General features: G+C 70.7%; 48 protein-coding genes, 1 tRNA gene and 1 pseudogene (1 of these 50 only partly in view). 38 read left to right on the top strand and 12 right to left on the bottom strand.

From position 1 onward, the window contains the following. Both ACS5PV_RS29110 and ACS5PV_RS29105 read left to right on the top strand, forming a co-directional pair. Nucleotides 1-435, top strand: the final stretch of a protein-coding gene (locus tag ACS5PV_RS29110; RefSeq protein WP_455398821.1) for a cysteine synthase A. The gene continues 597 nt to the left of window position 1, outside the view; the window shows 435 of its 1,032 coding nt (coding positions 598-1,032); its start codon lies off the left edge, out of view; the stop codon is at nt 433-435. 477 nt (nt 436-912) lie between these two features. Further along, nucleotides 913-1,170 carry a helix-turn-helix domain-containing protein gene (locus ACS5PV_RS29105; protein ID WP_455398820.1) on the top strand — a complete coding sequence of 86 codons (258 nt, stop codon included), beginning with the start codon at nt 913-915 and terminating at the stop codon, nt 1,168-1,170. 158 nt (nt 1,171-1,328) lie between these two features. Here the strand turns inward: ACS5PV_RS29105 and ACS5PV_RS29100 are convergent, their stop codons facing one another. Beyond that, nucleotides 1,329-2,993 (bottom strand): alpha-amylase family protein, encoded by a 1,665-nt coding sequence (locus ACS5PV_RS29100; RefSeq protein WP_455398819.1) that lies wholly within the window; start codon nt 2,991-2,993, stop codon nt 1,329-1,331. Nucleotides 2,994-3,252: 259 nt separating this feature from the next. Between ACS5PV_RS29100 and urtA the strand changes: the two genes are divergently transcribed. The 5 genes from urtA to urtE all read left to right on the top strand — a co-directional run bounded on the left by urtA (nt 3,253) and on the right by urtE (nt 9,091). Continuing rightward, nucleotides 3,253-4,539 carry an urea ABC transporter substrate-binding protein gene (gene urtA, locus ACS5PV_RS29095; protein ID WP_455398818.1) on the top strand — a complete coding sequence of 429 codons (1,287 nt, stop codon included), beginning with the start codon at nt 3,253-3,255 and terminating at the stop codon, nt 4,537-4,539. 312 nt (nt 4,540-4,851) lie between these two features. Beyond that, nucleotides 4,852-6,441, top strand: coding sequence for an urea ABC transporter permease subunit UrtB (gene urtB, locus ACS5PV_RS29090; RefSeq protein WP_455398817.1), 1,590 nt, complete (start codon nt 4,852-4,854; stop codon nt 6,439-6,441). A gap of 1 nt (nt 6,442) precedes the next feature. Continuing rightward, a complete protein-coding gene (gene urtC, locus ACS5PV_RS29085; RefSeq protein WP_455398816.1) occupies nt 6,443-7,597 on the top strand; it encodes an urea ABC transporter permease subunit UrtC in 1,155 nt (384 codons plus the stop codon). Beyond that, nucleotides 7,594-8,385, top strand: coding sequence for an urea ABC transporter ATP-binding protein UrtD (gene urtD / locus ACS5PV_RS29080; protein ID WP_455398815.1), 792 nt, complete (start codon nt 7,594-7,596; stop codon nt 8,383-8,385). Before urtC ends, urtD begins: the two co-directional genes overlap by 4 nt. Before the next feature lie 10 nt (nt 8,386-8,395). Continuing rightward, nucleotides 8,396-9,091 (top strand): urea ABC transporter ATP-binding subunit UrtE, encoded by a 696-nt coding sequence (gene urtE / locus ACS5PV_RS29075; protein WP_455398814.1) that lies wholly within the window; start codon nt 8,396-8,398, stop codon nt 9,089-9,091. 93 nt (nt 9,092-9,184) lie between these two features. On the opposite strand, the gene ACS5PV_RS29070 is transcribed toward urtE, so the two are convergent. Together ACS5PV_RS29070 and ACS5PV_RS29065 are read right to left on the bottom strand one after the other, a co-directional pair. Continuing rightward, complete coding sequence (locus tag ACS5PV_RS29070) at nt 9,185-9,652, bottom strand: HEPN domain-containing protein (protein WP_455398813.1); 468 nt, start codon at nt 9,650-9,652, stop codon at nt 9,185-9,187. Next, the gene (locus ACS5PV_RS29065; RefSeq protein WP_455398812.1) at nt 9,636-9,992 is read right to left on the bottom strand and encodes a nucleotidyltransferase domain-containing protein; all 357 of its coding nucleotides are present in this window, start codon (nt 9,990-9,992) and stop codon (nt 9,636-9,638) included. Before ACS5PV_RS29065 ends, ACS5PV_RS29070 begins: the two co-directional genes overlap by 17 nt. A 370-nt stretch (nt 9,993-10,362) precedes the next feature. Here ACS5PV_RS29065 and rimP point away from each other — a divergent pair. From rimP to ACS5PV_RS29000, 13 genes and pseudogenes are all read left to right on the top strand, one after another. Next, nucleotides 10,363-10,971 (top strand): annotated as a pseudogene (gene rimP / locus ACS5PV_RS29060) (ribosome maturation factor RimP); the annotation flags it as partial. Nucleotides 10,972-11,022: 51 nt separating this feature from the next. Beyond that, the gene (gene nusA, locus ACS5PV_RS29055; protein WP_455398811.1) at nt 11,023-12,696 is read left to right on the top strand and encodes a transcription termination factor NusA; all 1,674 of its coding nucleotides are present in this window, start codon (nt 11,023-11,025) and stop codon (nt 12,694-12,696) included. 14 nt (nt 12,697-12,710) lie between these two features. Next, nucleotides 12,711-13,502: an RNA-binding protein gene (locus tag ACS5PV_RS29050; RefSeq protein WP_455398810.1), complete on the top strand. Its 792-nt coding sequence runs from the start codon at nt 12,711-12,713 to the stop codon at nt 13,500-13,502. A 114-nt stretch (nt 13,503-13,616) separates the two neighbouring features. After that, a complete protein-coding gene (gene infB / locus ACS5PV_RS29045; RefSeq protein WP_455398809.1) occupies nt 13,617-16,616 on the top strand; it encodes a translation initiation factor IF-2 in 3,000 nt (999 codons plus the stop codon). Between the two features lie 181 nt (nt 16,617-16,797). Continuing rightward, a complete protein-coding gene (gene rbfA, locus ACS5PV_RS29040) occupies nt 16,798-17,205 on the top strand; it encodes a 30S ribosome-binding factor RbfA (protein WP_455398829.1) in 408 nt (135 codons plus the stop codon). Nucleotides 17,206-17,319: 114 nt separating this feature from the next. Then, nucleotides 17,320-18,372, top strand: coding sequence for a tRNA pseudouridine(55) synthase TruB (gene truB / locus ACS5PV_RS29035; protein ID WP_455398808.1), 1,053 nt, complete (start codon nt 17,320-17,322; stop codon nt 18,370-18,372). A gap of 15 nt (nt 18,373-18,387) precedes the next feature. Further along, nucleotides 18,388-18,813 (top strand): acyl-CoA thioesterase, encoded by a 426-nt coding sequence (locus tag ACS5PV_RS29030; protein WP_455398807.1) that lies wholly within the window; start codon nt 18,388-18,390, stop codon nt 18,811-18,813. Nucleotides 18,814-18,917: 104 nt separating this feature from the next. Continuing rightward, nucleotides 18,918-19,829 carry a LysR family transcriptional regulator gene (locus ACS5PV_RS29025; protein WP_455398806.1) on the top strand — a complete coding sequence of 304 codons (912 nt, stop codon included), beginning with the start codon at nt 18,918-18,920 and terminating at the stop codon, nt 19,827-19,829. Nucleotides 19,830-19,954: 125 nt separating this feature from the next. Then, nucleotides 19,955-21,475, top strand: coding sequence for an ABC transporter substrate-binding protein (locus tag ACS5PV_RS29020; RefSeq protein ID WP_455398805.1), 1,521 nt, complete (start codon nt 19,955-19,957; stop codon nt 21,473-21,475). A gap of 137 nt (nt 21,476-21,612) precedes the next feature. Then, nucleotides 21,613-22,557 (top strand): ABC transporter permease, encoded by a 945-nt coding sequence (locus tag ACS5PV_RS29015; protein ID WP_455398804.1) that lies wholly within the window; start codon nt 21,613-21,615, stop codon nt 22,555-22,557. Next, nucleotides 22,554-23,402 carry an ABC transporter permease gene (locus ACS5PV_RS29010; protein WP_455398803.1) on the top strand — a complete coding sequence of 283 codons (849 nt, stop codon included), beginning with the start codon at nt 22,554-22,556 and terminating at the stop codon, nt 23,400-23,402. The genes ACS5PV_RS29015 and ACS5PV_RS29010 overlap by 4 nt, the downstream gene beginning before the upstream one ends. Then, nucleotides 23,402-24,226 (top strand): ATP-binding cassette domain-containing protein, encoded by an 825-nt coding sequence (locus tag ACS5PV_RS29005; protein ID WP_455398802.1) that lies wholly within the window; start codon nt 23,402-23,404, stop codon nt 24,224-24,226. The genes ACS5PV_RS29010 and ACS5PV_RS29005 overlap by 1 nt, the downstream gene beginning before the upstream one ends. Continuing rightward, nucleotides 24,223-25,035 (top strand): ATP-binding cassette domain-containing protein, encoded by an 813-nt coding sequence (locus ACS5PV_RS29000; protein ID WP_455398801.1) that lies wholly within the window; start codon nt 24,223-24,225, stop codon nt 25,033-25,035. Before ACS5PV_RS29005 ends, ACS5PV_RS29000 begins: the two co-directional genes overlap by 4 nt. A gap of 195 nt (nt 25,036-25,230) precedes the next feature. Here the strand turns inward: ACS5PV_RS29000 and ACS5PV_RS28995 are convergent, their stop codons facing one another. From ACS5PV_RS28995 to ACS5PV_RS28985, 3 genes are all read right to left on the bottom strand, one after another. Beyond that, nucleotides 25,231-26,040: a GGDEF domain-containing protein gene (locus ACS5PV_RS28995; RefSeq protein WP_455398800.1), complete on the bottom strand. Its 810-nt coding sequence runs from the start codon at nt 26,038-26,040 to the stop codon at nt 25,231-25,233. A gap of 782 nt (nt 26,041-26,822) precedes the next feature. Next, nucleotides 26,823-28,319, bottom strand: coding sequence for a CoA-acylating methylmalonate-semialdehyde dehydrogenase (locus tag ACS5PV_RS28990; protein WP_455398799.1), 1,497 nt, complete (start codon nt 28,317-28,319; stop codon nt 26,823-26,825). A gap of 354 nt (nt 28,320-28,673) precedes the next feature. Then, nucleotides 28,674-30,005 carry an aminotransferase class III-fold pyridoxal phosphate-dependent enzyme gene (locus tag ACS5PV_RS28985; protein WP_455398798.1) on the bottom strand — a complete coding sequence of 444 codons (1,332 nt, stop codon included), beginning with the start codon at nt 30,003-30,005 and terminating at the stop codon, nt 28,674-28,676. A gap of 153 nt (nt 30,006-30,158) precedes the next feature. Here ACS5PV_RS28985 and ACS5PV_RS28980 point away from each other — a divergent pair, with 153 nt between their 5' ends. The 9 genes from ACS5PV_RS28980 (at nt 30,159) to ACS5PV_RS28940 (ending at nt 39,179) form a co-directional block, all read left to right on the top strand. Further along, nucleotides 30,159-30,710 carry a cupin domain-containing protein gene (locus ACS5PV_RS28980; RefSeq protein ID WP_455398797.1) on the top strand — a complete coding sequence of 184 codons (552 nt, stop codon included), beginning with the start codon at nt 30,159-30,161 and terminating at the stop codon, nt 30,708-30,710. Between the two features lie 61 nt (nt 30,711-30,771). Next, entirely contained in the window at nt 30,772-31,476 is a 705-nt protein-coding gene (locus ACS5PV_RS28975) for a GntR family transcriptional regulator (protein ID WP_455398796.1), read from the top strand. 447 nt (nt 31,477-31,923) lie between these two features. Then, nucleotides 31,924-32,676, top strand: a complete 753-nt coding sequence (locus tag ACS5PV_RS28970) for an ABC transporter ATP-binding protein (protein WP_455398795.1) — start codon at nt 31,924-31,926, stop codon at nt 32,674-32,676. Beyond that, nucleotides 32,669-33,373 (top strand): ABC transporter ATP-binding protein, encoded by a 705-nt coding sequence (locus ACS5PV_RS28965; RefSeq protein ID WP_455398794.1) that lies wholly within the window; start codon nt 32,669-32,671, stop codon nt 33,371-33,373. Before ACS5PV_RS28970 ends, ACS5PV_RS28965 begins: the two co-directional genes overlap by 8 nt. Nucleotides 33,374-33,645: 272 nt before the next feature. Further along, on the top strand, nt 33,646-34,866 hold the full coding sequence (locus ACS5PV_RS28960) for an ABC transporter substrate-binding protein (protein ID WP_455398793.1): 1,221 nt from the start codon (nt 33,646-33,648) through the stop codon (nt 34,864-34,866). Between the two features lie 226 nt (nt 34,867-35,092). Continuing rightward, complete coding sequence (locus tag ACS5PV_RS28955) at nt 35,093-35,998, top strand: branched-chain amino acid ABC transporter permease (protein ID WP_455398792.1); 906 nt, start codon at nt 35,093-35,095, stop codon at nt 35,996-35,998. Nucleotide 35,999: 1 nt separating this feature from the next. Continuing rightward, nucleotides 36,000-36,992, top strand: coding sequence for a branched-chain amino acid ABC transporter permease (locus tag ACS5PV_RS28950; RefSeq protein ID WP_455398791.1), 993 nt, complete (start codon nt 36,000-36,002; stop codon nt 36,990-36,992). Between the two features lie 38 nt (nt 36,993-37,030). Beyond that, nucleotides 37,031-37,927: a dihydrodipicolinate synthase family protein gene (locus ACS5PV_RS28945; protein WP_455398790.1), complete on the top strand. Its 897-nt coding sequence runs from the start codon at nt 37,031-37,033 to the stop codon at nt 37,925-37,927. Nucleotides 37,928-37,937: 10 nt separating this feature from the next. After that, a complete protein-coding gene (locus tag ACS5PV_RS28940; protein ID WP_455398789.1) occupies nt 37,938-39,179 on the top strand; it encodes an NAD(P)/FAD-dependent oxidoreductase in 1,242 nt (413 codons plus the stop codon). A gap of 217 nt (nt 39,180-39,396) precedes the next feature. Here the strand turns inward: ACS5PV_RS28940 and paaZ are convergent, their stop codons facing one another. Both paaZ and ACS5PV_RS28930 read right to left on the bottom strand, forming a co-directional pair. Continuing rightward, nucleotides 39,397-41,427 (bottom strand): phenylacetic acid degradation bifunctional protein PaaZ, encoded by a 2,031-nt coding sequence (gene paaZ / locus ACS5PV_RS28935; protein WP_455398788.1) that lies wholly within the window; start codon nt 41,425-41,427, stop codon nt 39,397-39,399. 118 nt (nt 41,428-41,545) lie between these two features. Then, entirely contained in the window at nt 41,546-42,937 is a 1,392-nt protein-coding gene (locus ACS5PV_RS28930) for a cytochrome P450 (protein ID WP_455398787.1), read from the bottom strand. A 105-nt stretch (nt 42,938-43,042) separates the two neighbouring features. On the opposite strand from ACS5PV_RS28930, the gene fumC reads away from it, so the two are divergent. The 3 genes from fumC to ACS5PV_RS28915 all read left to right on the top strand — a co-directional run bounded on the left by fumC (nt 43,043) and on the right by ACS5PV_RS28915 (nt 44,979). Then, the gene (fumC, locus tag ACS5PV_RS28925) at nt 43,043-44,452 is read left to right on the top strand and encodes a class II fumarate hydratase (RefSeq protein WP_455398786.1); all 1,410 of its coding nucleotides are present in this window, start codon (nt 43,043-43,045) and stop codon (nt 44,450-44,452) included. Nucleotides 44,453-44,530: 78 nt separating this feature from the next. Then, nucleotides 44,531-44,722 (top strand): DUF4169 family protein, encoded by a 192-nt coding sequence (locus tag ACS5PV_RS28920; RefSeq protein WP_455398785.1) that lies wholly within the window; start codon nt 44,531-44,533, stop codon nt 44,720-44,722. Next, complete coding sequence (locus ACS5PV_RS28915; protein WP_455398784.1) at nt 44,719-44,979, top strand: ribbon-helix-helix domain-containing protein; 261 nt, start codon at nt 44,719-44,721, stop codon at nt 44,977-44,979. The genes ACS5PV_RS28920 and ACS5PV_RS28915 overlap by 4 nt, the downstream gene beginning before the upstream one ends. A 30-nt stretch (nt 44,980-45,009) precedes the next feature. Here ACS5PV_RS28915 and ACS5PV_RS28910 read toward each other — a convergent pair whose 3' ends face one another. Both ACS5PV_RS28910 and ygfZ read right to left on the bottom strand, forming a co-directional pair. Beyond that, nucleotides 45,010-45,393, bottom strand: coding sequence for a hypothetical protein (locus ACS5PV_RS28910; RefSeq protein WP_455398783.1), 384 nt, complete (start codon nt 45,391-45,393; stop codon nt 45,010-45,012). A 460-nt stretch (nt 45,394-45,853) separates the two neighbouring features. Beyond that, on the bottom strand, nt 45,854-46,675 hold the full coding sequence (gene ygfZ, locus ACS5PV_RS28905; protein WP_455398782.1) for a CAF17-like 4Fe-4S cluster assembly/insertion protein YgfZ: 822 nt from the start codon (nt 46,673-46,675) through the stop codon (nt 45,854-45,856). Between the two features lie 109 nt (nt 46,676-46,784). Between ygfZ and ACS5PV_RS28900 the strand changes: the two genes are divergently transcribed. The 4 genes from ACS5PV_RS28900 (at nt 46,785) to ACS5PV_RS28885 (ending at nt 51,068) form a co-directional block, all read left to right on the top strand. Continuing rightward, on the top strand, nt 46,785-48,125 hold the full coding sequence (locus ACS5PV_RS28900) for a dihydroorotase (RefSeq protein ID WP_455398781.1): 1,341 nt from the start codon (nt 46,785-46,787) through the stop codon (nt 48,123-48,125). 359 nt (nt 48,126-48,484) lie between these two features. Further along, nucleotides 48,485-48,898, top strand: coding sequence for a preprotein translocase subunit SecG (secG, locus tag ACS5PV_RS28895; protein ID WP_455398780.1), 414 nt, complete (start codon nt 48,485-48,487; stop codon nt 48,896-48,898). A 148-nt stretch (nt 48,899-49,046) separates the two neighbouring features. Next, nucleotides 49,047-50,675 carry a CTP synthase gene (locus ACS5PV_RS28890; protein WP_455398779.1) on the top strand — a complete coding sequence of 543 codons (1,629 nt, stop codon included), beginning with the start codon at nt 49,047-49,049 and terminating at the stop codon, nt 50,673-50,675. 174 nt (nt 50,676-50,849) lie between these two features. Continuing rightward, nucleotides 50,850-51,068 (top strand): DUF2934 domain-containing protein, encoded by a 219-nt coding sequence (locus tag ACS5PV_RS28885; protein WP_455398778.1) that lies wholly within the window; start codon nt 50,850-50,852, stop codon nt 51,066-51,068. A 14-nt stretch (nt 51,069-51,082) separates the two neighbouring features. Here ACS5PV_RS28885 and ACS5PV_RS28880 read toward each other — a convergent pair whose 3' ends face one another. Both ACS5PV_RS28880 and ACS5PV_RS28875 read right to left on the bottom strand, forming a co-directional pair. After that, nucleotides 51,083-52,348, bottom strand: coding sequence for a M23 family metallopeptidase (locus tag ACS5PV_RS28880; RefSeq protein ID WP_455398777.1), 1,266 nt, complete (start codon nt 52,346-52,348; stop codon nt 51,083-51,085). Between the two features lie 414 nt (nt 52,349-52,762). Continuing rightward, nucleotides 52,763-53,227 carry a peroxiredoxin gene (locus ACS5PV_RS28875; protein ID WP_455398776.1) on the bottom strand — a complete coding sequence of 155 codons (465 nt, stop codon included), beginning with the start codon at nt 53,225-53,227 and terminating at the stop codon, nt 52,763-52,765. Between the two features lie 278 nt (nt 53,228-53,505). Here ACS5PV_RS28875 and ACS5PV_RS28870 point away from each other — a divergent pair, with 278 nt between their 5' ends. Further along, on the top strand, nt 53,506-56,928 hold the full coding sequence (locus ACS5PV_RS28870) for a YhdP family protein (RefSeq protein ID WP_455398775.1): 3,423 nt from the start codon (nt 53,506-53,508) through the stop codon (nt 56,926-56,928). A 95-nt stretch (nt 56,929-57,023) separates the two neighbouring features. Beyond that, a tRNA-Gly gene (locus tag ACS5PV_RS28865) sits at nt 57,024-57,098 on the top strand. The last annotated feature ends 139 nt before the right edge of the window (nt 57,099-57,237 follow it).

The raw sequence follows: 57,237 nt of genomic DNA, 5'->3' as shown, positions 1-57,237 counted from the left end.
AACCCCGGGGTGACGATCGGGCTCGCCGATCCGGACGGCTCGGCGCTCCATCCCTACTACGCCACCGGCGAGCTCAAGGCCTCAGGGACTTCGATCACCGAAGGCATCGGCCAGGGTCGCATCACCCGCAACCTCGAAGGGTTCCGGCCGGACATCTCCTTCGGCATCCCCGATGCGGAAGCGCTGCCGCTGGTCTTCGGCCTCCTGGAGGAGGAGGGGCTGTGCCTCGGCGGCTCGTCGGGCATCAACGTCGCGGGGGCGATCCGGCTTGCCCGCCATCTCGGGCCCGGCCACACCATCGTGACGATCCTGTGCGACTACGGCACCCGCTACGCCTCGAAGCTGTTCGATCCCGGCTTCCTGCGCGCCCGCGACCTGCCGGTGCCGCACTGGCTCGACAACCCGCGGGCGATCGATCCGGGCTTGGTCGCGTAGGCGCCGCGTCGGCGCCATCGCGCGGTTTCGGGAAATTTTTCACGCCCGTTCGCGACACAAGATCCCGGACGGCCGTGACCGAGATGAGACGGTGCGGGGCGGGCGCCGTCATCGTCCCGCCAGGCCGTGCCGACGCCCGCAGCCGACCCGCGGACCGGTCTCGCGGGCCCGAGCAGGCGACGACACCGGGACGTCGACCCGGCTGATCCTGGCAGCTCGGACCGACGGAGTTCCATGATCCCGGCCGAAAGCCGCCGAATGCCTCGGCCGGGCGTTGCTCCTCTGCCGACGACTCCGGTTCGTCCATGCCGTCGCGACTGTATTGCCCGTGGGTTTTCGGCTCGTGTCGCAAGCACAGGACCACATAGACGCCTGTCGGCGGCGTCATTAACGATCCGTTAACCCTGATTGCCCAGCATTTCCCTGTCGCAACAACAAATACGCCCGGGGGCCCTCGTCACCAGGAGGACAAGCAGCATGGCGCCAGCGACCACCCTCGCGGAGGCCGAGCGCAAGCTCGTCATCGAGACGCTCATCCGTTGCCGCGGCAACCGCACCCACGCCGCCAAAATGCTCGGCATCTCGGTCCGCACGGTGCGCAACCGGATCGCGGAGTACAGGAGGATCGGTGTCTGCCTGCCGATCTACCGCGACGTCGTCTGGTCCGACTGGCCGGAGGGGGAATTGTCGGAGGAGGCCGGGATGAGGAGCGCGCCGGCGGAGGCGGAGGCGTGAGGGCGCGACCCTAGCGCCCGACCGGAGGCCCGGAGCCAAAGTCGGCCCCCACGCGATCTCATCCCCCCATGGTCACCCTCCAGGGTCATTCCGGGCTCCGCCATCGCGGCCCCGGAATGGCCAGGAGGGGGTGACTGGTCATCGAGGAACGACATCGCTCAGATCTCGCTGCGCCGCAGCAGGTAATCCAGCCCCCCCACGCGGTACCACCGGTAGCCGTAGCCCTCCAGCAGCACGCAGTGGCAGCCGTCGTCGTTGGCGAGGCTCCGCTGGCCGGTGAGGAGGTCGATCAGGTTGCGGCCGTCGCCGTCGAGGCCGGTGGCGAAGGTGACCTCCTTCGGCTCGGCCGCGAGGTTGTGCAGGCACAAGACCGAGTTCTGGCGCCAGTCATAGCGCAGGGCGAGGATGCTGGGGTCGCGGGTCTCCAGGGCGGTGAAGTCGCCCCAGCCGATCTCCGGCACCTCCTTGCGCATCCGGATCACCCGCTCCATCCAGTTGAGGAGTGATTCCGGCGCGCAGCGCTGCGCCGCCGCGTTGACGTGCGCGTAGGCGTAGGGGCCCTCGTGGATCGGCGGCGATTCGGGATGGTCGCTGAGCGTGAAGCCGCCGTGGGGCTCGTGCGACCACTGCATCGGCGTGCGGGCGCAGTCGCGCTCGGGCAGCGAGAGGTCGTCGCCCATGCCGATCTCGTCGCCGTAGCGCAAGACCGGCGTGCCCGGCAGGGTGAACATAAGGCTGTAGGCGAGCTCGATCCGGCGCCGGTCGCCGCCGAGCATCGGCGCGAGGCGCCGGCGGATGCCGCGGTCGTAGAGCTGCATGTCGGGGTCGGGCCCGAAGGCGTCGAACACGGTCTGGCGCTGCTTCTCGGTCAGGCGGCCGAGATCCAGCTCGTCGTGGTTGCGCAGGAAGATCGCCCATTGGGCCGAGGGCGGCCGGTTCCAGGTCTTCTGCAGCGCCTTCACCAGCGGGCGTGAATCGGCCGAGGCGAGCGCGTAGAACAGCGCCTGGTTGACCTGGAAGTTGAACATCATGTGCATGCGGTCGGCGTCGTCGCCGAAATAGTCGAGGTCCTGGCGCGGCAGGATGTTGGCCTCGGCCAGGATGATCGCGTCGCCCTGGCGCCATTGCAGGAACTCGCGGAACAGGCGCAGGAGCTCGAACTGCTCGCGCGGTTCCCCTGAGACCTCCGGCCCCTTCTCGGCGATCACGAACGGCACCGCGTCCATCCGGAAGCCCGAGACGCCGAGCTGGATCCAGAACCCCATGATCTTCAGGATCTCGGCCTGGACGTGGGGGTTGGCGGTGTTGAGGTCGGGCTGGAAGTCGTAGAAGCGGTGGAAGTACCAGGCCTTGGCCTCCTTGTCGTAGGTCCAGGTGCTCTTCTGCACGCCCGGGAAGACCATGCCCTCGTTGGCGTTCGCCGGCTTCGTCTTCGACCACACGTACCAGTCGCGGGTACGGGCATCGGGGTCGCGCCGGGCGGCCTGGAACCACGGATGCTGGTCGGAGGTGTGGTTGACCACGAGGTCGATCAGAACCCGCATGCCGCGCTGCTTGGCCGCGTGGGTGAAGGCGACGAAGTCGCCGAGCGTGCCGTAGCGCGGGTCGACGCCGTAATAGTCGGCCACGTCGTAGCCGTGGTCGCGGCCCGGCGAGGGCTGGAACGGGTGCAGCCAGATCGCCGTGACGCCGAGCCCGAGGAGATAGTCGAGGCGCCGCTCCAGCCCCTCGAAGTCGCCGATGCCGTCACCGTTGGCATCCATGAAGGAGCCGACCGAGAGGCAGTAGATCACCGCGTTCTTGTACCAGAGGTCCTCGATCACCCCGGTTCTCCTCGGCCGGCGACGATGCCGGCTGGGCGATTCATCTAGGGCAGACGTCGTTCAAGCGTAGCCTTGCCGTGGGCTTGAGCAGAATGGCGCGCGCGCAGGCAGCAGTGGCGGCGAAAATCGGGCAAGCGGCGCCGGGATTGGCGGATGCCCAGAATTTGAGCCCGAATCCACCGGAACCTTTTTGAAAATCCCGCTGGCACGGCCTTTGCGGAACGGGTCTCGGCCGCAACGGCCCAGGGAGAAGAACACCATGACGTGGAAGGGTTGGCTCTCGCGCGCCGCGGTCGCGGGCGGGTTGGCGCTCGGCACGATGGCGAGCACGGTCGCCTCGGCGCAGGAGACCATCAAGGTCGGCATCCTGCACTCGCTCTCGGGCACGATGGCGATCTCCGAGACGACGCTCAAAGACGTCATGCTGATGCTCATCGACGAGCAGAACAAGAAGGGCGGCGTGCTCGGCAAGAAGCTCGAGGCGGTCGTGGTCGATCCGGCCTCGAACTGGCCGCTCTTCGCCGAGAAGGCGCGCGAGCTGATCGCCAAGGACAAGGTCTCGGCGGTGTTCGGCTGCTGGACCAGCGTGTCGCGCAAGTCCGTGCTGCCGGTGTTCAAGGAGCTGAACTCGATCCTGTTCTACCCCGTCCAGTACGAGGGCGAGGAGAGCGAGCGCAACGTGTTCTACACCGGCGCCGCCCCGAACCAGCAGGCGATCCCGGCCGTCGACTACCTGATGAAGGAAGAGAAGGTCGAGCGCTGGGTGCTGGAGGGCACGGACTACGTCTATCCCCGCACCACCAACAAGATCCTCGAGGCCTACCTGCTCTCGAAGGGCGTGAAGCCCGCCGACATCTCGATCAACTACACCCCGTTCGGCCAGTCCGACTGGCAGACCCGCGTCGCCGCGATCAAGAGCTTCGGCTCGACCGGCAAGAAGACCGCGGTGGTCTCGACCGTCAACGGCGACGCCAACGTGCCGTTCTACAAGGAGCTGGCGAACCAGGGCATCAAGGCGACCGACATCCCGGTCGTCGCCTTCTCGGTCGGCGAGGAGGAGCTGGCGGGCATCGACACCAAGCCCCTCGTCGGCCACCTGGCCGCCTGGAACTACTTCATGTCGATCGACACGCCGGCCAACAAGGCGTTCATCGACCAGTGGCACGCCTACACCAAGAACCCGAAGCGCGTCACCAACGACCCGATGGAGGCCCACTACATCGGCTTCAACATGTGGGTGAAGGCGGTCGAGAAGGCCGGCACCGTCGATCCCGACAAGGTGATCGCCGCGCTCCCGGGCATCAAGCAGGACAACCTGACCGGCGGCACCTCGGAGATGCTGGCCAACCACCACATCACGAAGCCCGTCTTCATCGGCGAGATCAAGGACAACGGTCAGTTCGACGTGGTGTGGAAGACCGACGGCCTGATCCCCGGCGAGGCCTGGTCGAAGCAGCTCGAGGGCTCGAAGGACCTCGAGGCCGACTGGGTCAAGCTGAATTGCGGCAACTACAACACCAAGACGAAGAAGTGCGGCGGCGCGTGAGCGCGTGACAAAGGGGCTCTCTCTCGGGAGAGAGCCCTACAGGGGATGCCGATCCTGGCTCCCCTTTCCCGGACGACTGGAACGTAGTGGAACGAGATCCGGGATCCAGCAGAGGACGTGCCGCGAAGCGGCTCTGCAGACCGCAGCGTTGCAGACAAGCGGACGCTTCGCGAGTTCTTGTGCTGGATCCCGGATCTCCTTCCGCTGACGCTTCAGTCGTCCGGGAAAGGGGCGGGTGCCTGACATAACGGTGCCGCCACCTTCACGACTTCTCCCGGCAGGGAGGAGACAACCTTCTCCGGACGGAACTGAATGCGCCGCTGCCTCGTCCTTCTCCTCGCCGCCTGGTGCGCTGCTTGTGCCTTCGCGGCCGCCGCGCAGACCGGGCCCGACGCCGCCTACGCGCGGCTCGCCAGCGACAGCTATTCCGACATCGAGGCCGCCATCGCGGGCCTCGCGACCAGCGGCGACCCGAAGGCAGGGCCGGTTCTGCGCGCGCTCGCCGACAACCGCCTGCTCTACCGCCCGGACGACAAGGCGCTCGCCATCAAGGACGGCGCCAAGGTCACCGACGCCCGCACCGGCGCCGCGATGGCGCCCGACGGCCTCAAGCCTGTCCGGGTCAACAACCGGGTGCGGCGCGCGATCGACGCGGCGCTCGGCACCCTCAACCTCCTCGCCCCCGACGCTGCCACCCGCCGCACCGCCGCCGACGCGGTGCTCAAGGCCCGCGACGTGGCCGCGCTCCCGGCCCTCGACGCGGCGCTCGCCCGCGAGTCGGATGCCGGCGTGAAGCGCAGCCTCCAGGACGCCCGCGCCACGGCCTTGCTGGCAAAGCCCGGTACACCCGAGATCGAGCGCCTGGCCGCCGTCGACACGATCCAGAACCGCGGCGACAGCGAGGCGCTGGCGATCCTGCGCGGCCTCTCGGGCGACGCCGCCCAGAGCGTGCGCGATGCCGCCGCCCGCGGCGTGTCGGCGATCGAGACCCGCCAGGCGCTGATGGCGAACGTGCAGAACGCCTGGTACGGCCTGTCCCTCGGCTCGGTCCTGCTGCTCGCCGCCATCGGTCTTGCCATCACCTTCGGGGTGATGGGCATCATCAACATGGCCCACGGCGAGATGGTGATGCTCGGCGCCTACACCACCTACCTGGTGCAGGAGCTGATCCGCCAGAAGGCCCCCGGCCTGTTCGACTGGTCGCTGCCGATCGCGATCCCGCTCGCCTTCCTCGCCGCCGGCGCCGTCGGCATCCTGATCGAGCGGACGGTCATCCGCCACCTCTACGGCCGGCCGCTCGAGACGCTGCTCGCCACCTGGGGCATCAGCCTGATCCTCCAGCAGGCGGTGCGCTCGGTCTTCGGCCCGACCAACCGCGAGGTCGGCGCCCCGTCCTACATGTCGGGCGCCTTCGACCTGTTCGGCCTCTCGATCACCTGGGGCCGGCTGTGGATCGTGGTGTTCGCGCTCGGCGTCTTCGTCGCCCTCAACCTGATCCTGAAGGCGACCTCGTTCGGCCTGAAGACCCGCGCCGTCACCCAGAACCGCCGCATGGCCGCCGCCATGGGCATCCGCACGCCGTGGATCGACGCCTTCACCTTCGGCCTCGGCTCCGGCATCGCTGGCGTCGCCGGGGTCGCGCTGTCGCAGATCGACAACGTCTCGCCCAATCTCGGCCAGGGCTACATCATCGATTCGTTCCTGGTCGTGGTGTTCGGCGGCGTCGGCAACCTGTGGGGCACGCTGGTGGCGGCCCTCACCCTCGGCGTCGCCAACAAGTTCCTCGAGCCCTACGCGGGCGCGGTGCTGGGCAAGATCCTGCTCCTCGTCTTCATCATCCTGTTCATCCAGAAGCGGCCGCGCGGCCTGTTCGCGCTCAAGGGCCGGGCGGTGGAGGCCTGACATGCTGCTCTCCCGCATCGACAAGCCCGGCTGGATCTTCCTCGGCGTGCTGGCGCTCGCCTGCCTCGTGGTGCCGGCCCTCAACCTGCTCACCGCGCCGGGCTTCGCCTTCCACGTGCCGACCTACGCCGTCTCGCTGATGGGCAAGTACCTCGCCTACGCGATCCTGGCGCTCAGCCTCGACCTCGTCTGGGGCTATTGCGGCATCCTCTCGCTCGGCCACGGCGCGTTCTTCGCGCTCGGCGGCTACGCGATGGGCATGTACCTGATGCGCCAGATCGGGCCGCGCGGCGTCTACGGCAATCCGATCCTGCCCGACTTCATGGTGTTCCTGAACTACAAGTCGCTGCCCTGGTACTGGCACGGCTTCGACTGGTTTCCGTTCGCCGCCGTGATGGTGCTCCTGGTGCCGGGCCTCCTCGCCTTCGTGTTCGGCTGGCTCGCCTTCCGCTCGCGGGTGACCGGCGTCTACCTGTCGATCATCACCCAGGCGATGACCTTCGCGCTGATGCTCGCCTTCTTCCGCAACGACATGGGCCTCGGGGGCAACAACGGGCTCACCGACTTCAAGGACATCCTCGGCTTCAACGTGCAGGCGCAAGGGACCCGCGTCGTCCTGTTCGTCCTCACCGCCGTGGCGTTAGGCCTCGCCTACCTCGTCGCCCGGTTCATGACGACCTCGGCCTTCGGCAAGGTGCTGATCGCGATCCGCGACGCGGAATCGCGCACGCGCTTCCTCGGCTACCGCACGGCGCACTACAAGGCGCTCGCCTTCACCGTCTCGGCGATGATGGCGGGGGTGGCCGGCGCCCTCTACGTGCCGCAGGTCGGCATCATCAACCCGTTCGAGTTCGCCCCCGCCAACTCGATCGAGGCGGTGATCTGGGTCGCGGTCGGCGGCCGCGGCACGCTGGTCGGCGCGGCGCTCGGCGCGGTGCTGGTCAACTACGCCAAGACCCTGCTCACCGGGGCGATGCCGGATGCCTGGCTGTTCGCGCTCGGCGCGCTGTTCGTCGTCGTCACCCTGTTCCTGCCCAAGGGCATCCTCGGCACCCTGACCGAGCGGCTCGGCTCGCGCCGCGCGAAAGCCCGATTGCCCGGCCCGAAGCCGGGCGACATTCCCCCCGCACTCGCCGAGGAGGGCCGCGGATCATGAGCGCGGCGATCGCCCTGCCTACCGCCGACCCGGTGCACGAGAAGCGCCTCACCCAGGCCCTGCTCTACGTCGACGACATCAAGGTCACGTTCGACGGCTATCGGGCGCTACGTGGCCTGTCCCTGACCCTGATGCCCGGCGAGATGCGGGCGATCATCGGGCCGAACGGCGCCGGCAAGACCACGATGATGGACTGCATCACCGGCAAGACCCGGCCCGATACCGGCCAGGTGATCTATGACGGCGTGCACGATCTGACCCGGATGGACGAGGCGGCGATCGCCGAGCTCGGCATCGGCCGCAAGTTCCAGAAGCCGACGGTGTTCGAGAGCCAGTCGGTGGCCGACAACATCCTGCTCGCGCTCAAGGGCCCCCGCGCTGCCACCGCCTCGCTGTTCGGCTGGCGCAACCGGGTCGAGCGGGCGCAGATCGACGCGATCCTGGAGACGGTCGGGCTCATCGCCCATCGCGGGCGCCCGGCGGCCGACCTGTCGCACGGCCAGAAGCAGTGGCTCGAGATCGGCATGCTGCTGGCGCAGGACCCCAAGCTCCTCCTCGTCGACGAGCCGGTCGCCGGCATGACCGACGCCGAGACCGAGGCGACCGCGACGCTCCTGCGCCGCATCGCCCGCGACCACGCCGTCATCGTGGTCGAGCACGACATGCACTTCGTCCGCGCGCTCCAGTGCCGCGTCACCTGCCTGCACGAGGGCGCGGTGCTGGCCGAGGGCTCGATCGATTCCGTCTCGGCCGACCCGCGGGTGGTCGAGGTCTATCTCGGCCGCTGAGGATCCTGTCATGCTCTCCGTCGAGACCATCGATCTCCATTACGGCGCGGCGCAGGCCCTGCGCGGCGTCTCGCTGAGCGCCGAACTCGGCAAGGTCACGGCGGTGCTCGGCCGCAACGGCGTCGGCAAGACCTCGCTGATGCGCGCCATCGTCGGCCAGCAGCCGGTGTCGAAGGGCGCGGTCAAGCTCGACGGGCGCGACATCAGCCGGCTCGCCCCCTACGACCGCGCCCGCCAGGGCATCGCCTTCGTGCCGCAGGGCCGCGAGATCTTCCCGCTGCTCACCGTCAAGGAGAACCTCGAGACGGGCTTCGCGCCCTGCAAGCGCGCCGACCGCTACGTGCCGGCCGAGATCTACGACCTCTTCCCGGTCCTCAAGGACATGCTCGGCCGGCGCGGCGGCGACCTCTCGGGCGGCCAGCAGCAGCAGCTCGCCATCGGCCGCGCCCTCGTCACCCGCCCCCGCGTCCTCGTCCTCGACGAGCCGACGGAAGGTATCCAGCCCTCGATCATCAAGGATATTGGCCGGGCGATCGATTACCTGCGGGGCAAGGGCGACATGGCGATCGTGCTGGTCGAGCAGTACTTCGAGTGGGCCCGCGACCTGTGCGATTCCTATGCCGTGATGGACCGCGGCCAAGTGGTCGAGGCGGGCCCGCGCTCGGGGATGGTCGAGGCGCAGGTGCGGCGATGGCTGTCGGTGTGAGGGCGACGGCTTTGAGGATGCCCGCGGCGGGATGACCGGGGTCGGAGGTTGGCCCTCCACTCGCGATCGTGGTTCTAAGATCCAAGATCGCCTTCAGGTACTGCTCTTGCGTCGCATAGGGTCCACGTTCTTCGCAGGGATATCGTCACCCGCGTCCAGATCGACCTGGAAGTGCTCGGCGCTGGTATCGATCAGGCGGCGGAGAACGCTCGAAGCCAGATCGAACTTGCTGTCGGGAATCGTCGCCGGCAGCCGCCCGCCGGTCTTGGGATACCGGAATGCTGTGGCATAGGTCTTGAGATAGCCAAGACCCTGCATCGCAGTCCGGAGAGGGTGTTCCTCGGGAAGTCTGTCGGCCAGGCGGTCGAGAATGTGGACATCCTTGATTTGGACGTGATCGCTGTCCGAGGTGAGCAGGGCGAGGAGCAGCTTCTCTGCCGCCTGCTCCAGATGGTAGGCGTCGTTTCGGCTCCTGCATTTGTGCAAAATGATCGCGTCCTTCAGGTCGCGATCCGCGAGCCTGAGATGGTTGGCGATATGTAGACTAGCGGGAGAAGACACGAACAGCGTGCCCGACGATGTCCCGCGTCCGCGAATTCGCCACGCTCAAGTCCGATAAGAATTCGGTCTTGAGGGAACACAGCACATCCGCGTAGACCCCCGACCCCCGTTGCGTCTCGTAGCCGAGCAGCGGATCGAGCAGGTGCTCATCGGCGTCGTCGGGCAGCACCACGAGGAGGTCCCAGTCGCTATCCGGTCCCGCCGTGCCCTTCGCCCGGCTGCCGAACAGCAGGACGTCTTCCGGGGCGTAGACAGCGTCGATCCGCTCCAGAAGCGTCTTCAGCGCGGGATACTCGGCCGTGGCGGGCACGAGTTCCGCCACGGAAGCCGGTGTGGTCATCGTTCGATCCTCCGGTTTCTCAACTTAGCAAGTGACCGGCCTGCCGTCATCGAGCGTCGGCGAGGGCGGGAGGTCGGGCCGCGAAGGCCGAGCTGCGCGCTGGGGCCGTGCTCCGATGAAGGTCCTGTCAAGCTTTCATATTCCGAACCTGCCGTCCGGCTCCGACCTCCGACCACCTTGCATTCCGCCCGCACTCGGACTATCTCCGCGACTAACAGTTCTGTTCGTGGCCGATGAGGCTGCGGTGCGGGAGTGGGTCCCCCCGGGGCCCGCTCTTTTTTATTGCCGCAAAGCCTCCCCGGGCGCGAGCCGAACGCCAGATTGCCTCCCCTCAAGGGCGCCCCTCGGGGGAGCCGCGGCACAGACACCCATGACCGACGCCCCAGACCAGAACCCGGCCGAGAAGCGCCTCATCACCGAGACCGGAATCGCCGCTCGCGTCGCGCAGATCATCGAGCCCGCGATCGAGGGCCTCGGCTTCCGCCTCGTGCGGGTGAAGGTCTCGAGCCAGAACGGCTGCACGGTGCAGATCATGGCCGAGCGGCCGGACGGCACCATGTCGGTTGACGAGTGCGAGACCGTCAGCCGCACGATCTCGCCGATCCTCGACGTCGACGATCCGATCGGCGGCGCCTACTACCTCGAGATCTCCTCGCCGGGCATCGATCGGCCCTTGGTGCGGGCGGGCGACTTCACCCGCTGGGCCGGCTACGAGGCCAAGGTCGAGCTGGCGATGCCGCTCGACGGCCGCAAGCGCTTCCGCGGCATCATCCGGGCGCCGCAGGGCGACACGGTCCGCATCGACCTGCCCGACGTCAAGGAGGGCCTGCCGTCCTCCTACGACATCCCCTTGCGCGATATCGGCGAGGCCCACCTCGTCCTCACCGACGCCCTGGTGCGCGAATCCCTGCGGCGCGGCTCGGCCCCGCCGCAGGACGACGAGGGGGATGACGAGGACGAAGGCTCCTCCGCCGTCCACTGAAATCGCCCCAGCCCGTAACGAACCATAAAACCAGGAAGGACTGATCCGATGGCCGTCGTCAGCGCCAACAGGCTCGAACTCCTCCAGATCGCCGAGGCGGTCGCCCGCGAGAAGGTCATCGACCGCTCGATCGTGATCGGCGCGATGGAGGAGGCGATCGCCAAGGCCGCCCGCTCGCGCTACGGCGCCGAGACCGACGTGCATGCCGAGATCGACCCCCGCACGGGCGCCTTACGCCTGTCGCGCCACCTCCTGGTGGTCGACGAGGTCGAGAACGACGCCCGCGAGATCGACCTGCCGTCGGCGCGGCGCCACAACCCGGCCGCCCAGGTCGGCGACGTGATCTCCGACACCCTGCCGCCGTTCGATTTCGGCCGCGTCGCCGCTCAGTCGGCCAAGCAGGTGATCGTCCAGAAGGTCCGCGACGCCGAGCGCGACCGCCAGTACGACGAGTACAAGGACCGTATCGGCGAGGTCGTCAACGGCCTCGTCAAGCGGGTCGAGTACGGCAACGTCATCGTCGATCTCGGCCGCGGCGAGGGCATCGTGCGCCGCGACGAGTCGATCCCGCGCGAGACCTTCCGCCCCGGCGACCGCATCCGCGCCTACCTGTTCGACGTCCGCCGCGAGGTGCGGGGTCCGCAGATCTTCCTCTCGCGCTCGCACCCGCAATTCATGGCCAAGCTCTTCGGCCAGGAAGTGCCGGAGATCTACGACGGCATCGTCGAGGTGAAGGCGGTCGCCCGCGATCCGGGCTCGCGCGCCAAGATCGCGGTGATCTCGCGCGATTCCTCGATCGACCCGGTCGGCGCCTGCGTCGGCATGCGCGGCTCGCGCGTCCAGGCCGTCGTCGGCGAATTGCAGGGCGAGAAGATCGACATCATCCCGTGGTCGCAGGACCAGGCGACCTTCATCGTCAACGCGCTCCAGCCGGCCGAGGTGGTCAAGGTGGTGCTCGACGAGGAGGCCGACCGCATCGAAGTGGTGGTGCCCGACGACCAGCTGTCGCTCGCCATCGGCCGGCGCGGCCAGAACGTGCGGCTCGCCTCCCAGCTCACCGGCTGGGACATCGACATCCTGACCGAGGCCGAGGAATCGGAGCGCCGGCAGAAGGAGTTCGTCGAGCGCACCAACACCTTCATGCAGGCCCTCGACGTCGACGAGACGGTGGGCCAGCTGCTGGCCGCGGAAGGCTTCCGCTCGGTCGAGGAGATCGCCTACGTCGAGCCGACGGAGCTCGCCAACATCCAGGGCCTCGACGAGGAGACCGGCGCCGAGATCCAGGCCCGGGCGCTGGACTACCTCAACCGCATCGAGGCCGAGAACGACGCCCGCCGCATCGAGCTCGGCGTCGCCGACGACCTGCGCGAGATCGACGGCATCACCACCCCGATGATGGTCGCGCTCGGCGAGAACGACGTGAAGAACGTCGAGGACCTCGCCGGCTGCGCCACCGACGACCTCGTCGGCTACACCGAAGGCCGCGGCCCCGAGGCGGTGCGCCATGCCGGCTACCTCGACGGGTTCGAGCTCTCCCGCACGGAGGCCGAGGCGATGATCATGGCCGCCCGCGTCCATGCCGGCTGGGTCGAGGCGCCCCCGCCGGAGGAGGCGCAGGAGGGTGACGAGGCCGAGGACGGCGAGCAGGCCGAGGGCGAGGAATCCGAGACCGTGCCAGTCGAGGAGGAGGCCGCCGCGACCGCCGAGCGGCAGCCGACCTGAGACCCGACGCGACGATGGACGCGACCATGCAGGACGACACCCAGGATGCGGATGCGCTGCCGCCGGACGTCCTCGACGCCGGCGCCGGGCGCGGCCGCGCCAACGCGGAGCGCACCTGCCTGGTCACGCGCGAGGCGGGCCACCCCGACGGGATGATCCGCTTCGCGCTCGGCCCCGACAACCAGGTCGTGGCCGACCTGCGCGCCCGGCTTCCCGGCCGCGGCGCCTGGGTCACGGCGACCCGGGCCGCGGTGCAGGAGGCGGTGAAGCGGCGGCTGTTCCAGCGCGCCTTCCGCCAGAAGGACGCCCGCGTCGCCCCCGATCTCGCGGACGTGATCGAGGCGGGGTTGCGCGAGGACCTGCGCCAGGGTTTCTCCCTGGCCAACAAGGCGGGCTGCGTCGTCACCGGCTTCACCAAGGTCGAGAGCGCCGTGGAGAGCGAGACCGGGATCAAGGCCCTGGTGCATGCCAGCGATGCCGCCCCGGACGGGCGGCGCAAGCTCGCCCAGGCATTGCGAAGGCGCTACGGCGATGCCATATCGAGGATCCCGGTGCTCGACGACCTGTCCGGTGAAGAATTGGACATGGCCTTGGGCCGGGATCATGTGATACACGCTGCCCTCGTCGCGGGAGCCGGCACTGCCGGCTTGCTCGCGCGTTGGCGTCGGCTCCACGTCTTCCGCGGCGGGGCGGCGACGTCGGGAGGTGCCGGAACGGAGCCGCAAGGCTCCGACGCGGCGCCCCCGGACGCTGTCCAGGATGGTGACGCATCGCTGCGGACCGGCCCCCCGGAGGCCGGTGGTTGAGTGAATCGAATGGGATCGGCCCGGTTGGCGGGTGCGCTCCCGGGAACACGATGGGAGGCGGCCACCGGGAGGCCGGGTCCCGGGACGGACGAGAACCCCCAGGGTCTGAACTGAATGAGTGAGACGAAGAATCCGGGCGACAAGACGTTGCATACCGGTCCCGCGAAGACGCTGTCGATGAAGCGTCCGATCGAGCAGGGGACGGTGCGCCAGAGCTTCTCCCATGGCCGCTCGAAGTCGGTCGTGGTCGAGACGGTGAAACGTCGCCCCGGCGGCGCGCCGGCTCCGGCTGCGCCGAAGGACGCCGCGCCCAGCCAGGCGCGCTCCGCCCCTCAGGGGCAGGGCCGTCCGGGCGGGCCGCGCCAGGACCGTCCGGCCGCCGCGCGGTCCGGCGTCGTGCTGCGCACCCTGAGCGATCAGGAGCAGAGCGCCCGCATGGCCGCCCTCGTCGACGCCAAGCGTCGCGAGGAGGAGGAGCGCCGCCGCGCCGCCGAGGAGGCCCAGCGCCGCATCGAGCGCGAGGCCGCCGAGGCCCGTGAGCGCGAGGCCGCCGAGGCCCGCAAGCACGAGGAGGAGGAGCGCCGCCGCCAGGAGGACGCGCGCAAGCGCCGCGCCGCCGAGGATGCCGAGCGCCGCGCCCAGGAGGATGCTGCCCGCGCGGCCGCCGCTCCCGCCGAGGCCCCCGCCGCGCCTGCGCCCGCCGCCGCTGCCCCGCGTCCCGCGGCTCCGGCCGCCGCCCGTCCGGCGGCTGCCGCGGGTGCGGCCCGCCCGGCCGCTCCGGCCGGTGCCCGCCCTGCCGCCGCAGGTGCGCGTCCCGCCGTCGGTGCCCGTCCGGGTGCCCCGGCCGGCGCTCCCGCGCGTCCGGCGGCCCCCGCCGGCACCCGCCCGGCGACCCCGAGCACCGGGATCACCCGTCCGAGCGCCCCGGCCGAGCCGCGCCGCACGCTGACGGCCGATGCCCGCAAGCCGCGCGACCTGAACTTCATGGCCCGCCCGGCGCCGAAGCCGGAGCCCGAGCCGGCGAAGCCCGAGCCGACGGCGGCCAAGCCCGCGACCGCGGCGAAGACCGCGACCGGCGCCGCCGCCACGGCGCGCCCCGCCACCGGCCGTCCGGCCGCGGCGGAGGAGGAGGCCGAGACCAAGCGGGTCATCCGCCGTCCCGGCATGCCGCTCAAGGTCATCACCCCGCCCAAGACCCCGAAGTCGCCGGGCGGCGACCGCAATCGCGGCCGCCTGACCATCGCGACCGCGACCTCGGGCGAGGACGAGCGCACCCGTTCGCTCGCCTCGTTCCGCCGCCGCAACCAGCGCCTGACCGGCCACCGCCAGGTGGAGCAGAAGGAGAAGCTGGCCCGCGAGGTGGTCATCCCCGAGACGATCACCATCCAGGAGCTCGCCAACCGGATGAGCGAGCGGGCGGTCGACGTCATCCGCATGCTGATGAAGCAGGGCCAGATCCACAAGATCACCGACGTGATCGACTCGGATTCGGCGCAGCTGATCGCGGAGGAGCTCGGCCACACCGTGCGCCGCGTCGCGGAGTCGGACGTCGAGGAGGGCCTGTTCGACGAGCCCGATACCGACGACGACACCCAGCCGCGTCCGCCGGTCGTGACCATCATGGGCCACGTCGACCACGGCAAGACCTCGCTGCTCGACGCGATCCGCAACGCCAACGTCGTCTCCGGCGAGGCGGGCGGCATCACGCAGCACATCGGCGCCTACCAGGTGACCTCGCCGTCCGGCGGCAAGATCACCTTCATCGACACCCCCGGCCACGCGGCCTTCACCTCGATGCGCGCCCGCGGCGCCCGGGTGACGGACATCGTCGTGCTGGTGGTGGCGGCCGATGACGGCGTCATGCCCCAGACGATCGAGGCGATCTCCCACGCCAAGGCGGCCGAGGTGCCGCTGATCGTGGCGATCAACAAGATCGACAAGCCCGATGCGAACCCGCAGCGGGTGCGCACCGAGCTCTTGCAGCACGACATCCAGGTCGAGTCGATGGGCGGCGAAACCCTCGAGTTCGAGGTCTCGGCCAAGACCAAGGACGGTCTCGACGACCTCCTGGAGGGTCTCGCCCTCCAGGCCGAGATCCTGGACCTGCGCGCCAACCCCGACCGCTCGGCGGAAGGCACGGTGATCGAGGCCAAGCTCGATCGCGGCCGCGGCCCGGTGGCGACGGTGCTCGTCGAGCGCGGCACCCTGCACACCGGCGACATCGTGGTGGCGGGCGCCGAGTGGGGCCGCGTGCGGGCGCTGGTCGACGATACCGGCCGCAACGTCAAGGAAGCGGCGCCGTCGGTCCCGGTCGAGGTGCTGGGCTTCAACGGCACGCCGGAGGCGGGCGACCGCGTCGCGGTGGTCGAGAACGAAGCCCGGGCCCGCGAGGTCACCGAGTACCGTGCCCGCGTGAAGCGCGAGCGCGCGGCGGCCACTGGCACCGGTGCCGGCCGCTCGCTGATGGACATGATGCGCGACCTCAAGGAGGGCGCCGGCCGCAAGGAGTTCCCGCTCGTCGTCAAGGGCGACGTGCAGGGCTCGGTCGAGGCCATCGCCGGGTCGCTCGAGAAGCTCGGCAACGACGAGGTGGCGGCGCGCATCCTGCACACGGGTGTCGGCGGCATCACCGAGTCGGACATCACGCTCGCCCAGGCCTCCGGTGCGGTCGTGGTCGGCTTCAACGTCCGCGCCCACAAGGAGGCCCGCGAGGCCGCCGAGCGGGCGGGCGTCGAGATCCGCTACTACAACATCATCTACGACCTCGTGGATGACGTGAAGGCGGCGATGTCGGGCCTGCTGCCGCCGACGCTCCGCGAGGAGCGCCTGGGCGAGGCGCGCATCCTCGAGATCTTCAACGTCTCGAAGGTGGGCAAGATCGCCGGTTGCCGGGTCGAGGACGGTCGCGTCGAGCGCGGCGCCCATGTCCGCCTCATCCGCGACAACGTGGTGGTGCACGAGGGCAAGCTCTCGCAGCTCAAGCGCTTCAAGGACGACGCCAAGGAAGTGGCGGCGGGCCAGGAATGCGGCATGGCCTTCGAGAACTACCAGGACATGCGCCCGCGCGACGTGATCGAGTGCTACATCGTGCACGAGGAGCGTCGCACGCTCTGACCGAGCAAACCGCTGCCATCGGCCGTCCGCCGTCATGGCGGCGGCCACCAAAGATACCGCGAGCCCGGGACGCCAGCGTCCCGGGCTCGTCGGTTCAGACGATGACAGCCGCGTGGGCCGGATGGCCGAGAAGGCCAGGGACGACCGCCCCGCGGCCCGGTCCGAGCCCGGAGAGACGATGGTGCGCAAACCCCAGGAAAACGCAGGCCCCTCGCAGCGCCAGCAGCGCGTGGCCGAACTCGTGCGGCACGCCCTCGCCGAGGTGCTGAGCCGCGGCGACATCCAGGACCCGGTGCTGAGCCAGCACGTGATCACCGTGCCGGAGGTGCGGATGTCCCCCGACCTCAAGCTCGCCACCGCCTACGTCATGCCGCTCGGCGGCGCGGACGAGCGACCGGTGATCGAGGCGCTGGAGCGCAACAAGAAGGTGCTGCGCCAGGAGGTGGCCCGCCGGGTGTCGCTGAAGTTCGCCCCCGACCTGCGCTTCCGCCGCGACGAGACCTTCGACGAGGCGGCGCGGATCGACGCGCTCCTGCGCAGCGACAAGGTCCAGCGCGACCTCGGGTCCGAATCGGACACCGACGAGTAGGCGATCGCCCGGCGCGCGAACCCGCGCCTGGCTGACGACTTGACCCATCAGGATCGGCACGGACGGGCGCGGGCGCGAGTCCCGCGGCGACCGCCGTTCGACAACGGACACAGGATGACGATGCACGAGGATCAGCCCGCAGAGCCCGCGCCGCCGGCGGCCCGCCCCGCCCGCGAAGGCCGCGACGGAGCCCCCCGTCAGGACGGTCCGCGATCCGACCGGCCCCGCGGCCGCGGCCGCCCGCCGGGCGACCGGCCCAAGCGCCGCGAGATCAGCGGCTGGGTGATCCTCGACAAGGGCGTCGGCATGACCTCGACCCACGCGGTCGCGGCGGTCAAGCGCGCGCTCAACGCCAAGAAGGCCGGCCATGCCGGCACCCTCGATCCGCTCGCCTCCGGCATCCTGCCGATCGCCCTCGGCGAGGCGACGAAGACTGTTCCCTTCGTGATGGACGGCCGCAAGGCCTACGTCTTTTCCGTGAGCTGGGGCGTCGAGACCGACACCGACGATGCGGAAGGCCGCCCGGTCGCGACCTCCGACGACCGCCCGACGCAAGAGCAGGTCGAGGCGATGCTGCCGCGCTTCGTCGGCGCGATCGAGCAGGTGCCGCCGCGCTACTCGGCGATCAAGATCCAGGGCGAGCGCGCCTACGACCTCGCCCGCGACGGCGAGGTGGTGGAGCTGGTCGCCCGGCCGGTGCAGATCGACCGGCTGGCGATCGTCGCCCATAGCCCCGAGCGCACGGTGATCGAGGCCGAGTGCGGCAAGGGGACCTACGTGCGGGCCATCGCCCGCGACCTCGGCCGGGCGCTCGGCTGCTACGGCCACGTCTCGGCCCTGCGGCGCACCCGCGTCGGGCCCTTCGCCGAAGACCAGTCCTGCACCGTCGCCGCGCTCGAGGCCGCCGAGGCCGAGGCCAATGCCGCTCTGCTGCGCCCGGTCGAGACGGCGCTCGACGCCGTGCCGCACGTGCCGGTCTCCCGCGACATGGCGATGCGGCTGATGCGCGGCCAGCCGGTGATCCTGCGCGGCCGCGACGCGCCGACCGAGGGCAAGGCCTACGCGACCTGCGGCGGCGTGCTCGTGGCGGTCGGCGACGTCGAGCGGGGCGAGCTCGTCCCACACCGGGTGTTCCACTTAGGCGGCACCGCTCCGAAGAACAACTGAGAGAGGTAAGGGGCGATGACCGACGGGCTCGAGGGCGATCCGCGGGTGCTGTGGAGCGAGGACGTGCTGCGCTACCGCGACACGGACGCCAACGGCCACGTCAACAACGCGGTCTTCGCCGCCTTCTGCGAGAGCGGGCGGGTGCAGTTCTTCGGAACCCACCTGACCCCGCTGCTCACCCCCGACACCTTCTTCGTCATCGCCCGCTTCGTCATCGATTACCGGGCCGAGCTGCACTATCCGGGCCGGGTCCGCACCGCGACCTGGCTCGCCCGGGCGGGGCGCACCTCGCTCGGTTTCCGCCATCGCATCCTCACCGGCGACACGGTGGCGGGCGAGGCGGAATCGGTCTGCGTGCTCTTGTCGAAGGACACCCGGCGCCCGGCGCCGCTGGGCGCGGCCGGCGAGGCGGCGGCGCGGCTGGTGGTCGAGGGGCTTTGAGGACCCAAGGTGCACCGGGAGGCGTGGACGCCGTCCGCGCCGCACCGTAATCCGAAGTGGCAGGCCGCTGCGACGGCCTCTCGACCGCCAGGATGGTGCGTGCCGTGCAATTGCGGGCCCTGATCTACTTCAACGAGCTCGCCCGGCACGGCTCGATGCGGCGGGCGGCGGAGAAGCTCGGCATCGCCCCGACCGCGATCAGCCGGCAGATCGAGAACCTGGAATACCATTTCGGCGCGCCGCTGGTGGAGCGCGACCCGACCGGGATCCGGCTCACCGCCGCCGGCGAGCTGCTCGCCGCCCGCTCGGCCCGCTCCTTGCGCGAGCTCGACCACGTCCGCACCCTGATCGACGACCTCAAGGGCCTGCGGGCGGGCCGCGTCACGGTCTATGCCAGCGGGGCGGCGGCCTCCGGCCTGCTGGTGCCGGCCCTCGCCGACTTTTCCGCGAGCCACCCGGACGTGCGCTTCGAGGTGGTGGTGGCGAGCGTCGGGCGCACCATGCAGGCGCTCGCCGACGGCGAGGCGGACCTCGCCGTCACCCTGTTCACGCCGCCGCAGGCCGAGGTCGTCGTGCGCTGCCGCGTACCGGTCGACCACGCCGCCGTGATGGCGCCCGACCATCCCCTCGCCGACCGCCTCCAGGTCGGCCCGCGCGACCTCCTCGCCCATCCGGTCGCGGTGCCGGACGCGGCCTTCGGGGTGCGCCAGGCCCTCGACGCGCAGATGTGCGAGGCCGGCCTGCCGGCGCTCGATCCGGTCTTCACCACCAGCGCCCTCGAGATCCAGCTCGAGCTCGCGCGCCGCGGCCGGGCGGTGCTGGTCCTGCCGCCCCTCACCGTGCGCCGCGACGAGGCGGCGGGCACGCTGGCGACGCGGCCGTTTCGCGACCTGCGGGTGCGCACCCATCTCGACCTGTCGCATCTCAGGGAGCGGCCGCTCTCCTTCGCTGCCGCCCGGCTGGTGGCGGTCCTGGAGCAGCACATGCCCGGTTTCCGCGCAGACGGCGAGGTGTAGCGGTTTCGGCTACGGGGTGCGCAACAGATCGCTGTTGCGGCCACACCCAAAAGTCTGATCTCCTGGCGTCACCGAGGGAGCCGCACGGCAGAGGCGGCCGGTTTCAACGCCAATCGAGGGGTTCCATGGTCTCACGCACGCGCCTCCCCCGTCGCCGCCTGCTGGCGGGCGCGCTTCTCGCCGCGCTCGCGCTGCCGGGGCTCGCCGGCGCCGCCCTGGCCGCTCCCCGCACCGACCTCGTGCTCGGCATGCCGGTCGAGCCGCCGGGCCTCGATCCGACCAGCGCCGCCCCGACCGTGATCGGCCAGGTGGTGTGGCAGAACGTGTTCGAGGGCCTGACCCGGGTCGACCGCGACGGCAAGGTGCAGCCGCAGCTGGCGAAGAGCTGGACGATCTCGCCCGACGGCCTGACCTACACCTTCGCGCTCCAGCAGGACGTCAAGTTCCACAACGGCGAGCCCTTCAATGCCGAGACGGCGAAGTTCGCCCTCGACGCGATCCGGGCGCCGGGCTCGGTCAACCCGCAGAAGGCGCTCTACGCGGTCATCGCCGACGTCAAGGCGCCGGACCCCGCCACCCTGGTCCTGACCCTCGCGAAGCCCTCCGGCAACCTCTTGTTCTGGCTCGGCCAGCCGGCGGCGGTGATGGTCGAGCCGAAGTCGCGCGACGGGCTCAAGGCCAATCCGGTCGGCACCGGGCCGTTCCGCTTCGCCGCCTGGCGCAAGGGCGACCGGGTCGAGCTGACGCGCAGCCCCGACCACTGGAACGCCGCCCGCAAGGTCCATCTCGACAAGGTCACGTTCCGCTTCATCGGCGACCCCCAGGCCGCCGCCGCGGCGCTCCGCGCCGGCGACGTCGACGCCTTCCCGCTGCTGCCGGCGCCCGAGCTCTACGCCGCGTTCCAGAAGGACAAGGCCTTCACGGCCGAGCCGGGCCTGACCGAGATGAAGGTCGTGGCCGGCATGAACAATACGGCCAAGCCCTTCGCCGACAAGCGCGTGCGCCAGGCGCTGATGATGGCGGTCGACCGCAAGCTCCTGATCGAGGGAGCCTATTCGGGCTACGGCGCACCGATCGGCAGCCACTACACCCCCAACGATCCGGGCTACAAGGACCTGACGGGCGTCTATCCGTACGACCCGGCGAAGGCGAAGGCCTTGCTGGCGGAGGCCGGCTACGCCAAGGGCCTGACCTTCAGCTTCAAGTCGCCGCAGATGGCCTACGCCACCCGCACCGCCGAGATCCTCCAGGCGATGTTCGCCGAGGTCGGCGTCACGATGAACATCGTGCCGACCGAGTTCCCGGCGAAGTGGGTGCAGGAGGTGATGCGCGACCGCAGCTTCGACATGACGGTGATCGCCCATGCCGAGCCGATGGACATCGCGATCTACGCCAACGACCCGTACTATTTCGGCTACAAGAACCCGGCCTTCAACGAGGTGGTGACGAAGGCCGCGCAGGCGACCGACGAGGCGACGCGGCTCAAGCTCTACGGCGACGCGCAACAGATCCTCGCCGACGACGTGCCGGCCCTGTTCCTGTTCGTGCTGCCGAAGCTCAGCGTGTGGCGGGCCAAGCTCACGGGGTTCTGGAAGAACGAGCCGGTGCCCTCGAACGACCTCACGGAAGTGCGCTGGACGGAGTAGCGGCGTCTCCCCCTCTCCAGGCGATGCCGGGCTTGCCCGGTATCGCTGCAAGGTGTGGGAGAGGGGATCCCGCGGCAGTTCCGTGCGGCGTACAGAACAGTAAAAGACCGGTTTTTCCCAATGCCCGAGCCCACCCCATGCTGAGGCACCTCGCCCGCCGTGCCGCCGGCTTCGCCGTCACCTTCCTGCTGATCTCGGTCCTGGTCTTCTGCATGATGGAGATCGTGCCGGGAGACCCGGCCTCGGCGATGCTCGGCACCTCGGCGACCCCTGAGACGCTCGCGGCGCTCCGCGCCCAGATGGGCCTCGATGCCCCGGCGATCGTCCGCTACCTGCGCTGGCTCGGCGGGCTCGCGAGCGGCGACATGGGGGTGTCCTACACCTACGGCGTGCCGGTCGGCGCGCTGATCCGCGAGCGGCTGGCGGTGACGCTGCCGCTCACCGGGCTCGCGGTGCTGCTCGCCGTCGGCATCGCCCTGCCGCTCGGGGTCACCGCGGCCTCGCGGCCCGGGGGCGTCGCCGACGGCCTCGCGACCCTTTACGCGCAGGCCGGAATCGCGGTGCCGAACTTCTGGATCGGGCTTCTGCTCATCATGGTGGTGGCGCTCGGCCTCGGCTGGCTGCCGGCCGGGGGCTTCCCGGGCTGGGGCGAGCCCGGATCGGCGGTCCGCGCCCTGCTCCTGCCGGCCCTGGCGCTCGCCATCCCGCAATCGGCGGTGCTGACCCGGGTGACGCGGGCCTCGGTGATCGAGGTGATGAACGAGGATTTTGTGCGCACCGCCCGGGCCAAGGGCGCCTCGGTCTCCCGCGCCCTGTGGCGCCACGCGGTGCCGAACGCGCTCGTGCCGGTCATCACCATGCTGGGCTTGCAGATCTCATTCCTGATCGGCGGCGCGGTGCTGGTCGAGAACGTGTTCACCCTGCCCGGCATGGGGCGGCTCGCCTGGCAGGCCCTGGCGCAGCGCGACCTGATCGTGATCCAGAACGTCGTGATGATGTTCGCCACCATCGTCATCGTGGTCAATCTCGGGGTCGACCTGCTCTACACGATCGTCGATCCCCGCTTGAGGAAGCGCGCATGACCGCCCTCGCGTTGAAACTCCGGCAGGGCTGGCGCCCCGGCAGCGCGACGCTCCTCGTCGGCGGCGTCCTGACGGCGCTTCTCGTCGCAATCGCCCTCACCTCCCTGGTCTGGACCCCCGAGGACCCGGCCCGGATGCGCATCCTCCAGAAGCTGAAGGGCCCGCTGGTCTCAGGGCTCCTCGGCACCGACCATCTCGGGCGCGACGTCGCCTCGATGCTGATGCGCGGCGCCTTCAACTCGCTCACCACCGCCTTCGCGGCGGTCGCGGTGGGCGCGGTGCTCGGCACGCTCGCCGGCGTCGCGGCGGCGGCGAGCCACACCTGCGACGCGGTGCTCATGCGCATCTGCGACGCGCTGTTCGCCCTGCCGCCGATCCTCTCGGCGATCATGCTCGGCGCGCTGCTCGGGCCGGGCGCGCTCACGGCCATCGTGGCGATCGGGGTGTTCATGATCCCGGTCTTCGCCCGGGTCACCCGGGGGGCCGCGATGCAGATCTGGGCGCGGGACTACATCATGGCCGCCCGCATGGCCGGCAAGGGCACGGCGCGGATCACCCTGGAGCACGTCCTGCCCAACATCGCCGGCCAGGTCACCGTCCAGGTCACGATCCAGCTCGCCATGGCGATCCTGACGGAGGCCGGCTTGAGCTTCCTCGGGCTCGGCCTGCCGCCGCCGGCCCCGACCTGGGGGCGGATGCTGGCGGAGTCGCAGACCTACCTCACCCAGGCCCCCCACCTGGCGCTCGCCCCCGGTCTGACCATCGCGGCGGCGGTGCTCGGCCTCAACCTCCTGGGCGACGGGCTCGCCGCCCGCCTCGACCCGCGCCGCCGGCAGGCCTCTTGATGCTCGCGATCCGCAACCTCTCCATCGCCTTTCCCGGCCGTGACGGCCCGGTCCGGGTCGTCGACGACGTCTCGGTCTCGGTCGGCCGCGGCGAGAGCCTGGGCATCGTCGGCGAATCGGGCTCGGGCAAGTCGATGCTGTCGCTCGCCACCATCGGGCTCCTGCCGAGGAGCGCCCGCGCTTCCGGCGAGATCCTGCTCGAGGGCCGCAACATCTTGGGGATGCGCGAGCGCGAGCTGTGCTCCCTGCGCGGCCGGCGCATCGGCATGATCTTCCAGGAGCCGATGACGGCCCTCAACCCGGCGATGACCGCAGGCCAGCAGATCGCCGAGGGCATCCGCCTGCACCGCGATGTCGGCGGCGCGGAGGCCCGGGCGGAGGCGCTGCGCCTGCTGGAGCGGGTGCGGATCCCCGATCCGGCCCGGCGCATCGACAGCTATCCGCACGAGATGTCCGGCGGCCAGCGCCAGCGCGTCGGCATCGCCATCGCGCTCGCGCTCGCGCCCGACCTCCTGATCGCCGACGAGCCGACCACGGCCCTCGACGTGACGGTGCAGAAGGAGATCCTCGACATCCTCGACGAGCTGGTGGCCGATCTCGGCCTGTCCCTGATCCTCATCAGCCACGACCTCGGGGTGATCGCCCGCAGCACCGACCGGACCCTCGTGATGTGCCGCGGCCGGGCGGTGGAGGAGGGGACGACCGAGCAGGTGCTGCGCTCCCCCGCCGCGCAGTACACGCGCGACCTCATCGCGGCCCTGCCGCGCCGCGCCCGGGCGGGCTTCGGCGCGGAACCGCGCCTCGCCGCGGGAGCCGCCCGATGACCGCGCTCCTCTCGGTCGAGAACCTCACCCGCGACTACGCCCTCCGGGGCAAGGGCGGCGTCACCCGGTCCTTGCGGGCGGTCGACGGCGTGAGCCTCGACGTCGAGGCCGGCAGCATCTTCGCGGTGGTGGGCGAATCGGGCTGCGGCAAGTCCACGCTCGCGCGCATCGTCATGGCCCTCGACCGGCCGAGCGGCGGCACGGTGCGGCTCGGCGGCGACGACCTGTTCGCGCTGTCAGGCAGGGCGCTGGCGCGCAAGCGCCGCGACTTCCAGATGGTGTTCCAGGATCCCTACGGCTCGCTCAATCCGCGTCACTCGGTCGGGCGCATCGTGGCCGAGCCGCTCCACCTCCTCGACGACGCGCCGCGGGGCCGCGACCGCGCCGCCCTGGTCGCCCGGGCGCTGGAGGATGTCGGGCTGCCGGCACAAGCCGCCGAGCGCTATCCGCACGAGTTCTCCGGCGGCCAGCGCCAGCGCATCGCCATCGCCCGGGCGCTCATCACCAACCCGAAGCTCGTCGTCGCCGACGAGGCGGTCTCGGCCCTCGACCTGTCGATCCAGGCCCAGATCCTGCGCCTGATCCTGTCCCTGCGCGACCGCCACGGCCTGACCGTGCTGTTCATCACCCACAATATCGGCGTCGTCGACGAGATCGCCGACCGGGTCGGGGTGATGCAGGCCGGGCGCCTGGTCGAGGAGGGGCCGGTGCGCGAGGTGCTGGACCACCCGCGCCAGGACTACACCCGCACCCTGCTCGCCGCCGAGCCGACGCTCTCGGTGCTCGGTCAGAGGCGGCGGCGGGCGTGAGGGGAGGGGGCAAGCCTGCGTCATGTGGTTGACGCATGGCGGCCCCTCCATTCCGGCGCTTGCTATGCGCGCCGCGATGTGTGAAATCGATTTCACGCACCGCGGCGATGGCGTCGCGGCGGTGCTGCCCTTCTTGGGCGTTTCCTCCCTAGACTTCGGGCCGCCTCGCAAGGGCGGCCTTTTTTCTGCTCGCGGTCACGCCGCGAGGATCACGCGGTCCCGGCCGTCGCGCTTGGCGGCGTAGAGCGCGGCGTCGGCGCGGCGGAACAGCGACTCGCCGCATTCCTCCGGCTGGCGCGTGGCGAAGCCGAGGCTGACCGTGGCGGCGATGGTGCGGTCGTCGCCCACCGGCACCGCCATCGCGCCGACCGCACCGCGCAAGGCATCCGCCATCTCCGCCGCCTGGACGGGGTCGATCCGCGGCATGATGACCACGATCTCCTCGCCGCCGATCCGGCAGACCGTGTCGGCGTTGCGCATCCCGGCCATCACCACGTCGGCGACGTGCTTGAGCACCCGGTCGCCGATCGCGTGCCCGTAGGTGTCGTTGACCCGCTTGAAGTGGTCGATGTCGAGCACGATCAGCGACAGGGGCGTGCCGGTCTCCCGGGCGCGGGCGGTCTCCTCGTTCAGGCGCTCCGTGAAAAGGCGGCGGTTGCCGAGCCCGGTCAGTCCGTCGGTCAGGGCCTGCGCCTCGAACCGCGCCAGCCGGACGACCTCCAGGGCGGTCCGCCGCGCCAGCCGGGCGAAGGTCGTCATGATCGAGGCGCCGACGAGGTGCACGACGCGCTGCAGCGCGGCACCGGCATCGAGAGGCTGATCCAGCTCGCCGAGCGCCCCGACGGCCACGAGCAGCATGCAGAGCGCCACCGCCGCGATCAGGCCCCACCAGCGCCGCTTCACCACCGGATCCCGCGCCAGGCGCGAGACGTCCCGCAGCGGTGCGACCGCGAGCGACGCGATGCCGACAGCCAGGAAATCTAGAACCGGGCCGAGGGAGACCATGAGGCGGGAATTCCGACTTGGGGCGCACGGCGGACAGGTCCCACGCAAGGATCCGCCCGGGACATCAGCCGCTGTGCCCGGCTTACCCTGGGATATAGCGCGATTCGACTTTTCGCACAAGTCTAGACGGATCGATCGAGGCGGTAATCCAAAAGTTAACAGGAAAACCAGTCTGATACGTCTATCGATTAAAAATCGGGATCCTCTGTCTACGGCGACACCCGGTGTTTGTGCTTGAAAGCAATCGCACGATCGCGATGCGGGTCGATCGATCGAGGACATGGTGGCGACATGTCGAGAATGGCTCGTTCGCGCCGTCATCCACGAAGGGAGCGCCCGGCGGTCGCCAGGAGATCCTACATCCCCCGGGGTTGTTCCCGGGCCGCGAAAGCGGTGTCCGGGACGACGGGTGAGATGTCGGGCCAGGTGATCGGATCGAGTACGCGACCGAGCAGGCAGGATCTCGCAGCCGGTTCGACCGACCGATAGATCATTCTCCGACGAAGCGGACAGGGTACGCGACACTGGAGGCCCCGGCGCCGAGAGGCCACCGCCTCGTCGCAAGCCGCCCCTTTCCCGGCCCGGAACGGGCCTGCGCGACTGGAGCGTCGGCGGACGGGGATCCGGGATCTCCCTCCACGTCGTTTCTCTCGTCCGGGAAAGGGTGGCTTGCGACGGATCGTAGGCCCGTCGGTCCCTATCTGACAGTGCCGTGTGACGTCGCCCATGGCTTGCATGCGGGAGGCGGCGAACGAGGGCCTGGCCCGTCGCCGCCTCTCCCGTCACTTCATCGTCGGCATCACGAACTCGGCGCCGGCGCGGATGCCGGTGGGCCAGCGGGTCGTGATGGTCTTGAGCCGGGTGTAGAAGCGCACGCCCTCCGGCCCGTGCATGTGGTGGTCGCCGAACAGCGACGCCTTCCAGCCACCGAAGGAGTGGAACGCCATCGGCACCGGGATCGGGACGTTGATCCCCACCATCCCGACCTGGATCTGGTGTGCGAATTCCCGTGCCGCGTCGCCGTCGCGCGTGAAGATCGCCGTCCCGTTGCCGAACTCGTGCTCGTTGATCATCCGCGCCGCCGTCGCGTAGTCCGGCGCGCGGGCCACGGCCAGCACCGGCCCGAAGATCTCCTCCTTGTAGATCGTCATCTCCGGCGTCACCCGGTCGAACAGCGTGCCGCCGACGAAGTAGCCGTTCTCGTAGCCCTGCAAGCTCAAGGTCCGCCCGTCGACCACCAGCTCGGCGCCTTCCTCGACGCCGCGGTCGATGTAGCCCTTCACCTTGTCGCGGTGCTGCGCGGTCACGAGCGGGCCCATCTCGGCCTCCGGATCGGTGCCGGGCCCGACCTTGAGCGCGCGCACCTTCGGCACCAGCTTCGCGATCAACCGGTCGGCGGTCTCCTCGCCGATCGGCACCGCCACCGAGATCGCCATGCAGCGCTCGCCGGCCGAGCCGTAGGCCGCGCCCATCAGCGCGTCGACCGCCTGGTCCATGTCGGCGTCGGGCATCACCACCATGTGGTTCTTGGCCCCGCCGAGGCATTGCGCGCGCTTGCCGGTGCGCGCCGCGGTCTCGTAGATATACTTGGCGATCGGGGTCGAGCCGACGAAGCTCACGGCGGAGATGTCGGGGTGGTGGAGGAGGGCGTCGACCGCCTCCTTGTCGCCCTGGATCACCTGGAACACGCCGTCGGGGAGCCCGGCCTCCGTCAGCCACTCGGCCATGACGAGGGCGGCGGAGGGATCGCGCTCGGAGGGCTTCAGGACGAAGCAGTTGCCGCAGGCGAGCGCGACGGGGAACATCCACATCGGCACCATGGCGGGGAAGTTGAACGGGGTGATGCCGGCCACCACCCCGAGCGGCTGACGGATCGCGCTGCTGTCGACGCGGGTGCCGACATTCTCGGTGATCTCGCCCTTGAGGAGCTGGGGGGCTCCGGTTGCGAACTCGACCACCTCCATGCCGCGCTGGATCTCGCCCTTGGCGTCGGAGAGCACCTTGCCGTGCTCGGCGGTGATGACCGCGGCGAGCTCGTCGATGCGGTCTTCGAGGATTCGCAGGAAACGGTTGAGGATGCGGGCGCGGCGCAGCGGCGGGGTCGCGGCCCAGGCCGGGAAGGCGGCGCGGGCGCTCGCGACGGCGGCCCCGACCTCGTCGGTGCTGGCGAGGGCGACCGTGCCCGATTGCTCGCCGGTCGCCGGGTTGAAGACCGGCGCGGTGCGGCCCGAGCGGCCGGCCACTTGAGCGCCGCCGACGAAGTGTCCGATGGTGGTCATGGTTCTGATCAGGTCCAATAGCAAAGTACGTCGAACTCGCGTGGCTTCGCGAGCCGAACATCGATCGTCGATCTCCGGGTCATCCCTGGTTCTGCTCTCGCGGCCCCGGGGTGATGTGGAGGGTATGAGGCCCTGTTTGACTTGCAGCGATTGCACCAGGCAAAACCGGATTTCTCCCATTGGCGACCTCATCCTGAGGTGCGGCCAACGGGAGACTCGAAGGAGACCTCCAGCTGCCTCGGCGAGATCTGGAGGCCTCCTTCGAGGTCAGTCGATGGTCAATCGGCTGACACTTCAGGATGAGGGTGTGGGCGGGACAGATCCTGCCCGTCAGTCAAACAGGCTTTGAGAGGGTTACGCCGCCCGCCGCAGCGCCTCGCCCAGCATCGAGGCCATCGTGTCGATGTGCTCCGCTTCCGCGATCAGCGGCGGCGAGAGGGCGATGATGTCGCCGGTGACGCGGATGAGCAGGCCCTTCTCGAAGCAGTCGGTGAAGACGTCGTAGGCCCGCGCGCCCGGGGCGCCGTCGCGGGGCCTCAGCTCGATGCCGGCGATGAGGCCGATGGTGCGGATGTCGATCACGTGCGGGCAGTCCCGCAGGGCGTGCATCGCCGCGTGCCAGTGCGCCTGGACCTGCGTGGTGCGGGTGAGGAGATCTTCTTCGGCGTAGATCTCCAGGGTGGCGAGGCCGGCCGCGCAGGCGACCGGGTGGCCCGAATAGGTGTAGCCGTGGAAGAGCTCGATCGCGCCCTCCGGCCCGTGCATCAGCGCATCGTGCACCGCCCGGGTGGCGAAGACCGCGCCCATCGGGATCGTGCCGTTGGTGAGGCCCTTCGCCGTGGTGACGAGGTCGGGCGTCACGCCGAAATAGTCGGTGGCGAAGGGCGCGCCGAGGCGGCCGAAGCCGGTGATGACCTCGTCGAAGATCAGGAGGATGCCGTGGCGGGTCGCGATCTCGCGCAGACGCTCGAGGTAGCCCTTGGGCGGCACCAGCACGCCGGTCGAGCCCGCCACCGGCTCGACGATCACCGCGGCGATCGTCTCGGCGCCATGGAGCGCCACCAGCCGCTCGAGGTCGTCGGCGAGATCCGCGCCGTGCTCGGGCTGGCCCTGGACGAAGGCGTTGCGCGACAGGTCGTGGGTGTGGCGCAGGTGGTCGACGCCCGGGAGCAGCGGGAACATCCGGCGGTTGTTGACGAGGCCGCCGACCGAGATGCCGCCGAAGCCGACGCCGTGATAGCCGCGCTCGCGGCCGATCACCCGGGTCCGGGTGCCCTGGCCGATCGCGCGCTGGTAGGCGAGCGCGATCTTGAGCGCGGTGTCGACCGATTCCGAGCCCGAGCCGGTGAAGAACACCCGGTCGAGGGCGCCGCCGGGCGCGATGGCCGCCAGGCGCTCGGCGAACTCGAACGCGATCGGGTGGCCCATCTGGAACGAGGGCGCGTAGTCGAGGGTCGAGAGCTGGCGCTCGACCGCCTCGGCGATGCGCCGGCGGCCGTGGCCGGCATTGACGCACCACAGGCCGGCGGTGCCGTCGAGGACCTGGCGGCCGTCATCGGCGGTGTAGTGCATGCCCTCGGCCGCGACGAGCAGGCGGGGTGCTGCCTTGAACTGCCGGTTGGCCGTGAACGGCATCCAGTAGGCGTCGAGGCTCGGGCGGTTCAGGCGCGGCGGATGGGCGTTCATGGCGGGGTCCTCGGCGAGCGCGATGGCGCTCAGACAAGCCCGTTCCAGCAAGCGCAACAAGTCCTTTTCTGCTCCGCCATAACCCATTGACGAGGCAGGCGGGCAGGATAGGGTGTTGCCGGATCCGCAACAGCCTCAACAGGGACAGCCGGCGTGACCAACGACGAGGTGGGCGCGCGCCTGCGCCACGTGCGCATCCTGCACGGCCTGTCGCAGCGCGCGCTGGCCAAGCGCGCGGGCGTGGTCAACTCCACCATCTCGCTGATCGAATCGGGCCAGACCAACCCGTCGGTCGGCGCCCTCAAGCGCATCCTCGACGCGGTGCCGATCGGGCTCGCCGAGTTCTTCTCGCTCACCCCGGAGCGGTCCGAGAAGGCGTTCTACGCCAGCGAGGAGCTGGTCGAGATCGGCAAGGGCCGGATCTCCTACCGCCAGGTCGGCGACGCCCTGTTCGGCCGCGCCCTGCAACTGCTCAAGGAGCGCTACGAGCCGGGCTCCGACACCGGCCGGGTGCCGCTGGTCCATGACGGCGAGGAGGGCGGCATCGTGCTCTCGGGCAGGCTCGAGGTGACGGTGGACGACGAGCGTCGGGTGCTGGGGCCCGGCGACGCCTACTACTTCTCCAGCCGCCGGCCGCACCGCTTCCGCTGCGTCGGGCCGAATCCGTGCGAGGTGGTGAGCGCCTGCACGCCGCCGACCTTCTGACGGGTTGCCAACCCTAGATCGTATACAATATGCGTTCGAGAGAAGCGGTGGAGTCGAGAGCATGGCCGTGACGGCGCGCGCGGGGGGGAGCCGATCCGTCGCCGGGGGCCTGGGCCACCGGACGGTCTCGGCGGCAGTCGCCGAGGCCCTGCGCCAGCGTATCCTCTCGGGCGCCCTGGCACCGGGATTCCAGCTGCGTCAGGACGCGCTGGCCGAGGAATTCGGCATCAGCCGGATCCCGATCCGCGAGGCGCTGCTCCAGCTCGAAGCCGCCGGCCTGGTGCGGATCGCCCCGCATCGCGGCGCGGTGGTCACCGGGCTCTCGGTCGAGGAGATCGAGGACGTGTTTCAGCTCCGCGTCTCCCTGGAGCCGCAACTGCTGATCCTCTCGGCCCGCCACCTGACGCCCGACGATTTCTCGGAGTTGCGCGCCCTGCGGGACGAGTACAGCGCGGCGCTCAAGGCCGGCACGGTCGAGACCTGGGGCGAGCTGAACCGGCGCTTCCACCTCAGCCTCCTGCGCCATGCCGGCCGGCCGCGCTCCCTCGCCATCGTCGCCGGCCTGCTCCAGGATTGCGACCGCCCGACCCGGCTCCAGCTCTCCGTCACCGGCGACGTCGCCCGCGCCGACATGGAGCACACCTCGATCCTCGATTTGTGCGAGGCCGGCGAGGTGGTCGCGGCGGCCAACCTCCTGCGGATCCACGTCGAGCATGCTGGGCGCTCGCTGGTGGAGATCTATCGCAGGTCGGCAGCGGTGGAGTGATAGTTATTAGCTAGTAATATCGGTCGGTAGCTTCGAATAAATTTCCGATTATTAAATAATATCTAGTATATTACTGTCAGATATGAGATCACGAGATCGCGTTATCCTTTAACGCAGCGTCCATTTGACTGATTCGAAAAGATATAGCGCGGGATCCCCTCTCCCGTGTGGGAGAGGGGTAGGGGCGAGGGTGACACGCTTCCGCATGAAACGCTGAGGCTGGTGCCGGCAGCGGAACGGTCTGAGCCTTCTGCGGAACCGTAGCACCCTCACCCCCGACCCCTTTCCCACACGGGAGAGGGGAGACGCGCTCCATCCTGAATGCGGACCGATTGAGCGGAGCCCGTATGACAGTCGCATCCCGACGAGCGGATTACCGTCAGGCTGCTTGACCCGGTCGCATATTTTATACAATCTACGAAGCGAGACGACGCCGAGGACCACACCGTGCCCGACACCGCACTCGAGACCAGGGGGCTGACCAAGGCGTTCGGCGGCTTCCGGGCGGTGCGGGGGCTCGACCTCAAGATCCGCCGCCACGCGATCCACGCGCTGATCGGCCCGAACGGCGCCGGCAAGACCACGGTGTTCAACCTGCTCACCAAGGTCCACGTGCCGACCGAGGGGCAGATCCTCTACGAGGGCGCCGACATCACCCGCGAGACCTCGGCGGCCATCGCCCGGCGCGGGCTGGTGCGCTCGTTCCAGATCTCGGCGATCTTCCCGAACCTCTCGGTGCGCGACAACGTCCGGGTGGCGCTCCAGCGCCGGCTCGGCACGCAGTTCCAGTTCTGGCGCTCCGGTCGCACGCTGCGGGTGCTCGACGAGGAGGCGATGCGGCTCCTCGCCGAGGTCGGCCTGGCGCAGGCCGCCGAGGCGCGCGCCGCCGACCTCTCCTACGGCCGCAAGCGCACGCTCGAGATCGCCACGACGCTCGCCCTCGACCCGCCCTTCCTGCTCCTCGACGAGCCGACGCAAGGGATGGCGATCGAGGACGTCGACCGCATCAAGCGGCTGATCCGGCGGATCGCTTCAGGACGCACCATCCTGATGGTCGAGCACAACATGTCGGTGGTGGCCGACCTCTGCGACACGATCACGGTGCTCCAGCGCGGCGAGATCCTGGCGGAGGGGCCGTACGCCGCCGTCTCGACCGATCCGGCGGTGCGCGCCGCCTATCTCGGGGGCGGGCATGCCTGAGACCGTGCTTGAGACCCGCGGCCTTGAGGCCTGGTACGGCGAGAGCCACGTGCTGCACGGCATCGACCTCACGGTGCGCGAGGGCGAGTGCGTGACCCTGATCGGCCGCAACGGCGCCGGGCGCACCACGACGTTGCGCGCCATCCTCGGCCTGACCGACCGTCGCGCCGGCTCGGTGCGGGTGCGGGGCCAGGAGGCGATCCGGCTGCCGACCCACCGCATCGCGCGGCTGGGCCTCGGCTACTGCCCGGAGGAGCGCGGCGTCTACCGCACGCTCACCACCCGCGAGAACCTGACCCTGCTGCCGCGCCTCGGCGAGGGCGGCCTGCCGCTCGACGAGGTCTTGGCGCTCTTTCCCAACCTCGCCGAGCGCGCCGACAGCTACGGCGGCCGGCTCTCGGGCGGCGAGCAGCAGATGCTGGCGCTCGGGCGCATTCTCACCACCGGCGCGCGCATCCTGCTCCTCGACGAGATCACCGAGGGGCTGGCGCCGGTCATCGTCGAGGCCCTGGGGCGCGCCGTGGCGCTGCTCAAGAGCCGCGGCTTCACCATCGTGCTGGTCGAGCAGAACTTCCACTTCGCCCGCCACCTCGCCGACCGCCACTACGTCGTCGAGCACGGCCGCATCGCCGCGGAGATCGCCGCGCACGAGGTCGCGGCGCGGGAGGAGGAGGTCGGGCGGTTGCTCGGGGTGTAGGCCGCCCGGCGCCCTCCTGCTCATGAGGAATGACACCTTGTAGTCCACTCTATCCCGTCCACGACCTCATCCTGAGGTGCGACTGAAAGGAGCCTCGAAGGAGGGCTCCAGAGATCTCCGAGGTTACTGGAGGTCTCCTTCGAGGCTGCGCGATCTTCGATCGCCCAGCACCTCAGGATGAGATCGCGGGTAGGACGGGATTGTCGATCACGTCAGACGGGCCCTGGGACGGTGGGGCGTCATCCAGATATATTCACAAGGAGGCGGGAATCATGCGGTCGCGTGTCATCGGAGTTGCCCTCGGGCTGTCGCTCGCCGCCCTGGCGCCGGGGGCCATGGCCGCCGACAAGATCAGCGACGGGGTGGTGAAGGTCGGCATCCTCAACGACCTGTCGGGGATCTATTCCGACTTCACCGGCCGCGGCTCGGCGGTGGCGGCGCAGATCGCCATCGACGAGATGGGAGGCAAGGTGCTGGGCGCGCCCGTCGAGCTCGTCGCCGCCGACCACCAGAACAAGCCCGACATCGCCGCGAACCTCGCCCGCGAGTGGTTCGACCAGGGCAAGGTCGACATGATCGCCGACTTCCCGACCTCCTCGACGGCGCTCGCCGTGATGGAGATCGCGCGGCAGAAGAACCGGGTGACGATGCTCTCGGCCGGCGTCGCCATGGCGGCGATCACCGACAAGTGCTCGCCCCTGAGCGCGCAGTGGATGGTCAACACCTACGCGCTCGCCGCCGGCACCGCCAAGGCGTTGCTCAAGGCCGGCAAGAAGAGCTGGTACTTCGTCACCGCCGACTACACCTTCGGCCACTCGCTCGAGAAGGACGCCGCCGCGGTGGTCGAGGCCGAGGGCGGCAAGGTGCTGGGCGTCTCGCGCCATCCGTTCCCGGGCGGCGACTTCTCGTCCTACATGCTCAAGGCGCAGGCCACCGGCGCCCAGGTGATCGCGCTGGCCAACGCCGGCAGCGACACCGTCAACGCGGTCAAGCAGGCCGCCGAGTACGGCATCGGCCGCAGCGACAAGCAGGTGATCGCGCCGCTCCTCACCTACATCACCGACGTGAAGAGCCTCGGCCTCGCCAAGGCCCAGGACATGTACCTGACGGAAGCGTTCTACTGGGACTACGACGACCGCTCGCGCGCCTTCGCCGAAAAGTATTTTTCCAAGATGAAGCGGATGCCGAGCGCCTCGCAGGCCGCGATCTACTCGGCGGTGCTGAGCTACCTGAAGGCGATCCAGGCGGCCGGCACCGACGAGGCCGGGGCGGTGATGAGCCAGCTGCGCGCCATGCCGATCGATGACGCGGTGATCCGCAACGGCCGCTTGCGGGCCGACGGGGCGCTGGTGCACGACCTGCTGCTGCTCCAGGTCAAGAAACCGGCCGAGTCGAGGCGCGACTGGGACTTCTACCACGTCAAGGCAGTGCTCAAGGGCGACGAGGTCTACCCGAAGCCGAGCGACGCCTGCCCGCTGAACGCGCGGGGGTGAGCCACCACCCTGAACCCTCCCCCCTCTGCGGGGGAGGGTGGTCCCTGCGTCAGCAGGGGCCGGGAGAGGGGACCGCGACGCTGATCCAGGGTCCGCCCTTCATCGAGCGCGCGCCCTCTCCGGAAGCGGCGTCCCCTCTCCCGGCCTACTCCGTAGGCCACCCTCCCCCGCAGAGCGGGGAGGGGACGAACCGAACCGTCCCGCCAAAATCTTTTCCGGTCCCCCCATGTCGGACATCACCATCCAGGCCTTCATGGCCCAGCTCACCATCGGGCTCATCGGCGGCTGCTTCTACGCTCTGCTGAGCATGGGGCTGGCGATCATCTTCGGGCTTCTCAACATCATCAACTTCACCCACGGGGCGCAGTTCATGATGGCCGCCTTCCTGGCCTGGATCGGGCTGACGCAAGTCGGGCCCTGGCTCGGCCAGCCCGATCTCCAGGTGAACTTCTGGCTCGCCCTGGTGCTGGCGCCCGCCCTAGTCGCGGTCTTCGGCATGGCGATCGAGCGGACCCTGCTGCGCCGGCTCTACCACCTCGACCACCTCTACGGCCTGCTCCTCACCTTCGGGGTGGCGCTGGTGATGGAGGGGGGATTTCGCTACGTCTTCGGCGTGTCCGGCCAGGGCTACGAGCCGCCGGAGATCCTGCAAGGCCCGGTCGATGTCGGCTTCATGCTGCTGCCGAAGTACCGGGTGTTCGTGGTCGCCGCCTCGCTGCTGGTCTGCCTCGCCACCTGGTACCTGTTCGAGCGCACCAAGCTCGGCGCCTACCTGCGCGCCGGCACCGAGAACCCGCGCCTGCTCCAGGCCTTCGGCATCAACGTCCCGGTCATGATCACCCTGACCTACGGCTTCGGCGTCGCGCTTGCCGGCATCGCCGGGGTGCTGGCCGCCCCGATCATGCAGGTCACGCCCCTGATGGGCGGCAGCCTCCTCAACATCGTCTTCGCCGTGGTGGTGATCGGTGGGCTCGGCTCGATCCTCGGCGCGATGCTCACCGGCCTCGGCCTCGGGCTGATCGAGGGGCTGACCAAGGTGGTCTATCCGGAGGCCTCGACCGTGGTGGTCTTCGTCATCATGGCCCTGGCGCTGCTGCTGCGCCCGGCCGGCCTGTTCGGGCGCGAGGCGTGAGATGACCACGAAAACCCTCTTTGCCGCCCTCCTCGCGCTGCTCGTCCTGGTGCCGCTGGTGCCGGGGCTGATCTACCCGATCTTCGTCATGAAGGTGATGGCCTACGGGCTGTTCGCCTGCGCCTTCAACCTGCTGCTCGGCTTCACCGGCCTCGTCTCCTTTGCCCACGCCGCCTTCCTCGGCACCGCCGGCTACGTCACCGGTGCGCTGATGATCCGGCTCGGCGCCCACCCGCTCGGGGTGCCGCTGGCCTTCGCGGCCGGCGTCGCGGCATCGGCGCTGGTCGGCTTCGCCATCGGGGGCCTGGCGATCCGGCGGCGCGGCATCTACTTCGCGATGATCACGCTGGCGCTGTCGCAGATCGTCTATTTCCTGGCGGTGCAGTTCCGCTGGACCGGCGGCGAGGACGGGCTCCAGGGCATCCCGCGCGGCACGCTGCTGGGTCTCGTCGACCTGTCGTCCGACACCGCGATGTACTACCTCGCCCTCGCCCTGTTCGCCGCCGGCTTCCTGTTCGTCGACCGGGTGGTGCACTCGCCCTTCGGCCAGATCCTCCAGGCGGTGCGCGACAACGAGGCGCGGGCGGTCTCGCTCGGCTACGACGCGTCGCGCTTCCAGCTCCTCGCCTTCGTGCTCTCGGCGGCGCTCGCCGGGTACGCCGGCGCCCTCAAGGCCCTGGTCTTCGGCCTCGTCTCGCTCAACGACGTGTCGCTGCACACCTCGACCGAGGTGGTGCTGATGACGCTGCTCGGCGGCGTCGGCACCCTGTTCGGCCCGCTCGTCGGCGCCGCCCTGGTGGTCGGCCTCCAGAACTACCTCGCGACGATCGGCGACCTCGTCACGGTAGTGATCGGCCTGATCTTCATCCTCTGCGTCTCGTTCTTCCGCCGCGGCGTCGTCGGCGAGTGGCTGCACTGGCGCCACCGCCGCGCCGCCCGGGCGGCGCGGCCGCTGCCCGAAGCGGAGCATCCCCCGGTCGCCGAGGCGGCCTGACTCGTCCCACCTCAAGAAAACCCCAAGGAGACAGACCCATGTGGACAGGCGTCATTCCCGCCGTCACCACCAAGTTCACCGCCGACGGCGCGCTCGACCACGCCGAGATGGAGCGCTGCTTTGCCCTCCAGATGCAGGCCGGCTGCGACGGCCTCATCGTCTGCGGCTCGCTCGGCGAGGGCCCGATGCTGTCGCCCGACGAGCGCCTGGAGGTGCTTAAGACCGCCCGGTCGGTGGCCGGGGGCAAGCCGGTGCTGCTCACGGTATCGGAGGCCGGCACCCGCGAGGCCTGCGCGCTCGCAGCCCGTGCCGCCAAGGCGGGGGCCGCCGGCCTGATGGTGGTGCCGAGCCCGATCTACCACACCGACGAGGACGAGACCGTCGCGACCCTGAGCGCGGTCGCCGCCGCCGGCGACCTGCCGGTGATGATCTACTCGAACCGCGTCGCCTACCGGGTCGACGTGACGCCGCGGATCATGGAGCGGCTGGCCTCGGATTCCCGCTTCGTCGCGATCAAGGAATCCTCCGACGACATCCGCCGCACCACCGAGATCATCAACCATTTCGGCGACCGCTTCGCGGTGCTGACCGGCGTCGACAACCTCGCCTTCGAGGCGCTGAGCGTCGGCGCCGTCGGCTGGGTCGCGGGCCTGGTGGTGGCCTTCCCCAACGAGACCGTGGCGATCTACCGGCTGATGAAGCAGGGCCGGACCGCGGAAGCACTCGAGATCTACCGCTGGTTCCGCCCGCTCCTCGACCTCGACGTCTCGACCTTCCTCGTGCAGAACATCAAGCTCGCCGAGGCGCTGGCGATCGGCTCGACCGAGCACGTCCGCATGCCGAGGAAGCCCCTCTCGGGCGAGCGCCGCGCGGCGGTCGAGGCGATCGTCCGCACGGCGCTGGAGCGCCGCCCGTCCCTGAAACGCGCCGCGTGACGGGCTCGCCTTGACCCGCGAGGTCGCCATCGTCGGGGCCGGCATCGTCGGCCTCGCCACCGCCCACCACTGCCTCGCCGAGGGCTGGCGGGTGCGGCTGATCGAGCGCGGCGGCGTCGCGCAAGGAGCGAGCTTCGGCAATGCCGGGGCGCTCGCCTTCACCGACGTGCTGCCGCTCGCCTCGCCGGGCATCCTGCGGCGTGCCCCTGCCTGGATGCTCGATCCCCTCGGGCCGCTGGCGCTGCCGCCGTCCTACCTGCCGCGGATCGCCCCCTGGCTGCTGCGGTTCTGGCGCGCCAGCCTGCCCGACCGCCACCGCCACGCGACGGAAGTCCAGTCCGGCCTGATGCGGCTCGCCGCGCAGGCGATGGAGGCGATGGTGGAATCAGTCGGCCTCGCCGGAAGCTTGCGCCGCGACGGCAACCTCGAACTCTACGAGAGCGAGGCGGAGCTCGCCGCCTCAGAGCCCGGCTGGGCCGCCCGGGCGCGGGAGGGCATCGCCTTCGAGCACGTCCGCGGCGTCCGCCTCGCCGAGCTGCAACCCGGCCTGTCGCCGCGCTTCATCGCCGGCACCTTCACGCCGAACTGGATGACGGTCGACGACCCCTACCGTTTCGCCCTGGCGCTCCACGCCGACGTGACGGCGAGGGGCGCCGTGCTCACGAAGGCTGAGGTGCGGGACATCGCGCCCGAGGGCGGCGCCGTGCGCCTGACCCTCGCCGACGGTACGGTGCTCCGGACCGATGCCTGCGTGCTCGCCGCCGGCGCCTGGTCCCGCGATCTCGCCCGCCGCCTCGGCGACCGGGTGCCGCTCGACACCGAGCGCGGCTACAACACCACGCTGCCGCCCGGCGCCTTCGATCTGCGCCGCCAGCTCACCTTCGGCGGCCACGGCTTCGTGGTGACGCCGCTCTCGACCGGCCTGCGGGTCGGCGGCGCCGTCGAGTTCGGCGGCCTCCACCGCCCGCCGAACTTCGCCCGCGCCGACGCGATGCTGCGCAAGGCCGCCGCCTTCCTGCCGGGCCTGCGGACCGAGGGCGGGCGGCAATGGATGGGATTCCGGCCCTCGCTCCCCGACAGCCTGCCGGTGATCGGCCCGTCGCGGGCGAGCCCGAAGATCCTCTACGCCTTCGGCCACGGCCATCTCGGGCTGACCCAGAGCGCCGGGACGGGGCGGATCGTGGCGGATCTCATGGCAGGGCGGGCGCCGGCGGTGGATGTGCGGGCGCTGCGGGCGGGGCGGTTCGGGTAGTCACGAACTCGCGCTCTCAACCCTCCCCCCTCTGTGGGGGAGGGTGGTCCCTGCGTCAGCAGGGGCCGGGAGAGGGGACCGCGACGCTGCTCCAGGGGTCTGCTTTCATGAAGGGCGCGACCTCTCCGGAGGCGTCGTCCCCTCTCCCGCCCGGCTCCGCCGGGCACCCTCCCCCGCAGAGGGGGGAGGGTTCAGAGGCGCCCGTCGCGGCCGCCCCTCACGCCCCCCGCATCGCGTTCATCGTCAGCAGCTCGTAGGTCGCCGCCGTCTCGCCCGCCGCCGTCTGGATCTCCACGTCCCAGCGCACCTCGCCGTACTGCGCGTTGCGCGGCGACTTCTCCTTGGCGGTGAGCCGCACCCGGATCGCCTCGCCGGGCTGGATCGGCTTGAGGAAGCGCAAGCTGTCGAGCCCGTAATTGGCGAGGACCGGACCCGGATCCGGATCGACGAACAGGCCGGCGGCGAAGGACAAAAGAAGGTAGCCGTGCGCCACCCGGCCGGGGAAGAACGGGTGGCCCCGCGTCGCCTCCTCGCTCATGTGGGCGTAGAAGGTGTCGCCGGTGAAGTGCGCGAAGTGCTCGATGTCGTCGAGCGTGATCGTCCGCTCGGCCGAGTGGAAGCTGCGGCCGATCTCCAGGTCCTCGAAGTGGGCGCGGAACGGATGCTCGGGGAGAACCAACTCCGGCGCGCCCTTGATCCAGCTTCCCGTGATCCGGCTCAGCATCGCCGGCGAGCCCTGGAGGGCCGTGCGCTGCATGTAGTGGTGGAGCGCCCGCACGCCGCCCAGCTCCTCGCCGCCGCCGGCCCGGCCGGGGCCGCCATGCATCATGTGCGGCATCGGCGAGCCGTGGCCGGTCTGCTCACCTGCGCAGTCGCGGTCGATGACGACGAGGCGGCCGTGATAGGCCCCGACCCCGAAGACCAGATCCGCCGCCGCGGCCGGATCGTGGGTGTAGAGCGAGGCGACGAGGCTGCCCTCGCCGCGATTGGCGAGGCCGGCCGCCTCCTCGATCCCGTCGTAGCCCATCACCGTGCAGACCGGGCCGAAGGCCTCGAGCGCGTGCACCTGCCGGGCCCGGAGGGGATCGGCGCAGTGGAGCAGCAGCGGCGGCAGGAAGGCGCCGGTCTCCGCGTCCGCCCCCTCGACGACGAGGCGCGCCGGATCGCCGAAGACGAGTTCCGCCTCCGCCTTCAGGGCGTCGACCCGGGCGAGCACGTCGCGGCGCTGCGCCAGGCCGACCACCGGCCCCATCCGCACGTCCTCGCGGGCGGGATCGCCGATCCGCACCGATGCGAGGCGCCGGCTCAGGGCCTCGATCACCGCCGGCACGTGGGCGCGGGGCGCCAGTGCCCGGCGGATCGCCGTGCATTTCTGCCCGGCCTTGACCGTCATCTCCTTGGCGACCTCCCGGATGTAGAGGTCGAATTCCGGCGTGCCCGGCCCGGCATCGGGCGCCAGGATCGCGGCGTTGAGCGAGTCGCGCTCGGCGACGAAGTGCACCGCCTCGCGGGCGATGACGGGATGGCTCTGGAGCAGCTGCGCCGTCTCGACCGAGCCGGTGAACGACACCACGTCCTGGCCGGTGAGGTGGTCGAACAGGTCGCCCGTCGGCCCGACCACGCATTGCAGCGCATCCGCGGGCAGGATGCCGGATTCGGCGATGAGCCGCACGAGCGCGTGAGCGACGTAGGCCGTGATCGTGGCGGGCTTCGTCACCACCGGCACACCGGCGAGGATCGCGGGCGCGAGCTTTTCGAGGAGGCCCCAGCACGGGAAGTTGAACGCGTTGATATGGACGGCGCAGCCGGCCTTCGCGGTGAGCACGTGACGCCCGACGAAGCTGCCGCCGCGCGACAAGGGCTCCACCGCGCCGTCGATCAGGAAGGTGGCGTTCGGCAATTCGCGCCGGCCCTTCGAGGCGTAGACGAACAGCGTGCCGATCCCGCCGTCGATGTCGATCAGGTTGTCGGTGCGGGTCGCGCCGGTCTGGTGCGAGAGGGCGTAGAGCCCGTCGCGGCGCTCGTTGAGGTAGGCGGCCAGCCGCTTCAGCATCTCGGCGCGCTGGTGGAAGGTGAGGCGGCGTAAGCCCGGACCGCCGACCCGGCGGGCATGGTCCAGCACCTCGGCCATGGCGAGCCCGCTATGGCCCACCTCCGCCACCACCGCGCCGGTGACGGCGCTGCGGATGCCGGTCCAGTCTCCTTCCGGCGCGATCCAGCGTCCCTGGACGTAGCTCTCCAGCCGCATGGCGTTCCTCCCGTTCTTATCCTCCCATTATTGACCGACCGGCCGGTTGGTCAAGCGCGGCTCGACAGGGCCGGCCGACTTCCGGGCGGGTGACGGTGGATCTCATCAGGTGCGCGGGTTACCCCCGCGCCGTCACCCGCATCCGCAAGCCGTCCTGCGGCCGCAGCGTCACCCGGTGCAGCGGCACCACGGGACCTGCCTCCGGCGCCCGGTCGAGGCGCACGGCGCGGAGCACGTGGGCGAGCACCAGGGTCGCCTCCATCACGGAAAAACTCGCGCCGATGCAGACCCGCGGGCCGGCCCCGAACGGCAGGTAGGCGTAGCGGTCGATGCGGGCGCGGTTCTCCGGCAGGAAGCGCTCGGGGATGAAGGCGTCGGGCTCGTCCCACAGCCGGCGGTGGCGGTGGAGCACGTAGGGCGCCACCGTCACCAGCGAGCCGCGCGGGATCTTGATCCGCCCGATCCGGTCCTCGGCGAGCGCCTGCCGGCTCATGAACGGCACCGGCGGAAAAAGCCGCATCGCCTCCTCCAGGGCCGCCTTGGCGCGCGGCAGGGCGTCCAGGCCGGGCGCGGGATTCTCCGCGAAGGCGGCGTCGATCTCGGCCTCGACCGCCTCGCGCGCCGCGTCGTCCTGCGACAGGCAGTAGAGCGTCCAGGTGAGCGCGTTGGCGGTGGTCTCGTGGCCGGCGCCGATGAAGGTGACGATGTTGGCGCGTACCTCCAGGTCGGAGAGGCCGAGGCCGGTCTCCGGGTCCTGCGCCTTGAGGAGCAGGGTGAGGAGGTCGTGCGGCGCCTCCTCGCCGGCGGTGACGAGCGCCCGGCGGCGCTCGATCAGCTCGTCCACCACCTCGGCGAAGAAGCGCAAGGCCGGGCGCGCCTTGATCCGGCCGATCCGCGGCAGCCAGTCCGGCATCCCGAACACGTCGAGGGGATCGATCGGCCCGAGCGCCTCGAAGTAGCGGGTGATCGCGCGCCCGAGCGCGTCGGGCTCGCGCGCCAGCCCGTGGGTGAAGATGGTGCGCTCGAGCACGTCGAGGGTGACGCGGGTCATCTCGAGGGCCGCGTCGACGCTCTGGCCGTCGCGCTTCCTCAGCCGGCGCGCGAGGCGGGCGGCGGCCTCCGACATCGGGGCCTCGAAGCGGGCGACGTGGCGGGGCGAGAAGATCGGCGCCAGCGTGCGGCGCTGGAGGCGCCACTCGTCGCCCTCGGCGGTGAGCAGCCCGTTGCCGAGGCCCGGCGCCAGCACCCGGCGCTGCAGGTCGTCCTTGCGGTAGTTGGCGGCGTTGTCGACCAGCACGTGGCGGATCGCCGTCGGCTCGCTCACCACCGTGACGCGGCCGAGCGCGCCCTCGCCGGTGACGATCGGCTGCTCGAAATGCTCCTCGTACCAGGTGGTCAGCGGGTTGGCGCGGGCGGCCCGCAGGAAGCTGAACAGCCCCATCGGCTCGGTGCGCGGCCGGGGCACGGCGGGACGGAAGGGGGCGGCCACGGCCGCCGCACGCGAAGGCATCCGGACTCCTCGAAGGACGGGCGCGATTCGAAGCACGTCGGGGCATCGCGCTTGGCCCGCTCTTGGCTTAAGTAGGCGCCGTTTCGCACCGCCAAAGAGGCCAAGATGTCGCCGACCGAGAAAGCCACCCGCACGGAATCCGACACGTTCGGGCCGATCGAAGTCCCGGCGGACCGCTACTGGGGCGCCCAGACCCAGCGCTCGATCCAGAACTTCCGCATCGGCACCGAGCGGATGCCGGCGCCCCTCGTCCACGCGCTCGGCCTCGTCAAGCAGGCCGCCGCACTCGTCAACCGCGACCTCGGCGTGCTGGATCCGAAGGTCGCGGACGCCATCGCGGCGTCGGCCGCCGAGGTGGTCGAGGGCAAGCACGACGGCGAGTTCCCGCTGGTGGTCTGGCAGACCGGCTCGGGCACCCAGTCGAACATGAACGCCAACGAGGTCATCGGCAGCCTCGCCAACGAGCGCCTGGGCGGACAGCGCGGCGGCAAGTCGCCGGTGCACCCGAACGACCACGTCAACCGCGGCCAGTCCTCGAACGACGTCTTCCCGACCGCGATGCACATCGCGGTGGCGCGCGAGATCAGCGGCCGGCTGATGCCGGCGCTCCAGCACCTGCACGCCGCCCTCGACGCGAAGGCCAAGGAATTCGCCGAGATCGTCAAGATCGGGCGCACCCACCTCCAGGACGCGACCCCGGTCACGCTGGGCCAGGAATTCTCCGGCTACGTCGCCCAGGTGGCGCTCGGCGGCGCCCGCGTCGGCGCGACGCTGCCGGGCGTGCTGGCGCTCGCCCAGGGCGGCACGGCGGTGGGCACCGGCCTCAACGCGCATCCGGAATTCGCGGAAAAATTCGCCGCGAAGGTGGCGGAGCTGACCGGGCTGCCCTTCACCTCGGCCGAGAACAAGTTCGAGGCGCTGGCGACCCACGACGCGCTGGTGTTCACGCAGGGCGCCCTCAACGCGCTGGCGAGCGGCCTGTTCAAGATCGCCAACGACATCCGGCTGATGGGTTCCGGCCCGCGCTCGGGCCTCGGCGAGATCTCGCTGCCCGAGAACGAGCCCGGCTCCTCGATCATGCCCGGCAAGGTCAACCCAACCCAGGCCGAGGCGATGACGATGGTATGCTGCCAGGTGGTCGGCAACGGCACCACCGTGTCGATGGCCGGCAGCCAGGGCCACCTCGAGCTCAACGTCTACAAGCCGGTGATCGCCAACGCGGTGCTGCAATCGGTGCGGCTCTTGGCCGACGCCGCGGTGAGCTTTGCCGACAACTGCGTCGTCGGCATCAAGCCGAACCACGACCGCATCGCCGACCTGATGAGCCGCTCGCTGATGCTCGTCACCGCGCTCGCGCCCACCATCGGCTACGACAAGGCCGCCGAGATCGCCAAGACCGCGCACAAGAACGGCACCACGCTGAAGCAGGAGGCCCTGCGCCTCGGCTACGTCACCGAGGAGCAGTTCGACGCGGTGGTCCGCCCGGAGGACATGCTGGCGCCGAGCGCGGAATAAGCCGAAGCTGACGCGTCCCGCGCAGCTTTCGGCGGCGCGGGGCGTTTCCCCGATTGCGGGGGCGCGGAGGATCGGGTCATGGCCGAGATCATCAACCTGAAGCAGGTCCGCAAGGCCCGCGAGCGGGCCGCCAAGGAGGCCCAGGCGAGCGAGAACCGGGTCGTCTTCGGCCGTCCGAAGGCGGCCAAGACCCGGGAGGAGGCCCGCAAGAGCCTGGAGACCGCCCGGCACGAGGGCCACCGCCTCAAGACCCCCGATCCCGAGGCGTGAGCCTGCAGGACGGTCCGCCGCCGGGCCCGCTGCCCGAGGGCGGATTGCTCAAGCGCTCGCTCGTCATCGCCGGCCACCGCACCAGCGTCTCCCTCGAGGCGGCGTTCTGGGAGGCGTTGCGCCAGCTCGCCCTGGCGCGCGGCCTGTCGGTGCAGGCGCTGGTGGGCCAGATCGATGCCGGGCGGGGCGGGCAGAATCTGTCGTCGGCGATCCGGGTGTTCGTGCTCAGGGCGGTGTGGCCGGGGGGAGGGGGCTGATCGTCAACAGCTCCTGGAGAATGGGTGAGGCTAGCGGCTCTTGTCGCTGCTCTGGGGCGGCGATTGGAGCCTGTCCTTTGTCCCTGCGATTGACGGAACGAACGCCTCGCTGCGCAGGGCAGCGACGACGATCAGGCCGATGATGACGGGCGCCATGATGGCCGTTACCATCGCGATGAACAACTGCCGCCAGAAGTTGCCGGCCGCCTTGACCTCTCTCACGACGGCACTTTTAAGCGTATCCTGTCGGGCTTGCTCGATCTCGTCGGCCATGTAGGCCCGAGCGGCAACGTCGAAGAACGAGGCGGCCCTGATACGCATCTGGTCGAACTGGTAATCGGTGATGTTCCCGATCCAGGTCTCGACCTCGCCGGCCGTCGGCGGCTGGCCATGCGTCGCGGTGTGGTGCGTCACCCATTCGCGTCGCTCATGCGCGAAGAGGGCATAGGTGATGAAGTCCTCGGCTCCGGCAGTAGCGCTGTCACCAGTGAGTTTGTCGAAGACCTCGCGATCGTTGCTCGGCGTCGCTCAGACTTCGACTACTTGGATTTCGTCGGAAGGTTCCGGGATCCGTAGCGTCCACTCGAGGAGGATTTGAACTCGCCGGTCTGCTCGGCGGCCTTGGACAAGGCTTCGTGGACGCGATTGACGCCGTCCCTGGTCATGGGCGTCATCGATCCGCGTGGCGTGATCGTCACGAAACGGCCGGTCCCCGCACTCCGCTGTCCCCAGCCCTTCTTCGTGTCCATCCATCGACCCCCGGCGCCATGCTCATCGTCTCAGGCTCACGGACGGTCCGCAAGCGGCATCATACTGACTTGGGGTCAGGGGGCCGCTCCTCCAAACCCTGGATCGCTTCCCAGGCCGGCTGTCCTCACACCGGCCACGCGAAACTCGCAAAACTCGGCTTCTCGACCTCCACCGCCCGCCCGCCGGCCGTCACCGTCTCCCCCGCCGCCAATGCCTCGCCGAGGCGATCGATACGCAGCATCGCCAGCCCGCGCGATCCCGCGCCGCTCCCCGTCTGGCCGAGGCTGCGCTCGCCGGCGACGACCGGCTCGCCCGCCGGGGCCGCCGCACCGTCGCGGTACACGAGGGGCACGATCCGGGTGCGGGCGGTGCCGCGGTGCTGCATCCGCGACACCACCTCCTGGCCGACGTAGCAGCCCTTCTTGAAGTCGACGCCGCCGATCTGGTCCATCAGCGCCTCGTGCGGGAAGGCGTCGCCGAAGGGGAAGTCCACCCCGCCCTCCGGCACGCCGAGGCCGATGCGGTGGGCCGCGTAGGTCTCCGCATCCGCGTCCGCCGCCGGGGCCTCGTGGGCGTAAAGGCGCCAGCCGAGATCGGGCAGGCGACCGTCGCGCAGGGCGGCGGCGGGGGCCCCACCGTCCCAGCCCGCCGCCACCGCGAGCGGCAGCGCCTGAACCGTCACCTGGGCGCGCAACTTGTAGAGCGTCAGGCGCTTGACGAGATCGGCCGCCCGGTCGCGGGCGGTGTCGAGGTGGAAGCCGTTGGGGATCCGGCTCACCAGGAAGTCGAACAGGATCTTGCCCTGCGGGCTCAGGAGCGCGCTGAGGCGGGCCTCGCCCTCGGGCAGCGTCTCGACGTTGCAGGTCAGGAGACCCTGAAGGAAGCTCGTCGCGTCGGGACCGGTGACCGCCACGACGGCACGGTCCGGCAGGAGGGCAAGCGGCATCGGGGGTCCTTTGCTTGAACCGCGGGCGGGGCTGACATAAGCCGCCTGCGCCCGGCCCTCAATCGGGGCCTTGCATGAACGCGGATGAGCGGACGAGGGGATCCCGACCATGAGCCAGAGCTTCGACCTCCTCCTGCGCGGCGGCACCGTGGTCAACCACGACGGCGAGGGGCTGGCCGATATCGGCGTGACGGCCGGGCGCGTCGCGGCGATCGGCGACCTGTCGCGGGCGTCGGCCGGCCGCACCCTCGATTGCCGCGGCCTGCACCTGCTGCCCGGCGTGATCGACAGCCAGGTCCATTTCCGCGAGCCGGGCCTCGACCACAAGGAGGACCTGGAGACGGGCTCGCGCGCCGCCGTGATGGGCGGGGTTACGACGGTGTTCGAGATGCCGAACACCGTGCCGCAGACGACGAGCCCCGACGCGCTCGACGACAAGCTGAAGCGCGCCCATCACCGCATGCATTGCGACTTCGCGTTCTGGGTCGGCGGCACGCACGAGAATGCGAAGGACGTGGCCGATCTGGAGCGCCTGCCGGGCGCGGCCGGGATCAAGGTGTTCATCGGCTCCTCCACCGGCTCGCTCCTCGTCGAGGACGATGCCGGCATCACCGAGATCCTGAAGCGCACCCGCCGCCGCTCGGCCTTCCACGCCGAGGACGAGGCGATGCTGCGCGAGCGCAAGGGCCTGCGGGTGCCGGGCGATCCGTCCTCGCACCCGGTCTGGCGCTCGCCGGAAGCGGCGCTGAAGGCGACCGAGCGCCTGGTGCGCATCGCCCGCGAGACGGGAGCCCGCATCCACATCCTGCACATCTCGACCAAGGAGGAGATGCGCTACCTCAGCCAGCACAAGGACGTCGCGACCTGCGAGCTGACGCCCCACCACCTCACCCTCGATGGCGACGAGGCCTATGCCCGCCTCGGCACGCTGGTCCAGATGAACCCGCCGGTGCGCGATGCCGCCCACCGCGACGGGCTGTGGTGGGGCCTGTCGCAGGGGGTCGCCGACGTGCTCGGCTCCGACCACGCGCCACACACGCTGGAGGAGAAGCAGAAAGCCTATCCCGACTCGCCCTCCGGCATGACCGGCGTGCAGACCCTGGTGCCGGTGATGCTCGACCACGTCGCGGCCGGCCGGCTCTCGCTCCAGCGCTTCGTCGATCTCACCAGCGCCGGCCCGAAGCGCATCTTCGGCATCGCCCGGAAAGGGCGCCTGGCTGTCGGCTACGACGCCGACGTGACGGTGGTCGACCTCAAGCGCCGCGAGACCATCACCAACGCGTGGATCGCCTCGAAATGCGGCTGGACGCCCCATGACGGCCGCGAGGTCACCGGCTGGCCGGTCGGCACGGTGGTGCGGGGCCAGGCGGTGATGTGGGAAGGCAGCCTCACCGAGCCGTCGCGCGGCGAGGCGGTGCGGTTCGAGGAGGGGTTCCCGGCGCGGGGGTGAGGCGCCACGGCCAACCCTCCCCCCTCTGCGGGGGAGGGTGGACACTGCGTCAGCAGGGGCCGGGAGAGGGGCAGCGCGACGCTGATCCAGTCGGCGCCCGTCAGAACGCTTCAGCTTTATCCGGAAGCGTGGTTCCCCTCTCCCGCCCCAGCACGAGTGCTTCGCACTCGCCGTGGGGCACCCTCCCCCGCAGAGGGGGGAGGGCTCATCCCGCGCCTCCCGCGGAGCCCCGATTCATCTCCCACCCTTGGCTCCGGCGCATATCTCGTATAGGAGCGCCCGGAATTGGAGGTCCGGACGCGTCCCGCGTGCCGGCCGTTGCCACGTTGGCGGCCGATCCAGGCCCGCCCGGAAGCCCGATGCAGACCGTCCTGATCGTCGTCCACCTGATCATCGTCCTCGCCCTGATCGGCGTGGTGCTGCTGCAGCGCTCCGAGGGCGGCCTCGGCCTCGGCGGCGGGGGCGGCACGCAGGGCTTCATGACCGGCCGCGGCCAGGCCAACGCGCTCACCCGCGCCACCGCGATCCTGGCGGCCCTGTTCTTCACCACCAGCATGATCCTGGCGATCATGTCGCACCGGGGCGCGGGCCCGCGCTCGATCTTCGACGGCGCCGGCACCCGGGCCCCGGCGGGGCAGACCGCGCCGGCCGGCAACGTCCTCGACCAGCTGCGCCAGCAGCAGGGCGACGCGCCCGCGACGCAAGGCGCTGCGCCGGCCACCCCGGCGGCGCCCGCCGCCCCGGCAGCCCCGGCGGCGCCGCAATCTCGCTGATCCGGCGCGCAAGATCGGCGGCGCGCCCGCGCCGCCCCTCATCGTCCGAAGAATCCTGTGAATCCGGCCGGCCCTGCCGCCCGGACATGACCCCGTTGAGCTGGCGGCGTTTGGCAACCCGGCCACGCCTGTGTATGGAGCAAGTCCCATGACGCGGTATGTTTTCATCACCGGCGGCGTGGTCTCCTCGCTCGGCAAGGGTCTCGCTTCCGCCGCCCTCGCGGCCCTGCTCCAGGCCCGCGGCTACAAGGTCCGCCTGCGCAAGCTGGACCCCTATCTCAACGTCGATCCGGGCACGATGAGCCCGACGCAGCACGGCGAGGTCTTCGTCACCGACGACGGCGCCGAGACCGATCTCGATCTCGGCCACTACGAGCGCTTCACCGGCGTGCCGGCGACGCGGGCGGACAACATCACGACGGGTCGGATCTACCTCGACATCATCACCAAGGAGCGCCGGGGCGACTATCTCGGCGCGACGATCCAGGTGATCCCGCACGTCACCAACGCCATCAAGGAATTCGTCCTCGACGGCAATGACGCCTACGACTTCGTGCTGGTCGAGATCGGCGGCACCGTCGGCGACATCGAGGGCCTGCCGTTCTTCGAGGCGATCCGCCAGCTCGGCCAGGAGCTGCCGCGGGGCACCTGCGCCTACGTCCACCTGACGCTCCTGCCCTACATCCCGTCGGCGGGCGAGCTGAAGACCAAGCCGACCCAGCATTCGGTGGCGGAGCTGCGCTCGATCGGCATCCAGCCCGACATCCTGCTCTGCCGCTGCGACCGGCCGATCCCGCGCGAGGAGCGCCGCAAGCTCGCCCAGTTCTGCAACGTGCGCGAGACGGCGGTGATCGAGGCGCGCGACGTCGGCACGATCTACGAGGTGCCGCTCTCCTACAAGGAGGAGGGTCTGGACCGCGAGGTGCTGGCGCATTTCGGCCTCGAGACCGGCCCCGAGCCCAAGCTCGACCGCTGGCGCGACATCGTCGGCCGGATCAAGAGCCCCGAGGGCGAGGTTTCGATCGCCATCGTCGGCAAGTACACGGGCCTCAAGGACGCCTACAAGTCGCTGATCGAGGCGCTGAGCCACGGTGGCATCGCCAACCGGGTCAAGGTCAACCTGGAGTGGATCGAGTCCGAGGTGTTCGAGCGCGAGGATCCGGGCCCGTTCCTGGAGGGCCTCAACGGCATCCTGGTGCCGGGCGGCTTCGGCCAGCGCGGGGCGGAAGGAAAGATCCGCGCTGCCCGCTACGCCCGCGAGCGCAAGATCCCCTATTTCGGCATCTGCTTCGGCATGCAGATGGCGGTGGTCGAGGCGGCGCGATCCCTCGCCGGCATCCAGGATGCCAACTCGACCGAGTTCGGCCCGACGCCGGAGCCGGTGGTGGGCCTCCTCACCGAGTGGATGCGCGGCAACGAGCTCGAGCGCCGCATCGCCGAGGGTGACCTCGGCGGCACGATGCGGCTTGGCTCCTACACGGCGGCCCTGGAGCCCGATTCGCAGATCGCGAAGATCTACGGCGGCACCCGCATCGCCGAGCGCCACCGCCACCGCTACGAGGTCAACATGGCCTATCGCGAGCGGCTGGAGGCCAAGGGCATGCGCTTTGCCGGCCTGTCGCCGGATGGCTTGCTGCCGGAGACCGTCGAGGTGGTCGGCCACCCCTGGTTCATCGGCGTGCAGTTCCACCCGGAGCTGAAGTCGCGGCCGTTCGAGCCGCACCCGCTGTTCCAGAGCTTCGTCGCCGCGGCGATCGAGCAGAGCCGGCTGGTCTGACAACGGGCGTCCGGAGACGACGGCCGGACCAACATAGGTCATCTCCGGGGCGCGACGACGCGCCCCGGACCGCCGATCCCCTGGGACATTCATACCGACCCACGGTATAGGAGCCCCATCGAGGCGGCCCGCCGGCACGAAGCGGGTCCTCTGCGCGGGAGAGGTGGACCGGTGATGCGTGAAATACCCCTGGCGGCGATCCGGGCCCGCGCCTACGACATCTGGGAGCGCAACCACCGCCCGGACGGGTACGAGATCCAGTTCTGGCTGCTCGCCGAGCGCGAGTTGCGGGCCGAGCTGGAGAGCCGGCGCGACGCGGCGGAGGCCGATCCGGCCGAGGCGCCGCCCGCCCGGGCGCGAGCGGCCGCGCCATCCGAGACGGTCGGCAGCTGACTCCTTCGACCCGCTCAGCGCGCCGCCAGCCGGGCCCCCGCCCGCAGGAAGCGCTGCGGATCGACCGGCTCGCCGTCGATCCGGGTCTCGTAATGCAGGTGCGTGCCGGTCGAGCGGCCGGTCGAGCCGACCCGGCCGACCATCTGGCCCGCCACCACCGCCTGGCCGGGCACCACCGTGATCGCCGAGAGATGGGCGTAGCGGGTGACGAGGCCGTGGCCGTGATCGACCTCGACCATGTTGCCGTAGCCGCCGGAGTAATCCGCCTGCGTCACCGTGCCGGCGGCGGTGGCCCGCGCCGGGGCGCCGTACTCGCCGCGCAGGTCGATGCCGGTATGGACGGCAAGCCCGCGGGTGAACGGGTCGGCCCGGTAGCCGAAGGTGCTCGAGAGGCCGTTGTCGCTCGCCATCGGCCGCCGCAGCGGCAGCGCGCCGACGATCTTGCGCAGGCTGTCGCGCTCGCCGAGGTCGCGCTGCGCCAGGAGCACCGCGCTCTCGAACGGCCCGGAGCCTGCCGGCACCAGCGGGCCGCCGATGCCGCCGCCGCGCGCGGCGGCGAAGCGCCGCGCGTCGAGCCCCGTCTCCGCCACGACCTCGCGCAGGCGCGCCGCCTCGCTGCGGCTGCCGGCGGCGAGGCGGCCGACCGCCAGGCTCTGGCGCGCCTCCAGCCCGTCGAGGGCGTGGTCGAGCGTCGCGATTCTCAATGCGACCCCGGGGGAGGGGACGGGGGCGGGGGAGAGGGGATCCGCCTCCGTGCGCAGGCCCAGGGCCTCGGGTGTCGGGGCGGGCAGCGGGGCGTAGGGCAGCGGGGCGTAGGGCAGCGCGGAGGGCGCGGGCCTGGCGTCGCGGGCCGGCCAGGCGCCGCCCCATCCCGCAGACTCGTCGCCCACGCCGCCGGCCTGCTCGGCAAGCCCCATCAGCATCGCCTGCCGGCTCTCCAGCGCGACCTGCCGTCCGGCGAGGTCGGCGAGCCGCGTCTCGACCCCGTCCTGCTCCAGGAGCTTCTGCGTCGCCACCCGGTCGAGCCGGGCGCGCAGGGCGCTGATCCGCTCCTCGTAGGCGTATTGCATCGAGCCCTGGCGCTCCATGAACCGGGCCAGCGCCTCGTCGCGAAACACGATGAACCACGTCGCCGCGCTCGCCCACAGGCACAGGGCGGCGAAGGCCAGCCCTGCGAGCACCAGGGTCCTGCGCCGCACCACCCACACCCGGTCCGGGCCGCCGTGCGAACGAACGGGCGACGGGAAGGCGACGAGGGACGAGGGGCGGGGAGACTGCATGGGACGGTCCGTAACCTGAGCGGGACCGTGGCGGGTTAAGGTTAAGGATGTTTCAAGGACGGGGACGACGACGGCGTCTCGCGGCAGTGTCGCGGCGGCGCTCGCGCAGCGTCCGCCTCGTCGGACCGAGTCAATCTCGGGCGACGCACAGATCGCGGGATCCCCTGCCCCGTGTGGGAGAGGGGTAGGGGTGAGGGTGCTACGGTTCCGCAAAAGTCCGAACCGTTCCGCTGCCAGCACCATGCTCAGCGATTCATACGGAAGCGCGCCACCCTCACCCCTGACCCCTCTCCCACACCTTGCAGCGATACCGGGCAAGGATCACTCGGCAAGCCCGGCATCGCCTGGAGAGGGGAACATCGCTCTACTTGTGAATGTTCGTGTGACTTGATTGTCGATGGATCGTGGCAGGCCTCACAACCCTTGCGCCGCCGCCAGCACCGCGTCGGCATGGCCCGGCACCTTCACCTTCTGCCACACCTTAGCGATGTTTCCGTCGCGGTCGATCAGGAAGGTCGTGCGCTCGACGCCCATGTACTTGCGGCCGTACATGCTCTTCTCGACCCAGACGCCGTAGGCCTCGAGCATCGCCTTCGTCTCGTCCGAGGCGAGGGGGAATTCCAGGCCGTACTTCTCCCGGAACTTGTCGTGGCTCTTCATCGGGTCGGGCGAGACGCCGATCACCGCGGTGTCGGCCGCCGCGAAGGCCTCGCGCAGCCCGTTGAAGGCCTGGGCCTCCAGGGTGCAGCCGCTGGTGTCGTCCTTGGGGTAGAAGTACAGCACGGCCTTGCGCCCTTTCAGGCCGGCGAGGCTCAGGGTCGCGCCGCCGGTCGCCGGCAGGGAGAAGTCGGGGGCGGGATCGCCCGGGTTCAGCGCCATCGTGCCTTCCTTTCGGCCGATTGATGGTGTGCCTCTGCGAGAGGCGGGCAGGGCGTCGGCCGCCGGCAAGCGCCCGGCGCGCCGCCCGACGGAATATGCGGCAGAACATTACCCTTCGGTCACCGAAGCGGGCAATCATCGGCGGCGGCCTCGCGGCCCGGAAGCGTGGCCCGCGCGCTCCAGGGGCGGAGGCCTACAAGTGGCGGCGTCCCGTCGGGGCGCCCGGAGTTGGCGACGCACGCGTGACGACAGGCCGAGCGACACCAGGACCAGACCCCGTGACGCAGCCGGGTTCCGACGGCCCGGCCGCGTGCGCCGCGCGGATCAAGGCGGCGCCGCGATCGCTGCTGCGGACCTGCGTGCGCGGCGTGCTGGTCCTCAAGCTCGCCGCCGTCGTCCTGCTGAGCCTCGGCCTCGGCCTCGCCTACCTGCGCCTGTCGAGCGGCCCGGTGAGCTTCGCCTGGCTCGAGCCGCGCGTCGCGGCGGGCATCGCCGAGCGGCTCGGGCCCGGCTGGAACGTCGAGCTGCACGACAGCGCCATCGAGATCGACCGCGACGGGGCGCTGGCGCTCCGCACCACCGGCCTCGACATCCGCAACCCGGAGGGCGACCTCGTGGTGCGGGCGCCGCTCGCCGTCGTCGCCATCGACCTGTGGTCGCTCCTCGGCCTCTCGGTCCAGGCCCGTTCGGTCGAGTTCCGCGACCTGCAATTGCGGGCGCTCCTGCACCACGACGGCTCGATCGCCTTCGCGGCCTCGGGCGATCCCGCCGAGGCCAAGCCCCACACCCCGCCGGCGGTGGTGGCGGCCCGCGGCACCGTGTCGCCGGTCTCGGCCACCGTGGCGTCGATCCTGAGCCTGGTGCTCGACCCGGCCGGCGTGATCGGCAGCCTCGACCGGGCCCGCCTGACCAATGCCCGCCTGACCCTGCTCGACGAATCCGGCGCCGAGCGCGTGGTCTTCCCGAAGGTCGACGGGCTGTTCAACCGCGACGCGGCGCGGCCGGCCCGGGTGTTCGAGATGCGCATCCTCGGCCCGCACGGGCCCTGGCGCTTCGGCGGCGACGTCGAGCAGGCGCCCGACGGCGGCCGCCACGGCGTGCTCACCCTCGACGACCTGCCGGTGCCCGACCTTTTGCTGCTGTCGGGCCAGTCGCGCCTGCCGCTGACCACCGACCTGAAGCTCTCCGGCCGCGCCCAGGTGGCGATGCACGGCGCGCGTCTCGACGGCATGAATCTCCGGCTCACGACCAGCGAGGGCAACCTCCTGATCGAGGAGAAGGACTTCAACCCGGTGACGATCGAGGCGGTGACGGTCGACGCCGCCTGGGACGAGGCGCGCCGCGCCCTCAGGGTCGATTCCCTCGACTACCGCGGCGCCGGCAACCGGGTGCGGCTTGCCGGCGAGTGGGTTGCGGGGCCGGACGGCGCCGGGCCGGGCTGGACGGCTTTCCTCACGGGCACCGACGCGACCTTGCGCGGTGCCGCCCCCGGCGACGCCCCGGTCAGGATCGCCAAGGTCGATGCCAGGCTCTCGGGCCGCGACGACGGCGTGCAGATCGACGGCCTCACCCTCTCGGGCGACGCCGTGCACGGCACGGTGAGCGGCACGCTCGGCACCCGGGCCGACGAGGGCGGCCTGACCCTGCGCATCACCGCCGACCGCACCGACGGGCGCGCCGCCCTGCGGCTGTGGCCCGAGAACGTCGCGCCGCCGATCCGCACCTACCTCGTCGACAACATGCGCACGGGACGGCTCGACAGCCTCGACATCCTGGTCGACATGACCATGGCCGAGTTCGCCGCCGCCACCCGCGGCGAGCCGATGCCCGATTCCTCGGTGCGGATCGCCTTCGCGGTGAGCGAGGGCGGGCTCGTCATCTCGCCGGACGCGCCGCCGCTCTCCCGCGCCCGGGTCTCCGGGCTCGTCACCGGGCGCAACACCACCATCCGCGGGGCCAGCGCCGAGATCCGGATGCCGGACGGCCGCGCGCTCGGCCTCCAGGACGGCTCCTTCGTCATCAAGGACGCGGTGCCGCACGACGTGAACGCCCAGATCGGGCTTCGCCTCGCCGGCGGGACCGACGCCCTGGCGTCGCTCCTCCAGACCAGGCTCTTCCGCTCGCTCTCGGGCACCGAGCTCGACCCCAACACCCTGCGCGGCCAGGCCGACCTGCGCATCGACTTCCCCCTCTCGCTGGAGGCGGTGCCCGACATCGCCGACCTGCCGGTGACCGTGAGCGGCACCCTCAGCGACGTCGTGGCCGACCGCATCGTCGGCAAGGAGAAGCTCGAGAACGGCCGCTTCGCGATCGCCTACGACCGCAACGGCTTCAGCCTCAAGGGCGACGGGCGGCTCGCCGGCGCGCCGCTGACCGTCGATCTGCACCAGCCGAAGGCCGGGGCGCCGGGCGAGGCGGTGGTGACGATGGCCCTCGACGACGCGGCGCGCGCCCGGAAAGGCCTGCCGACGGCGCCCCAGCTCGCCGGCCCGGTCAATGCCCGCTTCACCGTCCCGGTCGGCCGGCCGGGCAAGAACCCGATCCGGGTCGAGGCGGACCTCGCCCGCGCGAGCGTCGACGGGCTCCTGCCGGGCTGGACCAAGCCCGCCGGCAAGCCGGGCCGCCTGACGCTCGCCCTCACCGAGACCGGCCAGGGCAGCGACCTGCGCGACATCGCGCTGGATTCCGGCACGGTGCAGCTGCGCGGCAGCGCCGTGCTCAACGCCGACGGGGGCTTCGAGCGGGCCGACCTCACCAGCCTCAAGCTCTCGCCGGGCGACGACATCCGCGCCCAGGTCGAGCGCGCCGGCAACGGCTACCGGATCAGCGCCAAGGGCGCCAACGCCGACGCCCGGCCGTTCCTGCGCGCGCTCACCGCGCCGCCGCGCAAAGGGGGCAAGGACGGGCCGGCCCGCGACGTCGAGGCGGATCTCAGCTTCGCGATCCTGACCGGCTTCAACGAGGAGGCGCTGACGAATGCCAGCCTCAAGCTGTCCCTGCGCGGCGACGACCTGCGCCAGGCCCGGATCCAGGGCCGCCTGCGCTCCGCCGGGGTGAGCCTGGAGGTGGCGAAGGCCGAGCGCGGCAGCCCGCCGGTGCTCAACGCCGAGACCAGCGACGCCGGCGCGGCCCTGCGCTTCCTCGACATCTACAAGCGCATGCAGGGCGGGTTCCTGTCGCTGCAGATGACGCTCAACGACGGGCCGCAGACGGGCCTGGTGCAGGTCCGCTCCTTCGCCTTGCGCAACGAGCCGGCGCTCGGCCGGATCATGGCCCAGGGCGAGACCGAGGACCGGCGCAGCGACGCCAACGACGTCGGGTTCGACCGCCTGCGCGCCGCCTTCCAGCGCACCGGCACCCGCGTCGCCTTCGCGGAGGCCGCGATCTCCGGCCCGGCGATGGGCTTCACGCTCGGCGGCTGGATCGACACGGCCAAGGATCGCACCGACGTCTCGGGCACCTTCGTGCCGCTCTACGGCCTCAACAACGTGGTCTCGCAGGTGCCGATCTTCGGTCCGCTCTTGGGTGGCGGCCACAACGAGGGCCTGTTCGGCATCAACTTCCGGGTCGCCGGCGCGATGAGCGCGCCGAGCATCAGCGTCAACCCGCTCTCGGCGATCGCCCCGGGCTTCCTGCGCAAGCTCTTCGGCGCCGGCGGCGGCGACCCCAACGCCCCGTCCTCCGGGCGCACCGAACGCTGACCCGGACCGCCCTCGCGGCGCTCCGGCAAAGGTCGCCTCTGCGCGGCATTTCGGGGTGGACAGCGCCGGGGCGACCCCGTATGACGATGGCCACCGCGGGCGTAGTTCAGTGGTAGAACGTCAGCTTCCCAAGCTGAATGTCGTCGGTTCGATCCCGATCGCCCGCTCCAATCCCTGCAAGCACTAAGAGCGCCTAACAGAACGGCACGATTGGGTCGGTTGGGCGTTGGGGTGGTATGGCTCGCCCGCTTCTCCCTGACGATCTCTGGGCTGCGATCGCCCCCCTTCTGCCGCCGCACCCGCCTCGCC

This window comes from Methylobacterium sp. Gmos1, from assembly GCF_053764715.1.
Note: the sequence above shows the minus strand (reverse complement) of the source record. Positions and strands in the feature narration are given on the sequence as shown.

Bases quoted from the DNA above. Each gene is read 5' to 3' on its own strand.
- ACS5PV_RS29105 (WP_455398820.1), top strand. From the start codon at position 913: ATGGCGCCAGCGACCACCCTCGCGGAGGCCGAGCGCAAGCTCGTCATC.
- urtA (WP_455398818.1), top strand. From the start codon at position 3,253: ATGACGTGGAAGGGTTGGCTCTCGCGCGCCGCGGTCGCGGGCGGGTTG.
- urtB (WP_455398817.1), top strand. From the start codon at position 4,852: ATGCGCCGCTGCCTCGTCCTTCTCCTCGCCGCCTGGTGCGCTGCTTGT.
- urtC (WP_455398816.1), top strand. From the start codon at position 6,443: ATGCTGCTCTCCCGCATCGACAAGCCCGGCTGGATCTTCCTCGGCGTG.
- urtD (WP_455398815.1), top strand. From the start codon at position 7,594: ATGAGCGCGGCGATCGCCCTGCCTACCGCCGACCCGGTGCACGAGAAG.
- urtE (WP_455398814.1), top strand. From the start codon at position 8,396: ATGCTCTCCGTCGAGACCATCGATCTCCATTACGGCGCGGCGCAGGCC.
- ACS5PV_RS29065 (WP_455398812.1), bottom strand. From the start codon at position 9,992: ATGACCACACCGGCTTCCGTGGCGGAACTCGTGCCCGCCACGGCCGAG.
- nusA (WP_455398811.1), top strand. From the start codon at position 11,023: ATGGCCGTCGTCAGCGCCAACAGGCTCGAACTCCTCCAGATCGCCGAG.
- ACS5PV_RS29050 (WP_455398810.1), top strand. From the start codon at position 12,711: ATGGACGCGACCATGCAGGACGACACCCAGGATGCGGATGCGCTGCCG.
- infB (WP_455398809.1), top strand. From the start codon at position 13,617: ATGAGTGAGACGAAGAATCCGGGCGACAAGACGTTGCATACCGGTCCC.
- truB (WP_455398808.1), top strand. From the start codon at position 17,320: ATGACGATGCACGAGGATCAGCCCGCAGAGCCCGCGCCGCCGGCGGCC.
- ACS5PV_RS29030 (WP_455398807.1), top strand. From the start codon at position 18,388: ATGACCGACGGGCTCGAGGGCGATCCGCGGGTGCTGTGGAGCGAGGAC.
- ACS5PV_RS29020 (WP_455398805.1), top strand. From the start codon at position 19,955: ATGGTCTCACGCACGCGCCTCCCCCGTCGCCGCCTGCTGGCGGGCGCG.
- ACS5PV_RS29015 (WP_455398804.1), top strand. From the start codon at position 21,613: ATGCTGAGGCACCTCGCCCGCCGTGCCGCCGGCTTCGCCGTCACCTTC.
- ACS5PV_RS29010 (WP_455398803.1), top strand. From the start codon at position 22,554: ATGACCGCCCTCGCGTTGAAACTCCGGCAGGGCTGGCGCCCCGGCAGC.
- ACS5PV_RS29005 (WP_455398802.1), top strand. From the start codon at position 23,402: ATGCTCGCGATCCGCAACCTCTCCATCGCCTTTCCCGGCCGTGACGGC.
- ACS5PV_RS29000 (WP_455398801.1), top strand. From the start codon at position 24,223: ATGACCGCGCTCCTCTCGGTCGAGAACCTCACCCGCGACTACGCCCTC.
- ACS5PV_RS28995 (WP_455398800.1), bottom strand. From the start codon at position 26,040: ATGGTCTCCCTCGGCCCGGTTCTAGATTTCCTGGCTGTCGGCATCGCG.
- ACS5PV_RS28990 (WP_455398799.1), bottom strand. From the start codon at position 28,319: ATGACCACCATCGGACACTTCGTCGGCGGCGCTCAAGTGGCCGGCCGC.
- ACS5PV_RS28985 (WP_455398798.1), bottom strand. From the start codon at position 30,005: ATGAACGCCCATCCGCCGCGCCTGAACCGCCCGAGCCTCGACGCCTAC.
- ACS5PV_RS28975 (WP_455398796.1), top strand. From the start codon at position 30,772: ATGGCCGTGACGGCGCGCGCGGGGGGGAGCCGATCCGTCGCCGGGGGC.
- ACS5PV_RS28965 (WP_455398794.1), top strand. From the start codon at position 32,669: ATGCCTGAGACCGTGCTTGAGACCCGCGGCCTTGAGGCCTGGTACGGC.
- ACS5PV_RS28960 (WP_455398793.1), top strand. From the start codon at position 33,646: ATGCGGTCGCGTGTCATCGGAGTTGCCCTCGGGCTGTCGCTCGCCGCC.
- ACS5PV_RS28955 (WP_455398792.1), top strand. From the start codon at position 35,093: ATGTCGGACATCACCATCCAGGCCTTCATGGCCCAGCTCACCATCGGG.
- ACS5PV_RS28950 (WP_455398791.1), top strand. From the start codon at position 36,000: ATGACCACGAAAACCCTCTTTGCCGCCCTCCTCGCGCTGCTCGTCCTG.
- ACS5PV_RS28945 (WP_455398790.1), top strand. From the start codon at position 37,031: ATGTGGACAGGCGTCATTCCCGCCGTCACCACCAAGTTCACCGCCGAC.
- paaZ (WP_455398788.1), bottom strand. From the start codon at position 41,427: ATGCGGCTGGAGAGCTACGTCCAGGGACGCTGGATCGCGCCGGAAGGA.
- ACS5PV_RS28930 (WP_455398787.1), bottom strand. From the start codon at position 42,937: ATGCCTTCGCGTGCGGCGGCCGTGGCCGCCCCCTTCCGTCCCGCCGTG.
- fumC (WP_455398786.1), top strand. From the start codon at position 43,043: ATGTCGCCGACCGAGAAAGCCACCCGCACGGAATCCGACACGTTCGGG.
- ACS5PV_RS28920 (WP_455398785.1), top strand. From the start codon at position 44,531: ATGGCCGAGATCATCAACCTGAAGCAGGTCCGCAAGGCCCGCGAGCGG.
- ygfZ (WP_455398782.1), bottom strand. From the start codon at position 46,675: ATGCCGCTTGCCCTCCTGCCGGACCGTGCCGTCGTGGCGGTCACCGGT.
- ACS5PV_RS28900 (WP_455398781.1), top strand. From the start codon at position 46,785: ATGAGCCAGAGCTTCGACCTCCTCCTGCGCGGCGGCACCGTGGTCAAC.
- secG (WP_455398780.1), top strand. From the start codon at position 48,485: ATGCAGACCGTCCTGATCGTCGTCCACCTGATCATCGTCCTCGCCCTG.
- ACS5PV_RS28890 (WP_455398779.1), top strand. From the start codon at position 49,047: ATGACGCGGTATGTTTTCATCACCGGCGGCGTGGTCTCCTCGCTCGGC.
- ACS5PV_RS28885 (WP_455398778.1), top strand. From the start codon at position 50,850: ATGCGTGAAATACCCCTGGCGGCGATCCGGGCCCGCGCCTACGACATC.
- ACS5PV_RS28880 (WP_455398777.1), bottom strand. From the start codon at position 52,348: ATGCAGTCTCCCCGCCCCTCGTCCCTCGTCGCCTTCCCGTCGCCCGTT.
- ACS5PV_RS28875 (WP_455398776.1), bottom strand. From the start codon at position 53,227: ATGGCGCTGAACCCGGGCGATCCCGCCCCCGACTTCTCCCTGCCGGCG.